At 56.8% G+C, this 55644-nt stretch carries 57 protein-coding genes and 3 tRNA genes (2 of these 60 cut by a window edge); 22 read left to right on the top strand and 38 right to left on the bottom strand.

The window, feature by feature from the left end; translation table 11 throughout:
- Window positions 1-459, top strand: the 3' portion of a protein-coding gene (gene arcA / locus KHQ26_RS09435; RefSeq protein WP_002887843.1) for a two-component system response regulator ArcA. The gene continues 258 nt to the left of window position 1, outside the view; the window shows 459 of its 717 coding nt (coding positions 259-717); its start codon lies beyond the left edge, outside the window; its stop codon occupies window positions 457-459.
- A gap of 62 nt (window positions 460-521) precedes the next feature.
- On the opposite strand, the gene creD is transcribed toward arcA, so the two are convergent.
- From creD to creA, 4 genes are read right to left on the bottom strand one after another with little or no spacing between them, the layout of a single operon-like run.
- The gene (gene creD, locus KHQ26_RS09430; protein ID WP_004182878.1) at window positions 522-1880 is read right to left on the bottom strand and encodes a cell envelope integrity protein CreD; all 1359 of its coding nucleotides are present in this window, start codon (window positions 1878-1880) and stop codon (window positions 522-524) included.
- A gap of 60 nt (window positions 1881-1940) precedes the next feature.
- Complete coding sequence (gene creC / locus KHQ26_RS09425) at window positions 1941-3365, bottom strand: two-component system sensor histidine kinase CreC (RefSeq protein WP_002887823.1); 1425 nt, start codon at window positions 3363-3365, stop codon at window positions 1941-1943.
- Window positions 3365-4054: a two-component system response regulator CreB gene (creB, locus tag KHQ26_RS09420; RefSeq protein WP_002887820.1), complete on the bottom strand. Its 690-nt coding sequence runs from the start codon at window positions 4052-4054 to the stop codon at window positions 3365-3367. The genes creC and creB overlap by 1 nt, the downstream gene beginning before the upstream one ends.
- Window positions 4055-4066: 12 nt before the next feature.
- Window positions 4067-4540 carry a protein CreA gene (creA, locus tag KHQ26_RS09415; RefSeq protein ID WP_002887814.1) on the bottom strand — a complete coding sequence of 158 codons (474 nt, stop codon included), beginning with the start codon at window positions 4538-4540 and terminating at the stop codon, window positions 4067-4069.
- A 209-nt stretch (window positions 4541-4749) separates the two neighbouring features.
- Between creA and robA the strand changes: the two genes are divergently transcribed.
- The gene (robA, locus tag KHQ26_RS09410; protein ID WP_002887812.1) at window positions 4750-5619 is read left to right on the top strand and encodes an MDR efflux pump AcrAB transcriptional activator RobA; all 870 of its coding nucleotides are present in this window, start codon (window positions 4750-4752) and stop codon (window positions 5617-5619) included.
- Here robA and gpmB read toward each other — a convergent pair.
- On the bottom strand, window positions 5616-6263 hold the full coding sequence (gene gpmB, locus KHQ26_RS09405; RefSeq protein ID WP_002887811.1) for a 2,3-diphosphoglycerate-dependent phosphoglycerate mutase GpmB: 648 nt from the start codon (window positions 6261-6263) through the stop codon (window positions 5616-5618). The genes robA and gpmB overlap by 4 nt on opposite strands.
- A 113-nt stretch (window positions 6264-6376) precedes the next feature.
- On the opposite strand from gpmB, the gene yjjX reads away from it, so the two are divergent.
- Window positions 6377-6892, top strand: a complete 516-nt coding sequence (gene yjjX, locus KHQ26_RS09400; protein ID WP_004178555.1) for an inosine/xanthosine triphosphatase — start codon at window positions 6377-6379, stop codon at window positions 6890-6892.
- Here yjjX and trpR read toward each other — a convergent pair.
- Both trpR and sltY read right to left on the bottom strand, forming a co-directional pair.
- Window positions 6879-7208, bottom strand: coding sequence for a trp operon repressor (gene trpR / locus KHQ26_RS09395; RefSeq protein ID WP_002887809.1), 330 nt, complete (start codon window positions 7206-7208; stop codon window positions 6879-6881). The genes yjjX and trpR overlap by 14 nt on opposite strands.
- Before the next feature lie 88 nt (window positions 7209-7296).
- A complete protein-coding gene (gene sltY / locus KHQ26_RS09390) occupies window positions 7297-9234 on the bottom strand; it encodes a murein transglycosylase (protein ID WP_004182874.1) in 1938 nt (645 codons plus the stop codon).
- Window positions 9235-9462: 228 nt separating this feature from the next.
- Here sltY and ettA point away from each other — a divergent pair, with 228 nt between their 5' ends.
- Window positions 9463-11130, top strand: coding sequence for an energy-dependent translational throttle protein EttA (gene ettA / locus KHQ26_RS09385; protein ID WP_002887805.1), 1668 nt, complete (start codon window positions 9463-9465; stop codon window positions 11128-11130).
- A gap of 93 nt (window positions 11131-11223) precedes the next feature.
- Here ettA and nadR read toward each other — a convergent pair whose 3' ends face one another.
- From nadR to serB, 3 genes are read right to left on the bottom strand one after another with little or no spacing between them, the layout of a single operon-like run.
- Window positions 11224-12456 (bottom strand): multifunctional transcriptional regulator/nicotinamide-nucleotide adenylyltransferase/ribosylnicotinamide kinase NadR, encoded by a 1233-nt coding sequence (nadR, locus tag KHQ26_RS09380; protein ID WP_002887802.1) that lies wholly within the window; start codon window positions 12454-12456, stop codon window positions 11224-11226.
- A 21-nt stretch (window positions 12457-12477) separates the two neighbouring features.
- Window positions 12478-13860, bottom strand: a complete 1383-nt coding sequence (gene radA, locus KHQ26_RS09375; RefSeq protein ID WP_002887800.1) for a DNA repair protein RadA — start codon at window positions 13858-13860, stop codon at window positions 12478-12480.
- Window positions 13861-13869: 9 nt separating this feature from the next.
- Window positions 13870-14841: a phosphoserine phosphatase gene (serB, locus tag KHQ26_RS09370; protein ID WP_004177487.1), complete on the bottom strand. Its 972-nt coding sequence runs from the start codon at window positions 14839-14841 to the stop codon at window positions 13870-13872.
- Window positions 14842-14945: 104 nt separating this feature from the next.
- On the opposite strand from serB, the gene KHQ26_RS09365 reads away from it, so the two are divergent.
- Window positions 14946-15593, top strand: a complete 648-nt coding sequence (locus KHQ26_RS09365; protein WP_002887794.1) for a YtjB family periplasmic protein — start codon at window positions 14946-14948, stop codon at window positions 15591-15593.
- Window positions 15593-16609: a lipoate--protein ligase LplA gene (gene lplA, locus KHQ26_RS09360; protein WP_020805139.1), complete on the top strand. Its 1017-nt coding sequence runs from the start codon at window positions 15593-15595 to the stop codon at window positions 16607-16609. Before KHQ26_RS09365 ends, lplA begins: the two co-directional genes overlap by 1 nt.
- Window positions 16610-16689: 80 nt before the next feature.
- On the opposite strand, the gene deoD is transcribed toward lplA, so the two are convergent.
- The 13 genes from deoD to KHQ26_RS09295 form a co-directional block, all read right to left on the bottom strand.
- Window positions 16690-17409, bottom strand: a complete 720-nt coding sequence (deoD, locus tag KHQ26_RS09355; RefSeq protein ID WP_002887789.1) for a purine-nucleoside phosphorylase — start codon at window positions 17407-17409, stop codon at window positions 16690-16692.
- A gap of 102 nt (window positions 17410-17511) precedes the next feature.
- Window positions 17512-18735: a phosphopentomutase gene (gene deoB, locus KHQ26_RS09350; RefSeq protein WP_004151380.1), complete on the bottom strand. Its 1224-nt coding sequence runs from the start codon at window positions 18733-18735 to the stop codon at window positions 17512-17514.
- Between the two features lie 52 nt (window positions 18736-18787).
- Entirely contained in the window at window positions 18788-20110 is a 1323-nt protein-coding gene (gene deoA, locus KHQ26_RS09345; protein WP_020805141.1) for a thymidine phosphorylase, read from the bottom strand.
- Window positions 20111-20223: 113 nt separating this feature from the next.
- Entirely contained in the window at window positions 20224-21003 is a 780-nt protein-coding gene (deoC, locus tag KHQ26_RS09340; RefSeq protein WP_002887784.1) for a deoxyribose-phosphate aldolase, read from the bottom strand.
- A 416-nt stretch (window positions 21004-21419) separates the two neighbouring features.
- Entirely contained in the window at window positions 21420-22697 is a 1278-nt protein-coding gene (locus tag KHQ26_RS09335; RefSeq protein WP_009309164.1) for a NupC/NupG family nucleoside CNT transporter, read from the bottom strand.
- A 130-nt stretch (window positions 22698-22827) separates the two neighbouring features.
- A complete protein-coding gene (locus tag KHQ26_RS09330) occupies window positions 22828-23622 on the bottom strand; it encodes a metal-dependent hydrolase (RefSeq protein ID WP_020805125.1) in 795 nt (264 codons plus the stop codon).
- Window positions 23619-24692 (bottom strand): patatin-like phospholipase family protein, encoded by a 1074-nt coding sequence (locus KHQ26_RS09325; protein ID WP_004146038.1) that lies wholly within the window; start codon window positions 24690-24692, stop codon window positions 23619-23621. Before KHQ26_RS09325 ends, KHQ26_RS09330 begins: the two co-directional genes overlap by 4 nt.
- A 153-nt stretch (window positions 24693-24845) precedes the next feature.
- Complete coding sequence (locus tag KHQ26_RS09320) at window positions 24846-25007, bottom strand: DUF1328 domain-containing protein (protein ID WP_002887716.1); 162 nt, start codon at window positions 25005-25007, stop codon at window positions 24846-24848.
- A gap of 129 nt (window positions 25008-25136) precedes the next feature.
- Window positions 25137-25757 carry a molecular chaperone OsmY gene (gene osmY, locus KHQ26_RS09315; RefSeq protein ID WP_004146042.1) on the bottom strand — a complete coding sequence of 207 codons (621 nt, stop codon included), beginning with the start codon at window positions 25755-25757 and terminating at the stop codon, window positions 25137-25139.
- 219 nt (window positions 25758-25976) lie between these two features.
- Window positions 25977-27566, bottom strand: coding sequence for a peptide chain release factor 3 (prfC, locus tag KHQ26_RS09310; RefSeq protein ID WP_002887711.1), 1590 nt, complete (start codon window positions 27564-27566; stop codon window positions 25977-25979).
- A 90-nt stretch (window positions 27567-27656) separates the two neighbouring features.
- Window positions 27657-28334, bottom strand: coding sequence for a pyrimidine 5'-nucleotidase (gene yjjG, locus KHQ26_RS09305; RefSeq protein ID WP_004146044.1), 678 nt, complete (start codon window positions 28332-28334; stop codon window positions 27657-27659).
- Between the two features lie 14 nt (window positions 28335-28348).
- Window positions 28349-28795, bottom strand: a complete 447-nt coding sequence (gene rimI, locus KHQ26_RS09300) for a ribosomal protein S18-alanine N-acetyltransferase (protein ID WP_002887706.1) — start codon at window positions 28793-28795, stop codon at window positions 28349-28351.
- Window positions 28764-29177 carry a DNA polymerase III subunit psi gene (locus KHQ26_RS09295; RefSeq protein ID WP_004146046.1) on the bottom strand — a complete coding sequence of 138 codons (414 nt, stop codon included), beginning with the start codon at window positions 29175-29177 and terminating at the stop codon, window positions 28764-28766. The genes rimI and KHQ26_RS09295 overlap by 32 nt, the downstream gene beginning before the upstream one ends.
- Before the next feature lie 102 nt (window positions 29178-29279).
- Between KHQ26_RS09295 and rsmC the strand changes: the two genes are divergently transcribed.
- The 4 genes from rsmC (at window position 29280) to KHQ26_RS09275 (ending at window position 30799) form a co-directional block, all read left to right on the top strand.
- Window positions 29280-30308, top strand: a complete 1029-nt coding sequence (rsmC, locus tag KHQ26_RS09290) for a 16S rRNA (guanine(1207)-N(2))-methyltransferase RsmC (RefSeq protein ID WP_004177499.1) — start codon at window positions 29280-29282, stop codon at window positions 30306-30308.
- Between the two features lie 171 nt (window positions 30309-30479).
- Window positions 30480-30566, top strand: a tRNA-Leu gene (locus tag KHQ26_RS09285).
- 28 nt (window positions 30567-30594) lie between these two features.
- Window positions 30595-30681: transfer RNA gene (locus tag KHQ26_RS09280), tRNA-Leu, on the top strand.
- Window positions 30682-30712: 31 nt separating this feature from the next.
- A tRNA-Leu gene (locus KHQ26_RS09275) sits at window positions 30713-30799 on the top strand.
- Window positions 30800-30820: 21 nt separating this feature from the next.
- Here KHQ26_RS09275 and KHQ26_RS09270 read toward each other — a convergent pair.
- Window positions 30821-31060, bottom strand: a complete 240-nt coding sequence (locus KHQ26_RS09270; RefSeq protein WP_002887654.1) for a DUF1435 domain-containing protein — start codon at window positions 31058-31060, stop codon at window positions 30821-30823.
- A 70-nt stretch (window positions 31061-31130) separates the two neighbouring features.
- Here KHQ26_RS09270 and KHQ26_RS09265 point away from each other — a divergent pair, with 70 nt between their 5' ends.
- The 3 genes from KHQ26_RS09265 (at window position 31131) to fhuF (ending at window position 33266) form a co-directional block, all read left to right on the top strand.
- Complete coding sequence (locus KHQ26_RS09265; protein WP_004221147.1) at window positions 31131-31301, top strand: hypothetical protein; 171 nt, start codon at window positions 31131-31133, stop codon at window positions 31299-31301.
- Between the two features lie 23 nt (window positions 31302-31324).
- Window positions 31325-32371: a GGDEF domain-containing protein gene (locus tag KHQ26_RS09260; protein WP_002887653.1), complete on the top strand. Its 1047-nt coding sequence runs from the start codon at window positions 31325-31327 to the stop codon at window positions 32369-32371.
- A gap of 106 nt (window positions 32372-32477) precedes the next feature.
- A complete protein-coding gene (gene fhuF, locus KHQ26_RS09255; RefSeq protein WP_049026167.1) occupies window positions 32478-33266 on the top strand; it encodes a siderophore-iron reductase FhuF in 789 nt (262 codons plus the stop codon).
- Between the two features lie 49 nt (window positions 33267-33315).
- On the opposite strand, the gene KHQ26_RS09250 is transcribed toward fhuF, so the two are convergent.
- Window positions 33316-34659, bottom strand: a complete 1344-nt coding sequence (locus KHQ26_RS09250; protein ID WP_020805215.1) for a PTS sugar transporter subunit IIC — start codon at window positions 34657-34659, stop codon at window positions 33316-33318.
- A 337-nt stretch (window positions 34660-34996) separates the two neighbouring features.
- On the opposite strand from KHQ26_RS09250, the gene KHQ26_RS09245 reads away from it, so the two are divergent.
- Window positions 34997-35455: a YbaK/EbsC family protein gene (locus KHQ26_RS09245; RefSeq protein WP_004151383.1), complete on the top strand. Its 459-nt coding sequence runs from the start codon at window positions 34997-34999 to the stop codon at window positions 35453-35455.
- Window positions 35456-35460: 5 nt separating this feature from the next.
- On the opposite strand, the gene bglJ is transcribed toward KHQ26_RS09245, so the two are convergent.
- The 4 genes from bglJ to pobA form a co-directional block, all read right to left on the bottom strand.
- Window positions 35461-36135 (bottom strand): DNA-binding transcriptional activator BglJ, encoded by a 675-nt coding sequence (bglJ, locus tag KHQ26_RS09240; protein ID WP_002887647.1) that lies wholly within the window; start codon window positions 36133-36135, stop codon window positions 35461-35463.
- Window positions 36096-36818, bottom strand: a complete 723-nt coding sequence (locus KHQ26_RS09235) for a helix-turn-helix transcriptional regulator (RefSeq protein ID WP_020805203.1) — start codon at window positions 36816-36818, stop codon at window positions 36096-36098. The genes bglJ and KHQ26_RS09235 overlap by 40 nt, the downstream gene beginning before the upstream one ends.
- A 265-nt stretch (window positions 36819-37083) precedes the next feature.
- Window positions 37084-37965, bottom strand: coding sequence for a helix-turn-helix domain-containing protein (locus KHQ26_RS09230; protein WP_020805204.1), 882 nt, complete (start codon window positions 37963-37965; stop codon window positions 37084-37086).
- A gap of 16 nt (window positions 37966-37981) precedes the next feature.
- Window positions 37982-39166 carry a 4-hydroxybenzoate 3-monooxygenase gene (gene pobA, locus KHQ26_RS09225; RefSeq protein ID WP_004146057.1) on the bottom strand — a complete coding sequence of 395 codons (1185 nt, stop codon included), beginning with the start codon at window positions 39164-39166 and terminating at the stop codon, window positions 37982-37984.
- A 279-nt stretch (window positions 39167-39445) separates the two neighbouring features.
- Between pobA and KHQ26_RS09220 the strand changes: the two genes are divergently transcribed.
- From KHQ26_RS09220 to opgB, 6 genes are all read left to right on the top strand, one after another.
- Complete coding sequence (locus KHQ26_RS09220) at window positions 39446-40222, top strand: threonine/serine ThrE exporter family protein (RefSeq protein WP_002887636.1); 777 nt, start codon at window positions 39446-39448, stop codon at window positions 40220-40222.
- Entirely contained in the window at window positions 40213-40686 is a 474-nt protein-coding gene (locus KHQ26_RS09215) for a threonine/serine exporter (protein WP_002887631.1), read from the top strand. The genes KHQ26_RS09220 and KHQ26_RS09215 overlap by 10 nt, the downstream gene beginning before the upstream one ends.
- Window positions 40687-40788: 102 nt before the next feature.
- Complete coding sequence (gene dnaT / locus KHQ26_RS09210) at window positions 40789-41328, top strand: primosomal protein DnaT (RefSeq protein WP_002887624.1); 540 nt, start codon at window positions 40789-40791, stop codon at window positions 41326-41328.
- Window positions 41329-41330: 2 nt separating this feature from the next.
- Window positions 41331-42068, top strand: a complete 738-nt coding sequence (gene dnaC / locus KHQ26_RS09205; protein ID WP_002887623.1) for a DNA replication protein DnaC — start codon at window positions 41331-41333, stop codon at window positions 42066-42068.
- A gap of 65 nt (window positions 42069-42133) precedes the next feature.
- The gene (locus KHQ26_RS09200) at window positions 42134-42625 is read left to right on the top strand and encodes a DUF2501 domain-containing protein (RefSeq protein WP_020805213.1); all 492 of its coding nucleotides are present in this window, start codon (window positions 42134-42136) and stop codon (window positions 42623-42625) included.
- Between the two features lie 257 nt (window positions 42626-42882).
- Entirely contained in the window at window positions 42883-45174 is a 2292-nt protein-coding gene (opgB, locus tag KHQ26_RS09195) for a phosphatidylglycerol--membrane-oligosaccharide glycerophosphotransferase (RefSeq protein ID WP_032410797.1), read from the top strand.
- A gap of 54 nt (window positions 45175-45228) precedes the next feature.
- On the opposite strand, the gene KHQ26_RS09190 is transcribed toward opgB, so the two are convergent.
- From KHQ26_RS09190 to KHQ26_RS09150, 9 genes are all read right to left on the bottom strand, one after another.
- The gene (locus KHQ26_RS09190) at window positions 45229-46173 is read right to left on the bottom strand and encodes an Rpn family recombination-promoting nuclease/putative transposase (RefSeq protein WP_019705595.1); all 945 of its coding nucleotides are present in this window, start codon (window positions 46171-46173) and stop codon (window positions 45229-45231) included.
- A 133-nt stretch (window positions 46174-46306) separates the two neighbouring features.
- Window positions 46307-47317: an SIS domain-containing protein gene (locus tag KHQ26_RS09185; RefSeq protein ID WP_004178531.1), complete on the bottom strand. Its 1011-nt coding sequence runs from the start codon at window positions 47315-47317 to the stop codon at window positions 46307-46309.
- Between the two features lie 17 nt (window positions 47318-47334).
- Window positions 47335-48396, bottom strand: coding sequence for an SIS domain-containing protein (locus KHQ26_RS09180; RefSeq protein ID WP_004222497.1), 1062 nt, complete (start codon window positions 48394-48396; stop codon window positions 47335-47337).
- 12 nt (window positions 48397-48408) lie between these two features.
- Window positions 48409-49260, bottom strand: a complete 852-nt coding sequence (locus KHQ26_RS09175) for a PTS system mannose/fructose/sorbose family transporter subunit IID (protein ID WP_004146068.1) — start codon at window positions 49258-49260, stop codon at window positions 48409-48411.
- Entirely contained in the window at window positions 49238-50017 is a 780-nt protein-coding gene (locus KHQ26_RS09170; protein WP_004177513.1) for a PTS mannose/fructose/sorbose/N-acetylgalactosamine transporter subunit IIC, read from the bottom strand. Before KHQ26_RS09170 ends, KHQ26_RS09175 begins: the two co-directional genes overlap by 23 nt.
- A 16-nt stretch (window positions 50018-50033) precedes the next feature.
- A complete protein-coding gene (locus tag KHQ26_RS09165; RefSeq protein WP_020805206.1) occupies window positions 50034-50504 on the bottom strand; it encodes a PTS sugar transporter subunit IIB in 471 nt (156 codons plus the stop codon).
- A gap of 14 nt (window positions 50505-50518) precedes the next feature.
- Complete coding sequence (locus tag KHQ26_RS09160) at window positions 50519-50941, bottom strand: PTS sugar transporter subunit IIA (protein ID WP_020805199.1); 423 nt, start codon at window positions 50939-50941, stop codon at window positions 50519-50521.
- A gap of 99 nt (window positions 50942-51040) precedes the next feature.
- On the bottom strand, window positions 51041-53806 hold the full coding sequence (locus tag KHQ26_RS09155) for a sigma 54-interacting transcriptional regulator (RefSeq protein ID WP_020805205.1): 2766 nt from the start codon (window positions 53804-53806) through the stop codon (window positions 51041-51043).
- Between the two features lie 108 nt (window positions 53807-53914).
- Window positions 53915-54736, bottom strand: a complete 822-nt coding sequence (locus tag KHQ26_RS09150; protein WP_020805211.1) for a GNAT family N-acetyltransferase — start codon at window positions 54734-54736, stop codon at window positions 53915-53917.
- A gap of 32 nt (window positions 54737-54768) precedes the next feature.
- Between KHQ26_RS09150 and KHQ26_RS09145 the strand changes: the two genes are divergently transcribed.
- Both KHQ26_RS09145 and KHQ26_RS09140 read left to right on the top strand, forming a co-directional pair.
- A complete protein-coding gene (locus KHQ26_RS09145; RefSeq protein WP_002887560.1) occupies window positions 54769-55302 on the top strand; it encodes a GNAT family N-acetyltransferase in 534 nt (177 codons plus the stop codon).
- A 69-nt stretch (window positions 55303-55371) separates the two neighbouring features.
- Window positions 55372-55644, top strand: the 5' portion of a protein-coding gene (locus KHQ26_RS09140) for a MurR/RpiR family transcriptional regulator (protein WP_002887559.1). It continues 591 nt past the right edge of the window; 273 of the gene's 864 nt are visible here — the first part of the coding sequence; its start codon is at window positions 55372-55374; its stop codon lies off the right edge, out of view.

Raw genomic sequence — 55644 nt, 5'->3', positions numbered from 1 at the left:
GTGGATAAGATACTTGGCCTCGAAATCGGCGCTGACGACTATATCACTAAACCGTTTAACCCGCGTGAACTGACTATCCGCGCGCGCAACCTGCTCTCCCGTACCATGAACCTCGGTACCGTGAGCGAAGAGCGTCGCAGCGTGGAAAGCTACAAGTTCAACGGCTGGGAACTCGATATCAACAGCCGTTCCCTGGTTAGCCCGAACGGCGAACAGTACAAGCTGCCGCGCAGTGAATTCCGCGCGATGCTGCACTTCTGCGAAAACCCGGGCAAAATTCAGTCTCGTGCCGAGCTGCTGAAGAAAATGACCGGTCGCGAGCTGAAGCCGCATGACCGTACCGTTGACGTGACCATTCGTCGGATTCGTAAACACTTCGAATCCACTCCGGATACCCCGGAAATCATCGCTACCATTCACGGTGAAGGCTACCGTTTCTGTGGCGATCTGCAGGAATAATACGATTTATTCCGCAGCCATGATGCGAAAACGGCGCCCCAGGGGCGCCGTTTTTTATGCCGTCACTCTTTCCAGAGACGCAGCTTATCGTCATCGGCAGCCGGTGTCGGAGGCACTGTGCCTTTCGGCAGCGATAACGCATACCAGTCCACGCGACGGGTCAAAAACATCAGGACGCTCAGCGCCAGCGCCAGCACCCCGGTACCCAGCAGCAGCGCGCTATCCTCAGAATGCAACAGAAACCACATCACGCCATCCAGCAGCAGTAGCGCGGCGACAAACAGCAGGCTGTTACGCCATCCTCTGAGCACTGCCTGAAGGTAGATCCCATTCATCACCGCGCCAGACAGGCTGGCCGCCAGCCAGGCGGCGGTAAAACCAATGTGCTCTGAGAGCGCCAGCAGCACCAGGTAAAACAGCACCAGCGATAAGCCCACCAGCAGATATTGCATCGGATGCAGGGGACGACGGGTCAGGCTCTCGAACACGAAAAAAGCCATAAAGGTCAGCCCGATTAACAGGATGGCATATTTTGTCGCCCGATCGGTTAGCTGGTACTGGTCGGCAAGGGACATCACATCGGCACTGAACGCCGGCAGTCGCGACCACGGGATCTCCATATCATCCTTGAAATAGCTCCCCATATCGTTGGCGAACCAGCTGCTTTGCCAGTGGGCGCGATAGCCGGCAGCACTCACTTCCCGTTGAGTTGGCAGGAAGCTGCCGAGAAAACCGGGATGCGGCCAGTTACTGGTCAGCTGCAGCTCGCTGTTACGCCCGAGCGGCACCAGTGAAAACTCTCCCGTCCCGTTCAGATCGAGTGAAAAGGCAATCTCAAGCGGCTTGTTGTCCTCCGCCAGCGCAGGCATTGGCATATGAATACCTGCGCCATCGCCGCTTATCCCCAGCCCCGGCTCCACGCTTAATACGTTACCGTTGACCTCCGGGGCATGGATGGCACCAATGCCGCGGGCATCGCCGACGCTCACCACCAGCCGCGGCTGGCCTAAGACGATATTCGTTTTTCTCAGCGCCGCCAGACGCAGCGGATCAAACGAGGCCTTAATCTGCAAGGCGTTATGCCAGACCTGGCCGCTGTAGATGCCCACCCTCCTCGACTCCACGGTCTGTTTGCCGGTGACCGCCAGCGACTCCGGCAGCCAGTAATACACCCAGCTCCGCTGATAGTTGACCTCTTTTTGGTTCTCCATGCGGGTCAGGGTCTCGGTTATCGGAATAGCGATCAGCGGTCCGGCGAGTTTTTGCGAGCCGCTGGTGCTTTGCTCAATGGCGTCCACCACTTCGCTACGATAATCCGCTCGCTCATTAATAAGCTCCCTGACCATCATTAACGGCAAAGATAGCAGCACAATACAGCCTATTAACGTGGTGATTTTCCAGAATAACGGTGATTTCAACATAGCCTTTCTCCCTATCGTGATGGCCTCACAATAGGACGGCTGTGTGGGGAGAATTTGAAGCTATGTGAAGGGACGGTGAAGTCGCAGCGTGGCGACCACGCCGCCTTCGGGCCGATTGTGCAGATTGATATCGCCGTGATGCAGGCGCGCGACTTCACGAACGAACGCCAGCCCAAGGCCGCTGCTCTTATGGCCGTCTTCGCGCGGCAGCGAATAGAATCGCTCAAAGATTCGTTCCAGGGCATAGTCCGGAATACCGCACCCGTTGTCGATAACGCTCAATTGCACCTCTTCATTTCGCTTCTCCGCAGCCAGGGCGATCTCACCGCCCTGGGGGGTAAAGTCAATCGCGTTGTCGAGCAGATTACCCAGCGCCTGGGCCAGCAGCTCGCCATCGCCATTGACCAGCATCCCACTCTCCCGCCAGCGCAGGGTGATAGCTTTCGCCGCCAGAGCGATGTTGCGCTCCTCCGTCAGCCGTTGGTATAGCGCATCTATCGACACCGGATGCTGCTTTATCTCCAGCCGGCTTTCCAGTCTCGCCTGCTGGAGCAGCCGCTCCACCAGCAGTTGCATCCGGGTGTTTTGCGCGAGGATATTATCAGTAAACCGCGCCGCCACCTCAGGTGGCGGCCCTTCGCGCAGGATCTCCGCCGCGCCGCGGATGGCCGCCAGCGGGCTTTTCAGTTCATGGGTCAGGTCATAGACATAGTTTTCGATGGCATTCTTACCTTCGAGCTTTACCCGCATGCTCTCCAGAGCCTGGGCCAGCTTGCGCAATTCGCTGCTGCCAACCTCCGGCAGCGGCAGCGGGCGCTCAGCGGTCACCGAGTCCGCATAGCGCACCAGCTTGCCGATAGAGAAATTGATCCACCAGACGACGCCGCCGCCAATCAACAGCGCAATGCCCAGCAGGGCGCCGCCGGCCCAGAGGATCCGCCGCTCGCTGCGCTTAATGACCGGCGTCATCGCCAGGTTGGGTTTACCGACGCTCAGCACGCCGATAATCCGCCCCTTATCCATCACCGGCGCGGCGATATACATCACCGAGCTGGCTTCATCATGCGGATCGCTGCGCGTACTGCGCGCGCCGTACTGGCCGCGCAGGGTGAGCCAGACATCGTTCCAGCGCGAATAGTCCTGCCCTGTCGCCTGCCCGCTGGAGTCAAACACCACCTTGCCCCGGGCATCGGTCAGATAGACGCGGTACTCATTACGTACCTTTTTAATTCCGCCAATATTGGCGTTGAGCGGCTGCTGGTTGAGCTGGTGAAAGGCCTGCGCCAGCCTGCCCTGCTGCGGGTTTGCCGCCAGCAGATCCTCACGCGCCAGCGCCGCCAACAGGGTAGCGGTATCATTGAGGGTCCCCTCTGTCGCCCGGCGCACGCCCGGCTTCACTTCCTGGACAAAGATCGACAGCACAAACCACGCGGCGATCGCGACGATAAGAAAATAGCCCAGCAGCAGGCGCATGCCGATGCGCATCAGCCGCGCCCCAGGCTGTAGCCCATACCGCGATGGGTATTGATTGGCGCCTTTTCAGGATTCACAGCCCGCAGCTTAGCGCGCAGGGTTTTGATATGGGTATCGACGGTACGGTCGAGGCTTTCCCAGGCATCGATCCACACCAGCTCCATCAGCTGCTGACGGGAGAAGACGCGACCGGGCGCGTGAAGCAGGGTTTTCAGCAGCAGAAATTCGTAGCGCGTCAGATTCAGCGGCTGGCCGAACCAGCTGATCGCCGCCGCCTGCTCATCGAGCACAAACTCGCCGACGCGTACCACCGGCGATGGCGCGGCAAACTTCTGCAGCCGCCGCAGCACGGTTCGCACCCGCGCGCAGACTTCGCGTGGTGAAAACGGCTTGGCGATGTAATCGTCAGCGCCGATTTCCAGCCCCAGCAGCTTATCGACCTCGTCGCTACGCGCCGTCAAAAACAGCACCGGCAGCGCCGGATAACGCGTCAGCAGACGCCGACAGAGCTCGAAGCCGCTGATATCCGGCAAGCCGACGTCGAGGATGGCGACATCTGGCGCCTGATGCGCCGCCGCCTCCAGCGCGGGCAAACCGCGGCCAAAGACGCTGACCTGGAAGCCCTCCTGCTGCAGCATGTAAACCAGGGTATCAGCGATACTCTGTTCATCCTCAACTAACCAAATCCGTGGCTGCTGCATGCGCGCTCCCGTTTATTTATTCCATGGCATGATCGGCACGGCGCTGATGGCGTTCTTCGGCGAGCCATCAACCACTTTATCCGAGTAGGTCAGATAGACCAGCGCATTGCGCTTCGCATCATAGAAACGCACGACCTGGAGTTTTTTAAACACCAGCGAGGTGCGCTTCTGGAACACCACGTCGCCCTGGCTTTTACCGTTTTTGATTTTGTCCGTTAGCTCAATCGGCCCGACCTGCTGGCAGGAAATCGCCGCGTCAGAGGTATCTTCCGCCAGCCCCAGCCCGCCTTTGATGCCACCGGTTTTCGCCCGGCTGATATAGCAGGTCACGTTCTGTACATCCGGATCGTCAAAGGCTTCGACGACGATTTTGTGATCCGGCCCTAACCATTTGAAGACCGTATCCACGGAACCAATCTGCTCCGCCTGAGCCAGCTGGCTACCGGCCAGCAGGAGCAGCCCCATCGCAAACTTCTTGTATTTCATATTGTTACCATTATTAAAAAATATAGCTGAGTGATTATCACGCACTTAGCAGAAAAGGTTTATAGATCACAGCTTTACAAAATTATCGTTCAAATCCCCTGACCTACCGCATTTAAAAGCAAAAAAAACACTGAATGCTAAAACATCAAAAAATGCTATTATCCGCTACTTTAATATCAGGCACCTGTGTTTAAGGATGGGGACATTTTATGGATCAAGCAGGGATTATTCGCGATCTCCTTAGCTGGCTGGAAGGTCACCTGGATCAGCCGCTTTCTCTGGATAATGTGGCGGCGAAGGCAGGTTATTCCAAGTGGCATTTGCAGCGAATGTTTAAGGATGTCACCGGCCATGCCATCGGTGCCTATATTCGCGCGCGCCGCTTGTCGAAATCTGCTGTCGCATTACGCCTGACCGCCCGTCCAATCCTTGATATTGCGCTGCAGTACCGTTTCGACTCCCAGCAGACCTTCACCCGAGCGTTTAAGAAGCAATTCTCGCTGACGCCGGCGCTCTACCGCCGCTCGCCGGACTGGAGCTCGTTCGGTATGCGCCCGCCGCTGCGTCTTGGCGAATTTACCCTGCCGAAACATGAGTTTATCACTCTGCCCCCTACTCAGCTGCTTGGCGTGACCCAGAGCTATACCTGTAAGCTCGAGGAAATCTCCGATTTTCGTAACCAGATGCGGGTCCAGTTCTGGCGAGACTTCCTCGGCAACTCACCGTCAATCCCCCCGGTGCTCTACGGGCTGCATGAGCCGCGTCCGAGCCTGGAAAAAGACGATGAGCAGGAAGTATTCTATACCACCGCGCTGACGCCGGAGATGGCTAACGGCCACCTGCAGCATGCCCATCCAGTGACCCTGGAAGGCGGCGAGTATGTCATGTTTACGTATGAAGGGCTGGGTACCGGTCTGCAGGAATTCATCCTGACCGTCTACGGCACCTGCATGCCGATGCTGAACCTGACGCGTCGCAAGGGGCTGGATATTGAACGCTTCTACCCTGAAGATGAAAGCCGGGATCAGGCCACGCCGATTCAGTTGCGCTGCGAGTATCTGATCCCGATCCGCCGTTAACGCTGCAGCTCGTCCATTGCGGGGGCGTCAAGATGCGAGACGTCGCCCGCCGTTTCCACCACCCAGCCGGAAGCCAGCCACGGGCTTTGCTGATAGTCGACGCGCGAAATAGAGCAGTTGCGCAGCCGCAGACGACGCTCAGCGTACGCCGGCAGCCCTAATATCGTGCTCACCAGGCAGCCCAGCGCGATCCCATGACTCACCAGCAGCGGCCGGCTACCGGCGGGTAATTCCAGACAGGATGCCAGCGCCGCATGCATACGCTCGCTGAGCTCCTGCATCGATTCGCCCTGCGGAATACGACCGTCCGGTGTGCCGTTGACCAGCTGGCGACGCCAGCCTTCTTCTTCTTCGCTGAGCGAGTCGATATGGCGCTTCTCCAGCACCCCCATATCCAGTTCGCGCAGGCGCGCATCGGCGATCACGCTGCAACCGCAGGCTTCGGCGATAATCTCTGCTGTGCGGCGGGTTCGTCCCAGATCGCTGGTAATAATATGGGTGATCCCCAGCGTTCTGGCGCGCTCGCCCACCTGCCAGGCCTGGCGCTCACCATGGGCGGTCAGCGGGCTGTCGGACTGACCCTGAATACGTCGCTCGGCGTTCCACTGCGTTTCACCGTGGCGAACAAGGTATACTTGTAACATGCTTTTTTTCCGTTCTGGACTCGTTATCAACCGCTTTCGGGCATTACCGCCTGCCCTCGGGGTGATTTAGAGTATACTGCGATGACGTTAGTTTATTCTGAGTTGTTTTGATTATGCACCATGTTGTCTCAGCGACCACTAATCCCGCCAAAATTCAGGCAATTCTGCAGGCTTTTGACGAGATTTTCGGCGAAGGATCCTGCCACATTGAGTCCGTCGCCGTCGAGAGCGGCGTGCCGGAACAGCCCTTCGGCAGCGAGGAAACGCGCGCTGGCGCACGAAATCGCGTCGCCAATGCGCGCCTTGCCCGGCCAAATGCCGATTTCTGGGTAGCTATCGAAGCCGGTATCGACGATGACAGCACCTTTAGCTGGGTGGTCATCGAAAGCGCCAGCCAGCGCGGAGAAGCGCGCTCAGCCACGCTGCCGTTGCCTGACGTTATTCTTGAGCAGGTTCGCGCTGGCGAAGCCCTCGGCCCGGTCATGTCGCAGTATACCGGCATCGATCAGATCGGTCGTAAAGAGGGGGCGATTGGGGTTTTCACCGGCGGCAGATTAACCCGCAGCAGCGTTTACCACCAGGCGGTCGTGCTGGCGCTAAGCCCGTTCCATAACGCTATTTATCGCTAGCCAGCAGCGTCTGCTCCAGCCACTGGCGCAGCTCTACCGGCGCCGATTTCAGGCTGTTCGACCCGCGGGTAATGGTCGCAATTCCGGCGCCGAGCTCATTTTTCAGCTCACGCTGGCTCATCTCGCCGCGCAGCAACTCTTCGATAATGCGCACCCGGGTACCCAGGGCTTCGCGCTCGTCGGGCGTCAGCATCAGCTGCAGCAACGGCAGATGCAGATCCTCAGCATAGGCCTGCTGAAGCAGGGCAACAAAGCGCAGCCACTCCTGATGACGTTGTTCGGCAACGGCCGCGGAATAGGGAGATTGTTGGGTCATATCGCGCCACCATATTGAGACGGGCAGCTTACGCTGCCCGTCGAATGTACTCTTCAACGAGTACAAAGCATAACATACTTCCCAGCGATCAGTAACGCTGGCGCCACTCCGCATCGCTGAGGATCTTATCCTGCTGCCCCATAAAGTAGCGGTAGTAGGCGTCATAGGAGAGGACATTCTTCACGTAGCCGCGGGTTTCCGAAAACGGAATACTCTCGACAAACGCCACGGCGTCGATCCGTCCGGCGCTGTTCCCCTGCCAGCTGCGTACCCGGCCCGGCCCGGCGTTATAGGCCGCTGAGGCGTAGATACGGTTATTGCCGAACTGCTGATAAACGTACTGCAGATAGCTGGTGCCGATGTTGATGTTGGTTTCCGGATCCAACAGCTGCGACGGGCCGCTGTAGCCGGGAATGCTGAACATACTGACGGTATGCGTCGCGGTGCCCGGCATAATCTGCATCAGTCCGCTGGCGCCGACCGGCGAGCGCACTTTCGGGTTCCAGGCGCTCTCCTGACGGGCAATCGCCATCGCGTAGCTCTGCGGAATATCTTTGCCGCTAACATAGCGGGCAAACAGGTCGTTATAGGCCAGCGGGAAACGTTCTTCCAGCTGATCCCACAGCTTACCGGCGATCGTCGCCTGCACGCTCAGATCCCACCAGTGCTGATCGAAGGCATAGCGCGCCAGCTGCGCCTGCTGGGATTTGGTGCGACTAGTGACCAGGTTGGCCCATTCGGTGCGCGCGGTGTTATCCATATTCCAGTACATCAGCTCACGTACCCGCGCCATCTCCGGCCCGGAGGCCAGCGCCGGATCGATGGTGCCCGAGGCTTTATCGATGCGGAAGGTATACTCCTCGCCAAGACGCTGCGCGGCGACCATCGGGTAGAAGCCTCGCTGTTGCATCAACGAGCGAAGGATCGCCTGCGCCTCCTCATCCCTGCCGCGCTCCAGCAGCAGATCCGCCTGCCAGTAGCGCCATTCGTCTTTCTCTTTCGCCTCCATCGGCAGGCGCGCCAGCCAGGTGTTGAGGCCATGGCGATCGCCCGTCCCCAACGCCATCCGTACCCGCCGCTCCACCAGCGGCGTGGACTGCGAACGCATGATTGCGTCATCGCGCCAGATGGCTTGCTCTTCGGTTACATCGCTACCCATCAGGCGCCAGGCGACAATATCGCGCAGTTCCTGGGTCTGATCCTCATTGAGCTGCTGAGCCTGTACCAGCGAAGGGATCATCAGGCGGGCATTTTCCACGTCCTGGCGGGCGACGCTGGCGAAGGCGACGGCGGCCATCTGACGGGTAAAGTCCGTCGCCCCGGTGGTGCGGGCGAAGGTGAGGACGCTGTTTGGATCGTTAGCCAGGGCGACCACGGCGCTGGCGATGCTCTGGTAGTTGGCGGGCATTTGCTGGGCCAGCGATTTCACCAGCCCGATATTGCCGGCCTTCATCGCCAGGCGGATCCGTTCGAGATAGGCCAGCGGATCCTGCTGACCGGAGTCGCGCCAGGCGCTGAACAGCGGTTCACAGGCGCCGGGCTGATTCTTGCCCGTCAGCCACAGCTCTTTCGCCCCGCTCCAGGCCTCCTGCGACTGCCCCACGCTCAGCTTGGCGTAGTAATAGTTGCACTGCGCCTCGGTGCTGGTCGGCTTATCCGGGCTAAACGCCAGCAAGCCGCGCCAGTCGCTGCGCCGGGCCAGTTCATTCACGAAGCGCGAACGTAATGAACGCGCAGGGGGCAGCGTCGGATTGGCGTCAATAAAGTTTTTCACCACCAGCGCCGGCTGGTTCATCAGATCGTCGGTGATCTGTCGGTACTGCAAATAGGGATACAGGGGATAGGTGCTTAACGTGGGCATCAGCTGGTCGACTACATCCATCTGCCGGTTATCCCACGCCTGCTTAATTTGTGCGTAGCGGCTGCGCTGTTCATCCAGTGAATCCGCATGCGCCAGCTGACTCAACGTCAACAAACCAACGCTGGCAGCCAAAAGATGCCACGCCATTTTTTTGGCTTTTTCCACAAGCTCTTCCTCTTTCCGGTGCATTTTCGCAGCATCGTGCCGCTTAAAAACCCCTGCCGGTTCGGCAGGCGGCTTTACTTATGCTAATCAGACAACGCTAAACGCGCCATGTCCTGGACATTTTTTTACGCTTCTGTGAATCCTGTCGCCTCGCTGGGATTAGCGCGCGAAAAAGGCTACACTTCGGCTTTGAACTATCTATCAAAATAGAAAGAGGCGAAGTCCAACGTGGCTCAATTCGTTTATACCATGCATCGTGTCGGCAAAGTGGTTCCGCCGAAACGTCATATTTTGAAAAATATCTCCCTCAGCTTTTTCCCTGGCGCGAAAATCGGTGTGCTCGGTCTGAACGGCGCCGGTAAATCTACCCTGCTGCGCATCATGGCCGGTATCGACACCGAGATCGAAGGTGAAGCGCGTCCGCAGCCCGGCATCAAAATCGGCTACCTGCCGCAGGAGCCGCAGCTCAACCCGGAGCACACCGTGCGCGAGTCCGTGGAAGAAGCGGTCGCCGAAGTGGTTAACGCGCTGAAGGGTCTGGACGAAGTCTATGCCAAATACGCCGAGCCGGATGCGGACTTCGATAAGCTTGCCGCACAGCAAGGCAAGTTCGAAGAGATTATCCAGGCGCACGACGGCCACAACCTGAACGTCCAGCTGGAGCGCGCGGCCGACGCCCTGCGCCTGCCGGACTGGGATGCGAAAATCGCTAATCTTTCCGGTGGTGAACGCCGCCGCGTCGCGCTGTGCCGTCTGCTGCTGGAAAAACCGGATATGCTGCTGCTCGACGAACCGACCAACCACCTCGACGCCGAGTCCGTCGCCTGGCTGGAACGCTTCCTGCACGACTTCGAAGGCACCGTGGTGGCGATTACCCACGACCGTTACTTCCTTGATAACGTCGCCGGCTGGATCCTCGAGCTTGACCGCGGCGAAGGTATTCCGTGGGAAGGCAACTACTCCTCCTGGCTGGAGCAGAAAGACCAGCGTCTGGCGCAGGAAGCTTCTCAGGAAGCCGCACGCCGCAAATCTATCGAGAAAGAACTCGAGTGGGTTCGCCAGGGCGCGAAAGGCCGTCAGTCTAAGGGCAAAGCCCGCCTGGCGCGCTTTGAAGAGCTTAACAACGTTGAATATCAGAAACGTAACGAAACTAACGAACTGTTCATTCCGCCAGGCCCGCGTCTGGGCGATAAAGTTCTGGAAGTCAGCCATCTGCGCAAATCCTACGGCGACCGCGTTCTGATTGACGATCTGAGCTTCTCGGTACCGAAAGGCGCTATCGTCGGCATCATCGGTCCGAACGGCGCGGGTAAATCCACCCTCTTCCGCATGATGTCCGGCCAGGAACAGCCTGATTCCGGCACCATCACCCTGGGTGAAACCGTTAAGCTGGCTTCCGTCGATCAGTTCCGCGACGCGATGGACAACAGTAAGACCGTGTGGGAAGAAGTGTCTGGCGGCCTGGATATCATGAAGATCGGCAACACCGAGATGCCGAGCCGCGCCTACGTGGGCCGCTTTAACTTCAAAGGCGTCGACCAGGGTAAACGCGTTGGCGAGCTGTCCGGCGGTGAACGTGGTCGTCTGCACCTGGCGAAACTGCTGCAGGTCGGCGGTAACGTCCTGCTGCTCGATGAACCAACCAACGACCTGGATATCGAAACCCTGCGCGCGCTGGAAAACGCCCTGCTGGAGTTCCCGGGCTGCGCGATGGTTATCTCGCACGACCGCTGGTTCCTTGACCGTATTGCCACCCACATTCTGGATTACCAGGATGAAGGTAAGGTTGAGTTCTTCGAAGGTAACTTTACCGAGTACGAAGAGTACAAGAAACGCACTCTCGGCGCCGACGCGCTGGAGCCGAAGCGAATCAAGTACAAACGTATCGCGAAATAAAACGCAAAAAGGCAACGCAAGTTGCCTTTTTTAATGTTTGCTCCCTCTCCCATTGGGAGAGGGTTGGGGTGAGGGCTACAGCCCGCAGAGCACCTACCCCTGCTCGCCCATCAGCTGTTTCACCAGCTCGACGCAGCGCAGGAACCGGGCATCGTAGTCCGACTCCTTCACATGGACGAATTCGATCTCGTTCTCTTTCAGCAGCGATACCAGCAACGACTGAAACTCTTTACGATCCACCGAGCTCCCAAGACTGCGCAGTCCATCGGCCACCCACGGGGTATTGTTCTCCAGCAGGATCACCAGGTCGAAGCGGTATTCATCAATCAGCGCCTGCACAAACGGGTGCTCACGTCCCTCGTACTTCAGACAGAAGGCCTGAGTGCTGACGAAGTCGGTATCGATGAACGCCACCTTGTTGGCATATTTCACCGCAAAATCAATATACTGCGCATGCCCAAGGGCAATTTTATCGTAATCCGAATACTGGAGCGCCATCTCATCGCCGCCGAGATGCGAAAAAACATAATCCCGGCCATATTCCCAGGCGCTGGTGGTATTGAAGATATTGGCGAGCTTATTGACCAGCGTCGATTTACCGCTCGACTCGCCGCCGAGGATCGCCACCGTCCGCACAAAGAACGGTTTCACTTCCGTCGGAATATATTCCCAGTAGCGGAACGGGTTCTCGCGGATCTGCCCGCCGCTAATATTCATAAAGGTCCGCTTAGGATCGATAAGCACCGTCTCGATCCCCAGATGTTCAAGGTACTGCGGCGCATCGGCCTCTTCCGAGGTATAGATCCGGTTCGGCTCGATCCCTTTTTCGCTCATAAAAGCGCGGATCCCATGGCTCCAGACGTCCCAGCCGTGCGGATAGGGCTCCATCCCCTCTTCATTGAAGGCGTGGATGCGAATATTCTTCTGATATTTAAAGGTTTGTAGCAGCCAGCGCAGGCGGTCAGGCACCGTCGGCTGTTGCGACATGGCGCTCTCTTCAAACAGTTCGCGGTCGCGGGTATCGTCATAGCCCATAATGATATGCAGCTCATCGACCTGGCTACAGGCGCGCTGTATCAGGTAGATATGCCCGGTATGCAGCGGGTAAAACTTACCAAACACCACGCCGACGCTTTTCTGTCGGCGGGGAAACTCCAGCCCGAGGAAACGATGCAGCGCTTCAAGCTTCTGCGCGCTCGGGCTTTTGATTTTGGCATTCAGCAGCTGGCTAAGATACCCCTTGGTCATTCCGCTGGCTTCCGCCACCTGCTGCAGGGTACAGCCTTTCTGCTTAATGGCGCTTTTTAAATAGTCAAATGACGACATCGCTAATCTCCTTTTAACTTATTATAAGTCGTCAAAAACGCTTAGCGCGTCTGAAAGCTTTTTCACGCCAAAGATTTGCATGCCTTCCGGCACTTTTTTCGGCACATTGGCCGCCGGGACGATGGCGCGGCGGAAGCCGTGCTTCGCCGCTTCGGAGATACGCTCCTGACCGCTCGGTACCGGGCGAATTTCCCCGGCCAGCCCCACTTCGCCAAAGACCACCAGATCCTGCGGCAGAGGACGGTCGCGCAGGCTGGAGACCATCGCCAGCAGCAGCGCCAGGTCGGCGCTGGTTTCCGTGACCTTCACCCCGCCGACCACATTGACGAAGACGTCCTGATCGGCCATCTGTAGGCCGCCGTGACGGTGCAGCACCGCCAGCAGGATCGCCAGACGGTTCTGTTCCAGCCCCACCGCAACGCGGCGCGGGTTGGACATCATCGAGTGATCGACCAGCGCCTGGATCTCCACCAGCAGCGGGCGGGTCCCTTCCCAGACCACCATCACCGAGCTACCGGAGGTGATTTCATCTCCCCGGCTGAGGAAGATAGCGGACGGGTTGCTCACTTCGCGCAGGCCCTGCTCGGTCATGGCGAAGACGCCCAGCTCGTTCACCGCGCCAAAGCGGTTTTTATGGCTGCGCAACGTGCGGAAGCGGGAGTCGGCATCCCCGTCCAGCAGCACCGAGCAGTCGATACAGTGCTCCAGCACCTTCGGACCGGCCAGCGAGCCGTCTTTGGTGACGTGGCCGACCATCACAATCGCCACGCCGCGAGTTTTAGCAAAGCGCGTCAAATAGGCCGCGGTTTCCCGTACCTGGGCGACGCTGCCCGGCGACGACTGCACGTCGGCCATATGCATCACCTGGATGGAGTCGATCACCATCAGCTGCGGCTTTTCTTCATCGGCGATCTGACAGATCTGCTCAATGCTGGTTTCCGAGAGCATGTTCAGGTTGGCCGTTGGCAACCCGAGACGATGGGCGCGCATCGCCACCTGCTGCAGGGACTCCTCCCCGGTGACGTACAGGGTTTTCATCCCTTCCGCCAGTTTGCAGAGGGTTTGCAGCAGCAGCGTCGATTTGCCCGCGCCGGGGTTGCCGCCAATCAGGATCGCGCTGCCCGGTACCACGCCGCCGCCCAGCACGCGGTCAAATTCTTTAAAGCCGGTGGAGAAACGCGGCAGCGCCTCCAGGCTGATATCTGACAGCTTCTGCACCTTCGACACGCCGGCGTTACCGGCATAGCCTGAAAGACGCTCGTTTCTCGCCACCTGCGGCGACGCGGCGATGCGCATCTCGGTGATGGTGTTCCAGGCATGGCAGGCGCTGCACTGCCCCTGCCAGCGCGGATAATCCGCACCACATTCATTACAGACAAATGCGCGTTTTGGAGCTTTCGCCACGTTTACCTCTTACTTTTGGTTCATGCTGCCCGAGAGAATACAGAATACCCCCATCAGGTCAGCGTGGCGGATAGTCACTTCCGCCTGTTCATTCACTTTGGGCTTCGCGTGATAGGCGATGCCAAGCCCTGCTGCCTTAATCATCGGCAGGTCGTTGGCGCCATCGCCGATAGCCACGGTTTGCGCCGTTGGGATCTCATACTTTTCCGCCAGCTTGCGCAACGTATTGGCTTTATATTTCGCATCGACGATATCGCCGAGCACGTTGCCGGTGAGCTTGCCGTCGCGGATCTCCAGCTCATTGGCGAATACCGCGTCAAGATGCAGTTTGTCGCGCAGATACTCGGCAAAGAAGGTGAAACCGCCGGAGGCGATCGCCACTTTCCAGCCCAGCGTTTCCAGCTTGAGCACCAGCTGCGCCAGGCCCGGCATCAGCGGCAGCGCGTCGCGAACCTGCAGTAAAATACTGGCATCGGCGTCTTTCAGCGTCGCCACGCGCTGGCGCAGGCTGGCGGTGAAGTCCAGCTCGCCACGCATCGCCCGCTCGGTCACTTCCGAGACCAGCTCGCCGGTGCCGGCCAGTTTCGCGATCTCATCGATGCATTCGATCTGAATCGCCGTGGAGTCCATGTCCATCACCAGCAGGCCCGGGGTGCGCAAATGGGGAATTTTACCCAATGGCGCGACGTCCAGCCCCGCCTCATGCGCCAGTCGCGTCGCACGGGGAGTCAGCGAACCGGCCAAACGGATCACCTGGTAATCCTCGACCACCCAGGAGGCAACGATCACTAACGCGGCGCCCAGCTCACGCTGCCACGCCGTCAGCCGACGTTTATCCAGACCGCGACCATACAGCAGCCAGCCGCTGCGCCCGGCGTGATAATCCAGCGGCATGACCTCGTCGCCGCTCAGGGAAAGCGGCAACCCAGGCCACAGGGAAACGTCTTCAGGCAGGTCGCACCAGGTCAAACTGTTAGGCATTACGGCTCCACATCTCTTCATTCAGGCGAGGAAAATAACGCATGAGGCTACCTTGTAACCAGCGCTTCTGGCAACATTAAGCTGCAAATTTTCAAAGGTGGAATATGGTTCGCGCAAAACTGAAATTCCGGCTGCATCGTGCGGTCATTGTTCTTATCTGTCTCGCCCTGCTCGTCGCGCTGATGCAGGGCGCTTCGTGGTTCAGTCAGAACAGTCAGAAACAACGCAATCCGCAGCTGGAAGAGCTGGCCCGCACGCTGGCGCAGCAGGTGGTGCTGAATCTCGCGCCGCTGATGCGCAGCGAGACGCCTGACGAGAAGCGCATCAATCAGCTGTTGACCCAGCTAACCCATAACAGCCGCGTCCTGGACGCCGGGGTATATGACGAACAGGGCGACCTGGTGGCGCGCTCTGGCGAAAGCGTCGAGGTTCGCGACCGGCTGGCGCTGGATGGTAAAAAAGCCGGCGGCTACTTCAACCAGCAGATTGTCGAACCGGTGCCAGGAAAAAACGGCCCGCTGGGCTACCTGCGTCTGACCCTCGATACTCATACCCTGGCGACCGAGGCGAAGCAGGTGGATAATACCACCAATATCTTACGCCTGATGCTGTTACTGTCCCTGGCTATCGGCGTGGTACTGACCCGCACGCTGCTGCAGGGCAAACGCACCCGCTGGCAGCAATCGCCCTTCCTGCTCACCGCCAACAAGCCGGTTGAGGATGAAGACGATGAAAAGAAAGGAAATCTATAATGTCCACATTGCGCCTCCTGCTCTCTGACTCTTACGACCCGTGGTTCAACCTGGCGGTCGAGGAGTGCATTTTCCGCCAGATGCCCGCCACCCAGCGGGTGCTGTTCCTGTGGCGCAATGCCGATACCGTGGTCATCGGCCGCGCGCAGAACCCGTGGAAGGAGTGTAATACCCGCCGCATGGAGGAAGACCATGTGCGGCTGGCCCGTCGCAGCAGCGGCGGCGGCGCGGTGTTCCACGACCTCGGCAATTCCTGCTTTACCTTTATGGCAGGCAAACCGGAGTACGACAAAACCGTCTCCACCGCTATTGTGCTGACGGCGCTTAATTCACTCGGCGTAACCGCCGAAGCCTCCGGGCGCAACGATCTGGTGGTCAAAACCGACAGCGGCGACCGCAAAGTCTCCGGCTCCGCCTATCGTGAAACCATGGACCGCGGTTTTCATCACGGTACCCTGCTGCTCAACGCCGATTTAAGCCGTCTCGCCAACTACCTCAACCCGGACCAGAAAAAGCTGCAGGCTAAAGGCATTACCTCGGTGCGCGGACGGGTGGCGAACCTGGTTGAGCTGCTGCCGGGCATTACCCATCAGCAAGTTTGCGAGGCGATCCAGGAAGCATTCTTCAGCCATTACGGCGAACGGGTGGACGCCGAGGTGATCTCCCCGGACAACACGCCGGATCTACCAAATTTTGCTGAGACCTTCGCCCGTCAGAGCAGCTGGGAGTGGAACTTCGGCCAGGCGCCGGCCTTCTCTCATCTTCTGGACGAGCGCTTTCGCTGGGGCGGCGTTGAGCTGCATTTTGACGTCGAAAAAGGGCATATCACCCGCGCGCAGGCCTTTACCGATAGCCTGAACCCGGCGCCGCTGGAGGCCCTGGCGGCACGCTTAGTCGGCTGTCAGTATCGGGCAGAAGTATTACAGCAGCAGTGCGAGGCGCTGGTCGGCGATTTCCCGGAGCAGGAAGCGGAACTGAAAGAACTGTCGGCGTGGATTGCCGGCGCGGTGCGCTGATAAAAAAAGCCCGCTGCGCTTAGCGGGCCTGGAAAACCGTAGGCCGGGTCAGACGAAGCCGCCACCCGGCACAACAGCTCTTACTCTTTATCGCCCAGCAGCACGGATTCCAGCGCGATTTTGATCATGTCGTTGAAGGTCGTCTGACGTTCAGCGGCAGTGGTCTGCTCGTGGGTACGGATGTGGTCGGAGACGGTGCAGATGGTCAGCGCTTTCGCGCCGAACTCCGCCGCCACGCCGTAGATTCCCGCCGCTTCCATTTCCACGCCCAGAATGCCGTATTTTTCCATCACGTCGAACATGGACGGGTCCGGCGTATAGAACAGGTCTGCGGAGAAGATGTTGCCGACGCGCGCGTCAACGCCCAGCGCTTTCGCCGCGTCTACCGCATTACGCACCATGCCGAAATCGGCAATCGCCGCAAAATCATGGTCTTTGAAACGCAGACGGTTCACTTTAGAGTCGGTGCACGCGCCCATGCCGATCACCACGTCACGCAGTTTGACATCTTCACGCACCGCGCCGCAGGAGCCCACGCGGATGATTTTCTTCACGCCGAAATCGGTGATCAGCTCTTTGGTGTAGATAGAGCAGGACGGGATACCCATCCCGTGGCCCATCACGGAGATTTTGCGGCCTTTATAGGTACCGGTGAAGCCCAGCATGCCGCGCACGTTGTTCACTTCACGCACATCTTCGAGGAAGGTTTCTGCAATGTGCTTCGCGCGCAGCGGGTCGCCCGGCATCAAAACGACGTCAGCGAAATCGCCCATTTCTGCGTTAATGTGAGGAGTTGCCATCTTCAGTTCCTTTTACATTGTTGTTTTTGCCGGGTGGCGGCTACGCCTTACCCGGCCTACAAACCGTAGGCCCGGATCGCTGTGCGCCACCGGGCAATGACCTCAGAACATGGCTTTGCCATATTCCATGTCAGACGTACCAAAGTATTTCGCAATAGTCTGGCCGATGTCCGCGAAGGTTTCACGGTGACCGAGCGAACCTGGTTTCACTTTCGGGCCGTACACCAGCACCGGGATATGCTCGCGGGTGTGGTCGGTACCAGTCCAGGTCGGGTCGCAGCCGTGGTCGGCGGTGAGGATCAGGATGTCGTCCTCACCAACCAGCTCCATCAGCTCCGGCAGACGGCGGTCGAACAGCTCCAGACCCGCCGCGTAGCCAGCGACGTCACGACGGTGGCCCCAGGAGGAGTCAAAATCGACGAAGTTAGTGAAGACGATAGTCTCGTCGCCCGCTTCCTTCATCTCTTTGATGGTCGCGTCGAACAGCGCGTCCAGCCCGGTGGCTTTCACTTTCTTAGTGATACCGCAGTTGGCGTAGATATCGGCGATTTTACCCACGGACACCACGTGGCCGTTTTTCTCATCGACCAGCTTCTGCAGCACGGTCGGCGCCGGCGGCTCTACCGCCAGGTCGTGACGGTTACCGGTACGCTGGAAGTTACCGGCTTTGTCGCCCACGAAAGGACGAGCAATCACGCGACCAATGTTATAGCCGCCTTCGGTCAGCTCTTCACGCGCGATTTCGCACAGCTCATACAGCTTGTCGAGGCCAAAGGTCTCTTCGTGACAGGCGATCTGGAACACCGAGTCAGCGGAGGTATAGAAGATCGGTTTCCCGGTTTTCATATGCTCTTCGCCGAGCTGATCGAGGATCACCGTCCCGGAGGAGTGGCAGTTGCCGAGATAGCCCGGCAGGTTGGCGCGTTTCACCAGCTTATCCAGCAGCTCCTGCGGGAAACTGTTTTCCTGGTCGCTGAAGTAGCCCCAGTCAAACAGCACCGGCACGCCGGCGATTTCCCAGTGGCCGGACGGGGTATCTTTACCGGAAGAAAGTTCATGCGCCCAGGCATAGGCGCCAATCACTTCGGCATTGCCATCCATACCCGCGGCAATTTTACCGGTGGAGCCTTCATGCGCTTTCACCAGACCCAGACGGGTCAGGTTCGGTAAATTCAGCGGGCCTTTGCGGCCGTGGTCAGCCTCGCCTTTGGCGCAGGCTTCTGCAATGTGGCCCAGCGTATCGGCGCCGACGTCGCCAAAGCGGTCTGCGTCTTCCGTTGCGCCAATCCCAAAGGAGTCCAGCACCATGATAAATGCACGTTTCATCTTGTTCTCCATACATCTTGCGCTGCAAAAAAGCGATCAGATCAGTATATCGCTATTCAGTGATACGGCGATAGACTGTCGGTGTAATTTCCGGGGCTTTATCGTCCAGTTTAATGGCCGCTTTGACCGCTTTCGCGGCCTCCTGCCAGCTGTTCTCGTCTTTGGCATGGATCACCGCCAGCGGACGCTGTCCGTCGACGCGGTCACCCAGACGCGCCATCTCGGTAAAGCCAACGCTATAGTCAATGGTGTCCGATGCCTGACGGCGGCCGCCGCCCATAGAAACCACTGCCATGCCCAGCGCGCGAGTATCCATCGCGCTGATAAAACCTTCGGTATCAGCATAGACTGCTTTGCTCAGCATCGCCGTCGGCAGATAATTAGCATAATTCTCGATAAAGTCGCTCGGCCCTTTCTGCGCCGCGACCATACGGCCAAACACTTCCGCCGCTTTACCGTTATCCAGCACCGCCTGCAGCTTCGCGTGCGCCTCGGCATCGTCCGCCGCCAGCTTGCCGGAGATCAGCATTTCCACACACAGCGCCATTGTCACGTCGAACAGGCGCGGGTTGCGGTATTCGCCGGTCAGGAACTGCACCGCTTCGCGAACTTCAACGGCGTTGCCGGCGCTGGAGGCCAGTACCTGATTCATATCGGTCAGCAGCGCGGTGGTGCGCACGCCGGCGCCGTTGGCGACACCCACGATCGCTTCGGCCAGCGCGGCAGAGAGTTCATAAGTCGGCATAAACGCGCCGCTGCCGACTTTGACGTCCATCACCAGCGCATCCAGCCCTTCCGCCAGCTTCTTCGCCAGAATCGAGGCGGTAATCAGCGGGATGGAGTCCACCGTCGCGGTAATATCGCGGGTGGCATAGAAACGTTTGTCGGCCGGGGCAAGGGAGCTGGTCTGCCCGATAATTGCCACGCCAACATCTTTAATAATCTCGCGGAAGCGGTTGTCGTCCGGGAAGATATCGAAGCCCGGGATCGCTTCCAGTTTGTCCAGCGTACCGCCGGTATGGCCGAGGCCGCGGCCGGAGATCATCGGTACGTAACCACCGCAGGCGGCCACCATCGGCCCCAGCATCAGCGAAGTGACATCCCCGACGCCGCCGGTAGAGTGTTTATCGACGATCGGACCGTTAAGGTTGAGGCTTTTCCAGTCCAGAACGGTACCGGAATCCCGCATCGCCATGGTCAGCGAAACGCGCTCCGGCATAGACATATCGTGGAAGAAGATGGTCATCGCCAGCGCGGCGATCTGCCCTTCAGAGATAGTATTGTCGCGGATGCCGTTGATGAAAAAGCGGATCTCTTCATCGCTTAATGCCTGACCATCACGTTTTTTACGAATAATTTCTTGTGCGAGAAACACGGTAACCTCCCAAAGAGAATAAATTGCCGGATGACGGCGCGAGCGCCTTATCCGGCCTACAGGCATCAATTCGTAGGCCGGATAAGCGCAGCGCCATCCGGCAAATCAAGGGATTAGTAGCTGCTGGCGCTCTTGCCGTCGCCGTGACCCAGGGCTTTCAACAGGCTAGCCAGCAGGCTGGATGCGCCAAAACGATAGTGACGAGAATCGGCCCAGTCGGCGCCGAACAGTTCATCAGCGATCGCCAGGAACTGCTGCGCGTCTTCCGCGCTGCGCACGCCGCCCGCCGGTTTGAAGCCAACGGTTTTCTCAACGCCCATATCGCGGATCACTTCCATCATGATGCGCGCGCTTTCCGGCGTGGCATTCACCGGCACTTTACCGGTCGAGGTTTTGATGAAATCGGCCCCGGCTTTGATAGAGATTTCAGACGCTTTACGGATCAGCGCTTCTTCTTTCAGCTCACCGGTTTCGATGATCACTTTCAGCAGCACGTTAGCCGCCGCACAGGCTTCCTTACAGGCTTTCACCAGCTCGAAACCGACCTGCTCGTTGCCGGCGATCAGCGCGCGGTACGGGAAGACCACGTCCACTTCGTCAGCGCCGTAAGCGATCGCCGCGCGGGTTTCCGCCAGCGCAATGTCGATATCGTCATTCCCGTGCGGGAAGTTGGTGACCGTGGCGATGCGAATATCCGGCGTCCCCTGCTCATTCAGCGTTTTACGGGCGATCGGGATGAAGCGCGGGTAGATGCAGACCGCCGCGGTGTTACCCACCGGCGTTTTCGCCTGATGACACAGGGCAATGACTTTCTCATTGGTGTCGTCGTCATTCAGGGTGGTCAGGTCCATCAGTTTTAACGCGCGCAGGCTGCTTGCTTTTAAATCAGTCATTTCATACTCCGCCGGCGTCATGCCGGATCAATAGTTTGTTCACCTTGCGAGTCTGTTACTATTGTAACATTCGCTCGTCGTTACACTTCGACATTCATCACAGTTAATGAAAACTACTTACTAATTTGCATTACTGTAACGTGATTAAGATCACAAACTACCACTCAATACCGCAGCAATTATCGTTAGTCCCCTCTTAAGCATAATCGATACTATACCGCCGATGAGAATGTGATAATTCTAACACACAATAACAGATGCACTCGATAGCGTGGCGCACATTTTGCCCAATTTACGGGCAATAAAAACGCTACAAATTGAAATATAAATCTTTTTTCAAAAAAGAGAGTGGTGATGGAATTATCACATTCACAGCAACACCAGCGGCACGGTGGCCGCTGGTTCAGGAGACAGGCTTACAGGGCGAGAAAAACCCCGGCGATGGTGGCGCTCATCAGGTTGGACAGCGTCCCCGCTGCTACCGCACGTAGCCCAAGCTGAGCGATATCCTGCCGCCGGTTGGGCGCCATTCCCCCGAGTCCGCCAATCAGAATGGCGATCGATGACAGGTTGGCAAAGCCGCACAGCGCGAAAGAGATAATGGCTTTGGTGTGATCTGAAATGACCTGCAGCCCGGCCGCCGCCACTTCGGCATCCGCCTTTAAATATTCGCCAAAGTTCATGTAGGCCACGAACTCGTTAATGATCAGCTTCTGGCCGATAAACGACCCCGCCACCGTCGCTTCGTGCCACGGCACGCCAATCACCCACGCCAGCGGTGAGAAGATCCAGCCGAGGATCATCTGCAGCGACAGCTCAGGATGGTTAAACCAGCCGCCGACGCCGGAGAGTATGCCGTTCAGCAGGGCGATCAGCGCAATAAACGCCAGCAGCATCGCGCCGACGTTGAGCGCCAGTTGCATACCAGACGCGGCGCCGGAGGCGGCGGCATCCAGCACGTTGGCCGGTTTATCCGCGTCAGCGCTTTGGCTGTCATGAGCCGGGTTATCGTCCGGTTTGTCCGTTTCCGGTACGATAATTTTGGCAAACAGCAGACCTCCCGGCGCCGCCATAAACGACGCGGCAATAAGGTACTCCAGCGGAACGCCCATCTGCGCATAGCCCGCCAGTACCGAGCCCGCCACCGAGGCCAGGCCGCCGCACATGACCGCAAACAGCTCCGAGCGAGTCATGGTGGCGATATAAGGACGCACCACCAGCGGCGCTTCGGTCTGGCCAACAAAGATGTTCGCCGTGGCCGACAGCGATTCGGTACGTGAGGTCTTCAGCACTGCCCGCAGCGCGCCGCCGAGAATGCGAATGACCAGCTGCATAATGCCCAGGTAGTAAAGCACGGCAATCAGCGACGAGAAGAAGACGATCACCGGCAGCACGCGCAGGGCAAAGACGAAGCCGCCGCCGCCAAACACCTCGAACATTTTATCGGAGACCAGCCCGCCGAAGATGAAACTAATCCCTTCATTGCCGTAGGCAATAACGCTGGCGACGCCATTCGACATCGCTAATAGCGCCGCGCGCCCGGCCGGTACATACAATATTAACGCGCCGATACCCACCTGGATTATCCAGGCGCCGAGCACGGTGCGCAGGTTAATGGCTTTTCGGTTATTGGAGAGCAGCACAGCAATGGCCAATAGCGCCACCATGCCGATAAGTCCCATGAGGATTTGCATACAGATTCCCTGTGTTTTTGATAGTCCAGTACTAACCGCGTGATTATATCGGCCTGAAACTATCCTGCCCGTCTGGCTTCACACATTTTAAGCAAATCAATGATATGGATGGACAATTATGAGAAATCGATCACCATACAGAGACCGGGGGAAGGGAAAACAAGGCGATCGTATTGTGCATGATCCCTTCTTCTATGGCTGCCGGCGACTCCGGACGCAGTTCACACAGCGCCTCAAATACCCGTGCAGCTTGTTCCGGTCGATTGGGCTGTCCCTGAAAGCCATTTAGCGGCATATCCGGCGCATCGGTCTCCAGCAGCAGAGCGGAAAGCGGCAGACGCGCCATCACTTCACGGGTTTTACTGGCGCGGGGATAGGTAATGGTGCCGCCAACGCCGATCTTATAGCCAAGCTGAACGAAGCGCTCGGCCTGCTGCAGGCTGCCGGCAAAGCCATGGATGACTCCGGTACGCGGCAGGGCATGTTTTTTCAGCAGCATCGCCAGCTTATCGTGGGTGCGTCTGGAGTGGAGGATCACCGGCAGATCGTAACGCTTCGCCAGCCTCAGCTGCGCTTCCAGCAGCGCCTGCTGACGATCAAACTGCGGATCGTCGCGATAAAGATCGAGGCCAATCTCTCCCACCGCCACCAGTTTAGGCGGCCGCTGCGCCATCAAGGCTTCCAGCTGCGCCAGTCCCTCATCAGTATGCTCTTCGATGACGATCGGATGCATACCCAGCGCGGCGTACAGCGCTTCGTGCTGAGCTGCCAGCGCCAGCACGCGGCTAAAACGCTCAGCAGAGATGGCTGGAACGATAATTCGCTCGACGCCGGCCTGCGCCGCACGCGCCAGGCTGGCGACCTCATCTGCCGCGAAGGGGGGAAAATCAAAGTGACAGTGGGTATCGATAAAACGGTGCGTCACGCCAGATCCTCATGATCAAAACTGGGGTCATTCGCCTGGGGCGCAGGAATGATGGTCGCCTGGGGCGCTTCATTGGCCACCGGCACCGGCGGCACCACCACCGGCGCGGGCCGGGCAATACGCGGCGCGTGGCGCAGCAGCGGCGGCTGGTCGGCCAGTAGTTTACCCACCGTTGCCAGGAAATAACGGCCGCACTGGCGCCCGGTTTTGTAGTCCTCCAGCAGCGCCGGTAGTCGGCTGCCAAGCGCCATGCTGCGCAGCGGCCGCTGCGGATAGATTTCGAAGATCCGCAACTTACCCGGCGGTTTCTCGATGAACTGCTGGATGGCGCGGTAGGTGGTTTCGTGATGATGCACCAAATTGACCAGCGGTTGCAGACTACTCTCTCCCAGCCAGCGCTCCATCCGCTTGAACCACTGCGGGGTATAAAACATCTGCGAAGGGACGGTACGGATCACCACGATGGTCTGGGCGCCGCGGCGGGCCGCCTCCTGCACCGGGATCGCATCGCTGACGCCGCCGTCCAGGTAGCTAACGCCGTCGAGCAACACGCCGCTGCGATAAAAGCCGGGGATGGCGCTGGAGGCGCGGATCAGATCCAGCCACGTTTGCGGCGTCGGCGAAAAATAGCTGGCGGAGTAATCGTCACCGCGGCAAGCGCATAGCCACAGCTCTTTCCCCAACGCGAACTGCGCTTCGGCATAGTTCATGGCAAGCGGCATTTGCTGCGAAGTGGCCTCAACCAGCCAGTCGAGATCGATAAGGTTGCCGCCGCGCACAAAGCGCATCGGATCGAAAAACTGGCGTGAAGTGGTGTAGCGGGTGATAACTTTGCGGGCATAGCCTTGCTGATTACACATGTAGGCGGAGAGGTTTTGCGCACCGGCTGAAGTACCCAGCATCAGGTCAAAGGGGTTAAATCCGGCGCGCATAAATTCGTCCAGCACCCCGGCAGTAAAAATCCCTCGCTGTCCTCCGCCTTCGCATACCAGCGCCAGCTTGCCTGGTCGGAAGGGTTTAACCGCCAGCGGGGCGATATTGCCCAGCGTGACGGGAATGCGTTGCCCCACCCTGCTTTCCTGTTCGATTGATCTTCTCCTGACAAGGTAACGCAATTTGCCCGCCGCTTAAACCGCGAAAGCCAGTCCTCAGGACTGGCTTTGTGTAAGATGACGTGTCAGTAAAAATGCTTAGGCTTCAGTATCGCCCGCATCGCGGGCCGCCTAAGGACGTCTGCGTCCTGTAAACAGGCTCACCAGGAACAGGATAATCCCGACGACAAAGACGATTTTCGCAGCGCCAGCGGCCGTACCCGCCAGACCACCAAAGCCCAGAGCCGCAGCAATTAATGCAATGACCAGAAAAATAATTCCCCATCGAAACATACTTTTCTCCTTACCATAATGGACGGTGAACAGCGGTTTGCGCACCCTTTCTGTATAGCTCATCGCTCAGTGGATGCTGCTATTCGTTCGGCAACCTTGGCCAGACAACACTTTTGTTAATAACTCGGTTTACTTAACGCTAAGATCGTTGCGCACGCTTTTCACACCGGAGACCGCTTTCGCAATCTCTGCGGCACGCTCCGCCTGCGCCGCGGAAGCCACCGTACCGGTCAGATGTACCGCGCCGGCGTTGGTTTCGACTTTCACATTGCGCGAAGGGACAATGTCATCCGCCAGCAGCTTGGCTTTCACTTCGCTGGTAATGGCGGTATCCCCGGCATAGCCTTTCAGCGTCGCCGTCTCGCTCGATGATTTATGATGGACCGTCAGCTTGTCGTTAACGTGTGAGACGCCTTTGACCTCTTTCGCTACGCTCAGTGCCTGACTTTTCTGTTCAGCACTGGTGACGTCGCCGCTGAGGGTGACCACTTTATTCTCCGTTTTCACCGAAATATCGCCGGAGTTAATATCTTTATGGTCGATCAGCGCCGCTTTTACCCGTGCGGTAATGGTACTGTCATCCATAAAATCGCCGACTTTGTTAATCGAATTATCTACCGCCTCTCCCGCATTGCTGGCAGCCGACTTCGCACTGTCTACCGTTGTTTTTTCCGTCTCTGCCGAGGCGTTCAACGCGGCTAAGCCTAAGAAGAGCGCCAGCAACATATTGGCATTCTTTAGTCTGGTCATCGTTATGTCCTCGTTTTTTCACCAGCACTGGCGTCTTATCACAGTGAATTACGCCAGCATTTTTAAAAACACGAATTAAATATAGTAGACAGACGAAGGGGTTGCGGAGGATATGGATAAAAAACAGACGAATTAGCGGTGTTTTAAGAACTTTCCAGAAGGAAGGGAACGGGGGCGTAACCAGAAAAAAGCGCGGCCTGCGCCGCGCTTCGTCAGGGATTAGTGCTCGCGCGTTTTGCGGAACACCACGTCAGGGTAACGCTCCTGCGTCAGGTTCAGGTTGACCATTGTCGGGGCGATGTAGGTCAGGTTATCGCCGCCATCCAGCGCCAGCTGAACTTCATTTTTCCGCTTGAACTCTTCGAACTTCTTCACGTCAGTAGATTCAACCCAGCGCGCGGTGGCCACGTTGACCGATTCGTAAATCGCTTCCACGTTGTATTCGCTTTTCAGACGCGCTACTACCACGTCAAACTGCAGCACGCCGACGGCGCCAACGATCAGATCGTTATTAGCGATCGGGCGGAAAACCTGGACCGCGCCCTCTTCAGAGAGCTGAACCAGCCCTTTCAGCAGCTGTTTCTGCTTCAGCGGATCCTTCAGGCGAATACGACGGAACAGTTCCGGCGCGAAGTTCGGAATACCGGTGAACTTCATCATCTCGCCCTGGGTAAAGGTATCGCCAATCTGAATGGTGCCGTGGTTATGCAGGCCGATGATATCGCCTGGGTACGCTTCTTCAACGTGCGAGCGATCGCCCGCCATAAAGGTCAGCGCGTCGGAAATCACTACGTCCTTGCCGATACGCACCTGACGCAGCTTCATGCCTTTTTCATATTTGCCGGACACCACCCGCATGAAAGCCACGCGGTCGCGGTGTTTCGGATCCATGTTGGCCTGAATTTTAAACACGAAGCCGGTGAATTTCTCTTCCGTGGCGGTGACTTCACGCGTGTCGGTGTTGCGCGGCATCGGCGCCGGGGCCCACTCCACCAGGCCATCCAGCATATGGTCAACGCCGAAGTTACCTAACGCGGTTCCGAAGAAGACCGGGGTGATTTCCCCGGCCAGGAACAGATCTTTGTCGAACTCATTCGACGCCCCCTGCACCAGCTCCAGCTCGTCACGCAGCTGCTGCGCCAGGTCTTCCCCCACCGCCGCGTCGAGATCCGGGTTGTTGAGCCCCTTCACGATACGCACTTCCTGAATGGTGTGGCCTTTACCGGTCTGATACAGGTAGGTTTCGTCTTTGTAGAGATGATAAACGCCTTTGAACAGCTTGCCGCAGCCGATAGGCCAGGTAATCGGCGCGCAGCCGATTTTCAGCTCGTTCTCGACTTCATCCAGCAGCTCCATCGGATCGCGGATATCACGGTCGAGTTTGTTCATAAAGGTGAGGATCGGCGTATCGCGCAGACGGGTGACTTCCATCAGCTTACGGGTCCGATCTTCGACGCCTTTTGCCGCGTCAATCACCATCAGGCAGCAGTCCACCGCCGTCAGGGTACGGTAGGTATCTTCGGAGAAGTCTTCGTGCCCCGGGGTATCCAGCAGGTTCACCAGGCAGTCATGATACGGGAACTGCATTACCGAGGTGGTGATCGAGATACCACGCTGCTTTTCCATCTCCATCCAGTCGGATTTCGCGTGCTGGCTGGAACCACGACCTTTTACTGTACCGGCGGTCTGAATCGCCTGTCCGAACAGCAGCACCTTTTCGGTGATGGTGGTCTTACCGGCATCCGGGTGAGAAATAATGGCAAAAGTGCGGCGTTTGGCCACCTCTTGCAGATAAGGAGACAACGTCATAATTAATCTTCTAAGTAAACGCGGCCATGGGCCACGCATGTGGAATACGAAAAATTGCGGCTATTTTACCCATCAACGGGGGGGAGGCAATCAGTGTTTACACAGGAGCTGCTCCAGTTCGCTTAACGAGGTCACCGTCCAGTCCGGCTCGAGATCCGCCGGCAGCTCGCGCTGATGCGCATTGAGCCAGCAGGTCGCCAGTCCGGCGTTCACGCCGCCGCGAATATCCGACTCGGCGGTATCACCGACCATCAGCACCCGCGAGCGCGGTGGGTTACCCGCCTGCGCCAGCGCATAATCGAAAATACGCGCGTCCGGCTTGGCGACACCCACCTGTTCAGAAATAATCAGCAAATCAAAGTGATCGCGTAAACCTGTCCGCTCCAGACGAGTCTGCTGCAGCGAGGTAAAGCCGTTGGTGATGATGCCCATTCTGACCTTGCCCTGCAGCGCGTTGAGCAGCGAGACCGCGCCCGGCAACGGGGCACAGATTTCCGCCATCGCATTCATAAACGCGTCGTTGAGTTCCCCGGGCGGCACATTCAAACGTTCCGCCCAGCTGTCAAAACGCTGGTGCTGCAGCTGCAGCGAGGTGATGGCGCCGTTTTGGTAATCCACCCATAGCGGCTTGTTCACGGCCTGATAGTCCTGAAAATCTTCGGCGGTAAAGGTCACGCTGTAGTCGAGAAACATCCGCTGCAAGCCGCTGAAAGAATCAAACGTAAACAGCGTTTCATCGGCATCAAAGAAAATCCAGTCCCATTTCATCGTATCACCTTGTGTTACATACTGATTGGCAGAGCCATAATAATGGCGTCTTCGCGTCCGTCGGCCGTAGGATAGTAGTTGCGGCGGATGGTTGCCTCATTGAAACCTACGCTCTCATACAGCGCGATGGCGGCAACGTTGGATGCTCGCACCTCCAGCCACAGCGTGACGACGCCGAGTTTTTCGACTTCATCAATGACATGCTCCAGCAGCGCTCGCCCCAGGCCGCGGCGCTGGTACGCGGGATCGACGGCGATATTGAACAGCGTCGCCTCATCCAGTACCACTTGCGTAATAGCGAAAGCCGCCATTTCGCCATCTACCGACAGCTGATAGTTGCGATAGCGCTCCCCCTGGTTACTGGCCAGAGTCTGTTCGCTCCACGGGAAAGCGTGGGCGCGTTTTTCGATGTGCCAGGCTTTGGTTAAATCAGCCGTGCTGAGGGTAGAAATCGTGTTCATGTGCGCAGATTTGTTGCCAGAGCGCCCTGCGAGCCGGCGCGCTGGTCTGGAGTTCATCAAAAGCGGGGGTGGACACCTGGGCGCCCGCCAGCGGCAGCGACGCCTCTGTGCCCAACCGCCAGCTGTTGCAGCGGCTGTCCTGCGGCAGCATCGCCACCCGCTCCGGAGTCAGCTGCAGGACCTGATCTGGCGTCACGGCCAGCGCGCGTAATATGTCGCCAATCAGCGGCTCTGTCAGCGACGGCGGGGTTTCCGCCACCATCACCAGACGAATATGTTCAGGAAGCGAGATAGCGATTTCGCCCTGCAACGCCCCCGGTCGGCGCAGCGACCACTGGGTAATGCCCAGCTGCTGTAATTGCCAGTCTCGTCGGGATGTCATAGCGAAACACTCCTGTTAAACAAGCGCGCAATATAGCAAATCCGTCGTATCTGCGCCAACAAACTACTATAATCGGCGCCAGTCTTAATGAAGGAGTGTTTCATGTCCGCTTTTACCCCGGCAAGTGAAGTCTTGCTGCGCCACAGTGATGATTTCGAGTCCGCCCGCGTTCTGTTTGCCGGTGACCTGCAGGATGACCTGCCTGCGCGTCTGGATACCGCGGCCAGCCGCGCCCACACCCAACAGTTCCACCACTGGCAGGTCCTCAACCGCCAGATGGGTGACACCGTCCGTTTTAGCTTAGTGGCTGAGGCCGCTGACGTCGCCGAATGCGACACCCTGATCTACTACTGGCCAAAGAACAAACCAGAGGCGCAGTTCCAGCTGATGAACCTGCTCTCTCTGCTGCCGGTGGGAAGCGACATTTTCGTCGTCGGTGAAAACCGCAGCGGCGTCCGCAGCGCGGAGCAGATGCTGGCTGAATACGCGCCATTAAACAAAGTGGATAGCGCCCGCCGCTGTGGCCTCTATCATGGCCGTCTGGAAAAGCAGCCGACCTTCGACGCCGACGCATTCTGGGGCGAATACACACTGGATAATCTGACGATAAAAACCCTGCCGGGCGTCTTCAGCCGCGACGGTCTGGACGTCGGCAGCCAGCTGCTGCTCTCCACCCTCGAGCCGCATACCAAAGGGAAAGTGCTCGACGTCGGCTGCGGCGCGGGCGTGCTGGCCGCCGCGCTGGCCAGCCATTCACCGAAAGTGCGCCTCACCCTGTGCGACGTCAGCGCCCCGGCGGTCGAAGCCAGCCGCGCGACGCTTGCCGCCAACGGCCTGGCTGGCGATGTGTTTGCCAGCAACGTCTTCTCCGAGGTCAATGGTCGCTTCGACATGATCATCTCCAACCCGCCATTCCATGACGGCCTGCAGACCAGTCTCGAAGCCGCCCAGGCGCTGATCCGCGGCGCGGTTCGCCATCTGAACAGCGGCGGCGAGCTGCGCATTGTCGCCAACGCCTTCCTGCCGTATCCGCAGGTGCTGGATGAGACGTTCGGCTTCCATGAGGTGATCGCCCAGACCGGGCGCTTTAAGGTCTATCGCACCATTATGACCCGTCAGGCGAAAAAATAATCGTCTTTTCACGCCGGCGGCCCGCTCCTGGTACCGCTGGCGCTTCCCGCGGGCAAATCCGCCCATTTTTGCAGCAATCGATACAACCTGCATAATTAACTATTGACGTGTCGCCGAAAACCACTAGAATGCGCCTCCGTGGTAACGATACTTTCAGAGTATCGATGGTATGCGAAGGTGGCGGAATTGGTAGACGCGCTAGCTTCAGGTGTTAGTGTCCTTACGGACGTGGGGGTTCAAGTCCCCCCCCTCGCACCATAATCCACGAAGATATTGCTCGCACTGGGCGAAGGTGGCGGAATTGGTAGACGCGCTAGCTTCAGGTGTTAGTGTCCTTACGGACGTGGGGGTTCAAGTCCCCCCCCTCGCACCAACGAGGCAATATCCCAAAGAAAGAATACTGTGCGAAGGTGGCGGAATTGGTAGACGCGCTAGCTTCAGGTGTTAGTGTCCTTACGGACGTGGGGGTTCAAGTCCCCCCCCTCGCACCAATATTCTTCCCTCTCCCGGCATTATCCTCTCAGTTTAATATCCACAATCATCAGCATTATTCCGCCGATCAACGCGACACACGATGGCAGCAGGATAAAATGGCGCAATTGACGATGCCAGATCATCGCCGCGGACATCAGCATGCCCACCGCGACCAGTACCCGCCATACGTCAGCCGACACTCCGGCATACCCGAGAGCGACAATTAGCGCGCCGGGAATCATCACTCCCCAGCCGCTTCCTAATGCTCGCTGCAGCATGGTTTCACCTCTCACAACGATAATGATAACCAATATCATATGATAATCTTTATCATTTGTCATTTGCGACGTGCTCTGCCCCTTTTTCTTTACGTTCGCGGTAATGACATACATTCATGAAGGTGATAAATTAAGCGGATTATCGATATATATTAAATATTTTGCTTATTTTGCAAATAACCTTTTTTTGCACATTGTTATCAGACTCTTCATTTTTGGCTTTCATCATTTTGAAATTTAACGACTAATAATGATTCTTCCGATATGACTGCACAAACCTGGCGAGCACACTACGCACAAAAATATCAATATTCCTTACGGCTTTTTTTACTGCTTAATTTCATTTCTTCCTCGCTGTCGCTGGTAACCCCCCTATTTACGGTAGTTCGTTTTACGCTGCCCTGCGCCCTGATCGTCGTCTGCAGCGGGCTGCTGCTGCTCTGGCACTGGAAATGGCCGCAATCGAAAATAAATATTCCCACTATCTCGTTGTTATTTGGCATGCTATGGGCATGGCACGTAGTGACAAAAGCGATGCTATTGACACCGCCGCATTTTAACTATCTGGTGATCGCCCTATTAAGCATTCTGTTTATCGGCACCATCGCTTTTTCCAATAATATCACTGCCTTTACCCTCCACTCTTTACCAACTTTCCTTGCCTGCCTGATAATGGCGGAGGGGGAACAATGGTTGCGTATGACTTACTGCTTTATGCTGCCTATAGCCGGTATTACCCTGCAAAATATTATCCAGAAGCGCAGCGATGCCTTTACGCAGGGTTTAATGGATAAACTGATGCATGAACGCAATACGCTCAACGATCTCAGTATGCTCGATCCCCTGACCGGTTTGTATAATCGCCGCGGACTGCAGAACCGCCTCGATACCCTGCTGGCGCTGGACGGCGACAACCACTACGTGCTGCTCCTCGATATCGATCACTTCAAGGCCTATAACGATCACTATGGTCATATGATGGGTGACCAGGCGCTTATTCGCGTCTCTGCTGCCATTCGCAACGCTGTACGCTCACGCGATATTGTCGCCCGCTTTGGTGGAGAGGAGTTTATGGTGCTGCTGACCAATAGCAGCGAAGAAACGGCCTGGAAGACAGCCGAACGTATACGTCAGCGGGTCTATGACCTGAAGATCCCGCATATGTTTAATGAAAGCGTCGCCACCAACGTCACCATCAGTATTGGCCTGACGCCGCTCATTAATGACAACATTGAACAAGCGCTGGCGCGCGCCGACGGCGCACTCTATGAGGCAAAAAATAAAGGCCGCAACATTATTCTTGCCAGTTGACCTGCGCGCGCTGCGACATCGCGGCGCCGATAAAAGCCTTGCCATGCCGCCTGCAAGCAACTAATATCAGTAATCATTATCATTTAGATTTGTATTTGGAAATCGAATGGCCTGGCGTTCCCTTCCTCTCAGCGATGAACTTATCTGGCGGGCTCCTTTGCCGACGGCTGAGCATGCCCTGGCGGAGAGTATTCGGGAAAAAATCGCCACCCTGCGTCCACACCTGCTTGATTTCCTGCGACTTGACGAACCCGCCCCACGGCACGCGTTAACGCTTGCCGAATGGTCGCAACCCATCGCCTTGCGCTCCCTGCTGGCCACCTGGTCCGATCATATCTATCGTCATCAGCCGACGCTGCCTCGGGAACAGAAGCCTCTGCTCTCGCTCTGGGCGCAATGGTATATCGGTCTGCTGGTGCCGCCGCTGATGCTGGCGCTGCTCAATGAACCGCAAGGCCTCAGCCTGGCGCCAGAACATTTCCATGTCGAATTTCATGAAAGCGGCCGGGCGGCCTGCTTCTGGATTGATGTGCATAGCGATGCCGACATCGAGAGGCTTTCACCGCAGGCGCGAATGGATACCCTGGTAACGCGCACCCTGCAGCCGGTTGTTGAGGCGCTGGCAGCGACGGGCGAAATCAATAGCAAACTTATCTGGAGCAATACCGGCTATCTGATTAACTGGTATCTTGGGGAAATGCGCGCGCTGCTGGGTGATGAGCGGCTTGCCGCGCTACGTCAGCACTGTTTTTTTGAAAAACAACTCGCCGATGGCCAGGATAACCCGCTGTGGCGAACGGTGATGCTGCGTGAAGGGCAGTTAGTCCGACGCACCTGCTGTCAGCGCTATCGCCTGCCGGATGTCCAACAGTGCGGCGACTGTACGCTTAAATAATTACCACTTACCTGAAAAGTAACGGGCGGCCTTTACCGCCCGTTGCTATTTATGCGGTCTGTTGACTCTCCTGCTCCGCCCGCTCGGCCTCTTCCGCTTCCTGAGCAAGCAGCTGTTTCTCATATACCTTAAAGAATGGGAAGTAGATGATTGCCGACACGCAGGCCAGAACAATGACCAGAATCGCCGCCCGGAAATCCCAGCCCAGCGCCCAGGCGCCGCCAATTGGCGCTGGCGCCGTCCATGGTACGACGGAGATGACGCGGCCAATCAGATCCAGCTTCATTGCCGCCCAGGCCAGCACCGCGTTCACCATCGGCGCCAGCAGGAACGGAATAAAGAACACTGGGTTCATGACGATAGGCGTCCCAAAGATCACCGGCTCGTTGATATTGAACAGGCTTGGCACCACGCTCAAACGACCAATGGAGCGCAAATGCGCTGAACGGCTGCGCAGATAACAGAACACCAGTCCCATGGTCGCCCCGGAACCTCCGACCACGATAAAGAAGGTCCAGAACGCCTCCATAAAGATATGCGGCAGAGGCGCGCCCTGGGCCAGCGCCTGCTGGTTCATACCGAGGTTAGTCAGCCAGAACATCTGCAGCATCCCGGACACGATCGCCGCACCGTGGATCCCGGCAAACCACAGCAGGTGGCCGATCAGCACCGCCAACAGAATTGCCGGCAGAGAGTCGGCTGCCGAAACCAGCGGCTTGAAAATGGCCATAATGGCCTGCGGGATCAGCATGTCAAAATGGTGCTGGATAAACAGGCTCAGCGGATAGAGCGTCAGCACGACCACCAGCACCGGGATCAACAGATCAAACGAGTTTTTGATCATCGGCGGAACCTGGTCCGGCAAGCGGATCCCAATGTTGTGCGCTTTCAAGAAACGCATCATCTCCACGCAGTAGATCGCCACCAGGATGGCGGTAAAGATCCCGGTCCCCCCGAGGCTATCCACCGGCAGCGTGCCACTGGTCTTCGGCGCGGCAATCAGCAAAAAGGCCATGATCGACAGCATTGCGCACATAAAGGGATCGAGCTGATTGGATTTCTCGTAATGCTTACCGAGGTTATAGGAGATTGCCGCGCAAATGTAGATCGACATGATCCCCATCGTCATATCAAAGGGGGTCAGAATACGCCCCTCAAACTCTTTCGCCAGATCCAGCCAGGCGCGGGCAAAACCCCAGGTGGTATCCGGTGAGAACGGTGGATAAGCAAACACTAACAGGAACGATCCGACGATCATAAACGGCATCGCTGAGATAAATCCGTCACGGATAGCCATGACGTGGCGCTGCGACGAGATCCGCCCTGCTATGGGGCTTATGTAATTTTCTACAAAGCGAAATATCAAATTAAACGCAGCATGGTTAGCAGACATAGTAGCCCTCCTGACAGGCTATTGATACTGGCCCAACAACGATTACCCTGCCGTTACGATGACCGCTTTTTGACGCAGCAGGCCGCTGGCGGATGTGCAACCGGCTATACTGCTCATGAGGCAACGATTCATACACGGCTCTTTTGTTATAAATAAAAGGAGAAGTGACTGTTCCAGTATTCATCTCAATGCAGATAACCGCAACCGGTTACAGTAACCGGTTACGGCGATTGTGAAGGAGATCGACAAAATAGAAAGAATCTGGATTGTCCGCGCTGATATTTACACTCCGCCAGGCTTGTGACAGATTTAACCAGGCTTAAATCAGGAGAATCCAATGAGTCTGCAGTCTGTACGGCAGTTTTTTGCCGAACACGCCCCCGATATCGAAATTATTGAGTTAAATCAGAGTACCGCCACCGTCGCACTTGCCGCTGCCGCACACAACGTTGAGCCGGGGCAAATTGCCAAAACGCTGTCGCTCAAGATCAAAGATAAGATTGTACTGATCGTCGCCAGGGGCGATGCGCGGCTGGATAATAAAAAGCTGAAAGAGACCTTTGGCGCGAAAGCACGCATGCTAAGCAGCGATGAAGTGGTTACCTGGACCGGTCATCCGGTCGGCGGCGTTTGCCCGTTTGGTCTGGAAAATCCGCTGGCAGTCTACTGCGACGTCTCTCTCAGACATTATCAGGAAGTACTACCCGCAGCGGGAGCCATCCATAGCGCGGTTCGCATTGAACCAGAACGCATGGCGCAGCTCACCGATGCAACATGGGTAGATGTGTGTTTATAGCCGCATTACGCTACCTGTTTAACGGCGCTGGTCGTACTATTGAGCGGTAAATGCAACAGGATATCCGCCGCGTTTAATAAACCAATGTCTGAGCGAACTCCGAGCTTGGTCATGGCGTTAAACTTATGCGCGCGGATCGTTTTAATATTCCGGTTGAGCTGTATCGCAATATCAGAAAGCGAATATCCCCACGACATATACCGAAGGATGGCGTGCTCCGTCGGGCTTAGCGGATCGTTGCACGCCTCTCTGTCGCAAAATTGTTCGCTGCCGCTGAGATGATGATTGTCCAGTAGCTGCAGCAAACGCTCCTGTAGCCCGCGTCGCGGCGCGGATTTATTCAGTATGCCGTGCAAACAGGCCGGCATAAGATGGCCGATCAGGTGCATTTCACTTTCATTATTAGCCAGAATAATCGTTTGGACTTCCGGCCGGCACCGCGCCATTTCATGAACAAAGAGCAGACTCTCGGCTCGTGAAGAACGACTTCCCGAAAGAGAAAAAATAATGGTTGACCAGGGAAACGGTATTTCCGCCGCCCTGAGCATACTGACATTTTTAAACAGATGAATATGATAACGGCGATTATCTTCACGACTAAAGATATAGCGCCATGCCATTTCCGTCATCACGCATTTTTCTACGATGGCGACATGGCGGGTTGTACTATTTTTTTCCATTCCATTTGCTCCCCGTAAGCTGAATTGATATTCAGCTCTTGCATTCCCTGCGCGCTGTTGATCCAGGCATACATTTCAGCGTTGCTGCGTAGAGATAAGCGACGCATTGCGCTGTTTTTCTGCGCGCTGATCGTCTTATTACTCTTTTTCAACAGCGCGGCGATCTGGTTTATTCCCCACCCCTTCGCCAGAAGGCGCAGAACTTTACGCTCTGAAAGAGTGAGCATCGCCGCAGAGTGGTAGCTTGCGAAATCGCTGTCCTCATCCCCGGCAAACAGCGTACGGCTAATCTGTTCAGCCGCACGGCTACCGGCGCAAATCACCTCAATCAGCCGGTTAACCGGCTCGCTCTCGGAGATCAACGAGCTTTCAGAACGAATTAATAGCTCAACGGCCAACGGATAGAGGCTGTCGCTGACCATAAAAACCCAGTGAATATCACGGTACTGAGTCATGAGGGAGTAATAACGCTCGCAGACGGCTCGGGGGTGCGCAATCTCGCCGGAGATATCCGCGACAACCAGCACCGCCCGCCGCAGTTGTAAAAGGGTGAGCTCATCATGAGAACGACAAAAACTCAGTTCGTAATCAGGGAGGTTCTCATTGAAGATCACCTTTAACCCTGATTGCATGACGGGAATTTTACTAATAACGACGCCAAACTTACCTTGTCCTGGTAACATAACACCTCCGCTTCCTGTCGAAGTTCCTTCGCTTGCCTGCAAACGATCGGCGAGCGACTTTATCGCCATATCATTTCCTGGATGAATATTAAAATCATATTCATGGCCTGCGCACACGATATACGTAACGACCGAACCGTGGTCATACCGTGTAAAATATTATTGCCGTGTATACTTGCGATTAATATTAACACAGACGTTCCTGCGCTAATAAATTAGAAAAGATAAAAACATTATTTAGCAAAAATAATTTCAGTACTGAACATTATGAAGCATTATCTTTAATTGTTTCTCTAAATGCTTTGGGTGACATACCGCTATAGCGACGGAAAAAACGCGAAAAATAGGCTGCATCGCTAAACCCCAAATAATCAGAGAGTTGTGTAATCGTCATGCGGGTGTACTGCAGATTGCGTCGCGCTTCAAGCATCAACCGCTGATGCAATACTCCAAGAGCGCTACAGCCATAAAACTCACGACATAAATAATTTAAGTGCGTAACCGACAGTCCAATCAGCTTCGCATACTCCGCCAACGGGAGATGCTGTCGGTAGTGGCTCTCGATAAGGCGGGCGAAGTGACGCATCATGCTGCGCTTCCGCTCCGCTTTATCTTCCGCGGGGGACGCGGGATGGCACTGTCGGTTCAGCCAGACCAACAGCGTCCCCAGCAGCGAATAGAGCATCATTTCTCGCGCATCGTGCTCTTCGCAGTACTCCTCGCGAAGCGCTGAAAACAGCGTATGCATGCGCCCACGAGAACGGCCCACCGGCACACACTGCGGCACGCTAAGCACATCCAGAGGGCGACCGAACTGATTTTCAAACCGGCTCAGCAGCGGCAGCGCCAGAGAGAGCACAAACCCTTGCGTCCCGGGTGAAAAATTAAACCCGTGAATACAGAGGGCGGGAACCACCTGGATGCAGGACTCCGTCATCACCGCGGTGGCGCCTTCAATTTCGATCTCCGCCCGCCCCTGATGCAGATAGAGAAGCTGGACCATTTCCGCATGCTGATGGACGCGAATATGCCACTGATACAGGCTGCTGCGCTGTAAAATCGACTCACAGTGCAGCAGGTCCGGCGTCGGCCAGCCGCACTCTTCGCCATACAGCTTAAATACGGGCACGTTTTGAACGAACGGCATGATGACTCCTCTTAATTCAGGCGACACGCTCCATGGGCAAGCCCACGTAGTTTTCCGCGATGGTGGTCAGCCCGGCGCGCGAGCCCAGATAGTAGCGGCGGTCGGCGGCCTGCATTTTAGCGTCGAACGCGTTCTGATCCGGAAAATCATGCAGCAGGCGGGTCATAAACCAGCTAAAGCGTTCCCCTTTCCAGACCCGATCCAGCGCCAGTTGCGAGTAGGCCGCCAGCAGATCGCTGCGGCCACGATGGTAGTATTCACGCAGAATCCGCCACAGATAGTTCACGTCCGATGCCGCCAGATTTAATCCTTTCGCCCCGGTTGGCGGAACGATATGCGCCGCATCCCCCACCAGGAACAACCGCCCATATTGCATCGGCTCCACGACGAAGCTTCGCAGGGGGGCAATGCTCTTCTCAAGTGAGTGACCAGTCACTAACCTGGATGTCAGCTCTTCCGGCAAGCGGCTTTTCAGCTCCTGCCAGAAGCGCTCGTCCGACCATGCTTCAACCTTATCGCTCAGCGGAACCTGCAGATAATAGCGGCTGCGGGTCAGTGAGCGTTGACTGCACAATACAAACCCCCGCTGATGGTGCGCATAAATAAGCTCCGGATTGACCGGCGGCGTATCCGCCAGCAGGCCTAGCCAGCCAAAAGGCCACACGCTCTCGTAGGTCTGCAAAATGCCAGCTGGAATACTTTGCCGCGATACGCCGTGGAAACCGTCGCAACCGGCAATAAAATCGCACTCCAGACGGCAGGTTTCCCCTTCGCTGAGGTAGGTGATCGTCGGCCGGTCGCTTTTGGCGTCATGGATAGCCACCTCGCTCACGCCATAGACAATCGGCGCGCCGCTGGCGGCCCGGGCAGCCATCAGATCGCGGGTGACTTCGGTCTGGCCATAAACCATTACGCTCTTACCGTCGGTTAGCTCGCTCAGTGCGACGGGCACCCGCTGGCCGTCAAACAGAAACTCCACCCCATGATGCACCAGGCCTTCGGCATCCATCCGCTGCGCCACGCCCGCTTCGCGTAGCAGATCGACGGTACCGCTTTCCAGAATTCCCGCGCGGATGCGCCCCAGCACATACTGCGGCGTTTGACGCTCAAGGATCACGGTATGGATCCCGGCGTTGTGCAGCAACTGCCCCAGCAGCAGCCCGGAGGGGCCCGCGCCAATAATCGCGACCTGTGTCTTCATAGGGATGTCTCACTCTTGCAGGGTTAATTATTTGTATAATTTTTGTTTAATAAAAGTGCTTTTCTGCATTTTTGATAAGACAGTGGGGAAAAAGAAGGGATGAATGGCGACAAAAATTGCACTTTTCACCAAACTGGCAAAAGTGTGGGATGCTTCAAATTCTGCCGCCCCGCAGACTGGGAATTTTTGCACATTATTTGATCCCACCCCCCTCAGCCGCCACTGCGCTTCAGGTTAAAGTATCGGCAGATACCAGGCGTCGTGAACAATAGAGGAAGTATGCAGGTTGATCGGACACAGCAGCGGGCAATCACACGTTTATGCATCCAGTGTGGTCTTTTTCTGTTACAGCACGGCGCCGAGAGTGCGCTGGTGGAGGAACTGTCAACACGTCTCGGGCTGGCGTTGGGGATGGACAGCGTTGAAAGCGCCATCTCTTCGAATGCCATCGTCCTGACCACCATTAAAAATGGCGAATGTCTTACCTCTACGCGCAAAAATGTCGATCGCGGCATTAATATGCATGTGGTGACGGAAGTGCAGCACATTGTGATCCTCGCCGAGCATAAGCTGCTGGACTATCGCGACGTCGAGAAGCGTTTTGCGCAGATCGTTCCCCTGCGCTATCCGCGCTGGCTGCTGGTGCTGATGGTGGGTCTTTCCTGCGCCTGTTTCTGCAAACTGAATAACGGCGGTTGGGATGGAGCGCTGGTCAGCTTCTGCGCCAGCACGGTAGCCATGTACATTCGCCAGATGCTGACCCATCGCTCCATGCATCCGCAGATCAACTTCTGCATCACCGCCTTTGTCGCCACCACCATCTCCGGGCTGCTGCTGCGCCTCCCGGCGTTTGCCAGCACGCCGACCATTGCCATGGCCGCCAGCGTTCTGCTGCTGGTCCCGGGTTTTCCATTAATCAATGCCGTCGCCGATATGTTTAAAGGGCATATCAATACCGGACTCGCCCGCTGGGCGATTGCCAGCCTGCTAACCCTCGCCACCTGCATTGGCGTGGTGATGGCCATGACCGTATGGGGGCTGCGCGGATGGGCATAATCTCATTTATTTTTGCGCTGGCGGAAGACATGCTGCTGGCGGCGATCCCCGCCGTCGGGTTTGCGATGGTCTTTAATGTCCCTCAGCGCGCTCTGCGCTGGTGCGCGCTGCTGGGGGCGATTGGCCATGGTTCGCGTATGATCATGATGAGCGCCGGTTTTAACATTGAATGGGCCACCTTTCTCGCCGCTCTGCTGGTGGGCAGCATTGGCATTCAATGGTCGCGCTGGTATCTGGCGCATCCGAAGATTTTTACCGTCGCCGCCGTGATCCCGATGTTTCCTGGCATCTCAGCCTACACGGCGATGATTTCCGCGGTAAAAATCAGTCATTTTGGTTATTCGGAAGAGATGATGATTTTGCTGCTGAGCAATTTTTTAAAGGCCTCTTCGATTGTGGGCGCCCTTTCGATTGGCCTGTCGATACCCGGCCTGTGGCTGTATCGTAAGCGTCCTCGCGTCTAACCCCGACGTCGCGGTTAATCCGCGACGCTCCTTCCGCGATGGCCTCTGTGCTACTATGTGCAGATCACCCCACTCTTTGCAGTTCAGAGTTGAGATAGAGTTATGTCTTCGCGAATTTTAACCTCCCATTTTAGCGGCCTGGAAGAGTTCCTCCAGCAGCACGCGGCGCTGCTGGCAAAATCGACTGACGGCACCGTTGCCGTTTTTGCCAATAACGCGCCGGCATTCTATGCGCTGACGCCAGCGCGGCTGGCGCAACTGCTGGAGCTGGAAGCCAGGCTGGCGCGCCCCGGCAGCGACATCGCGCTTGACCCGCAGTTTTTCGAGGAGCCCGCCGCGGCGCCGGTTGCGGTGCCGATGGGCAAATTTGCTATGTACGCCGGATGGCAGCCTGACGCCGATTTTCAGCGCCTGGCCGCGCTGTGGGGCATTGCCCTGAGCCAGCCGGTTACCCCCGAAGAGCTGGCCGCTTTCGTCGCTTACTGGCAGGCGGAAGGTAAAGTCTTTCACCACGTGCAGTGGCAGCAGAAGCTGGCGCGTAGCGTGCAAATCAGCCGCGCCAGCAACGGCGGACAGCCGAAGCGCGATGTGAACAGCGTTAGCGAACCCGACAGCCATATTCCGCGAGGTTTCCGAGGATGAGCATGAAAAACGTTGGCGACCTGATGAAACGCCTGCAGAAAATGATGCCGGCACATATTGAACCGGCGTTTAAAACCGGCGAAGAGCTGCTGGCCTGGCAAAAAGAGCAAGGCCGGCTGCGTTCCGAAGCGCTGGAGCGAGAGAATCGCGCGATGAAAATGCAGCGCACCTTCAACCGCTCGGGGATCCGCCCGCTGCATCAGAACTGCTCCTTTGATAACTATCGCGTCGAGTGCGAGGGGCAGATGAATGCGCTCGCCCGGGCGCGCCAGTACGTGGAAGAGTTCGATGGCAATATCGCCAGCTTTATCTTCTCCGGTAAACCGGGCACTGGCAAAAACCACCTGGCGGCAGCCATTTGCAACGAGCTGCTGCTGCGCGGGAAGTCGGTCTTAATCATCACCGTGGCCGATATTATGTCGGCGATGAAAGATACCTTCGGCAACCGGGAAACGAGCGAAGAGCAGTTGCTTAACGACCTCAGCATGGTCGACCTGCTGGTGATCGATGAAATTGGGATGCAGACGGAGTCTCGCTATGAAAAGGTCATTATCAATCAGATAGTTGACCGGCGCTCATCCTCCAAACGACCTACCGGGATGCTCACCAACAGCAATATGGAAGAGATGAACAAACTGCTCGGCGAGCGGGTGATGGACCGTATGCGGCTCGGCAACAGCCTGTGGGTTATCTTCAATTGGGAAAGTTACCGGCACCGCGTTACAGGCAAGGAGTATTAAGAGATTTCCGGGCGACGACGGCGTTATACTAAAGCGATTATTCAGTCACGCTTATGAGTCCGTCTATGAAATCGTTTAAAAATAGCGTTGTTGCCGCGCTTGCCGTTAGCGCGTTTACCCTCTCTGGCGCCCACGCCGCCTCCTGGCAGGATTCCCTTAACAGCGCTGCCAGCCAGCTCAGCGGCAGTAACGCCCAGGCCAGCGGCGGCATGTCCGTCTCCTCGCTAACCAGCCTGCTTAACGGCAGCAGCCAATCCCTGACCGCCAGCAGCATGAATAATGCGGCCGGGATCCTGTCATATTGCGCGAAACAGAAGCTGGCCTCCTTGACCAGCGCCGATAACGTCAAAAATCAGGTGCTGGATAAACTGGGGCTTAGCACGCCGGAAAAACAAAAACAGGACACCAGCTATCTGGATGGCCTGCAGGGGCTGCTCAACAGCAAAAACGGCCAGCAGTTGGACCTGAATACGCTCGGCAATAGCTCGCTGGCGAAACAGGTAAAAACCAAAGCCTGCGATCTGGTCTTAAAACAGGGTGTTAATTTCCTCTCCTGATCCTGACTGACAAGGCCGCATTTGTTGCCTTCGCGGCGGCGCCGCGGCCTGAAACGCTTTTTTTTGCAGTTTTCCTGTTCCGTTTTCCCATTTCACCCGATGCGATGCCGATCAAAAAAGGCAACCTCTAAACCAATTCTGAATAACTGCACACTTTCATGACGCTAGAATTGCAGCAAGATGGCGCTGCAATTACAGTGGGGCTTGAAAAGTAATCTGTTCTGCCAGCCGATAACTGGCATTAATGAGGATGAGCTGTGTCAGAGTTGTTATCCATCGCCTTATTTTTAGCTTCGGTGGTGCTGTATGCCTGGAAAGCGGGTCGTAACACCTGGTGGTTTGCCGCCACGCTCACGGTGTTAGGCCTGTTCGTGGTGCTGAATATCACCCTCTACGCCAGTGACTACTTCACCGGCGACGGCATCAACGACGCGGTACTCTACACTCTGACCAACAGCCTGACCGGCGCCGGGATCGGCAAATATATACTGCCGGGGGTCGGCGTGGCCGTCGCACTGGTCGCCGTCTTTGGCGCCCTCGGCTGGGTGCTGCGCCGCCGTCGGCATCATCCTCATCACGTCGGTTACAGCCTGGCGGCGCTACTGCTGGCGCTGGCCTCCGTTGATGCCAGCCCGGCCTTCCATCAGATCAGCGAGCTGGTGAAATCCCAGTCACGCGAGGGCGATCCAGACTTTGCCGCGTACTATAAAGAGCCGTCGAAGCAAATCGACAATCCGCAGCTGAACCTGGTCTATATCTATGGCGAAAGTCTCGAGCGCACCTATTTTGATAACGACGCCTTCCCCAACCTCACCCCTGAGCTTGGCAGAATTAAAGATGAGGCCATTGATTTCAGCAATACCATGCAGCTGCCGGGGACCGATTACACTATCGCCGGCATGGTCGCCTCACAGTGCGGCATTCCGCTGTTCGCGCCGTTCGAAGGTAATGCCTCAGCCTCAGTCTCCAGCTTCTTTCCACAGAATATTTGCCTTGGCGATATTCTGAAGAACTCCGGTTACGAGAATTACTTTGTGCAGGGGGCTAACCTGCGCTTTGCCGGCAAAGACGTGTTTCTTAAATCCCACGGCTTCGATCATCTGTACGGGGCGGAAGAGCTAAAAACTACGGTGGCGGATCCTACCTACCGCAACGACTGGGGCTTCTATGACGACACCGTACTCGACGAGACCTGGAAAAAATTCGAAGAGCTGTCGCAGTCCGGGAAACGCTTCTCGCTCTTCGCCCTGACGGTGGATACCCACCATCCCGACGGTTTTATCTCACGCACCTGCGAGCGTAAACGCTATGCTGTGGACGGCAAGAAAAACCTCTCTTTCAGCGCCGTTAGCTGCAGTCAGGAACATATCGCCGCGCTGATAGAGAAGATTAAAGCCTCACCCTATTTCAAAAACACGGTCATCGTGGTCTCTTCCGATCACCTGGCCATGAAGAACAGCGCCTGGGATTATCTCAACAAGCACGATCGCAGCAATCTGTTCTTCGTCCTGCGCGGCGATAAACCGCAGCAGGAGACCCTGGCGGTGAAACGCAACACCATGGATAACGGCGCGACGGTGCTGGATATTCTCGGCGGCGATAACTATATCGGCCTCGGGCGTAGCAGCCTCTCCGGCCAGTCGCTCTCCGGTATTTTCATGAATATGAAAGAGAAAGTCCTGGCATGGAAGCCTGACGTGATCCGCCTGTGGAATTTCCCCAAAGAAATGAAGAATTTCACCATCGACTCGCAGAAAAATATGATCGCTTTCTCCGGCAGCCATTTCCGTCTGCCGCTGCTGCTGCGGGTATCTGACCAGCGCGTAGAACCGCTGCCGGAGAGTGAATACTCTGCGCCGCTGCGCTTCCAGCTGGCCGATTTCGCGCCACGGGATAATTTCGTGTGGGTCGATCGCTGCTATAAAATGGGCCAGCTGTGGTCGCCTGAGCTGGCGCTCTCCACCGACTGGTGCGTCTCGCAGGGACAGCTGGGGGGTGAGCAGAAGGTCCAGCACGTTGATAAGCCGCAGTGGCACGGCAAGACCGCCTTCAGGGACACCCTTATCGATATGGAGCGCTATAAGGGCAACGTCGATACGCTGAAAATTGTCGACAACGATATTCGCTATAAGGCCGACAGCTTCGTGTTTAACGTCGCTGGCGCCCCGGAAGAGGTTAAACAGTTCAGCGGTATTTCGCGTCCCGAGTCGTGGGGGCGGTGGTCCAATGCTCAGTTGGGCAGCGACGTGAAGATTGAATATAAAGAGCCGCTACCGGAGAAATTTGATCTGGTGATCACCGCCAAAGCTTATGGCCCAAACGCTAATAAGCCGATTCCGGTGCGAGTTGGAGAAAGTGAGCAAGTGCTCACTCTGGATAATGACGTGACTACCACGACGCTGCATTTTGACAACCCAACGCGCAGCAACACGCTGATCATCACCCCGCCGGACCCGCAAACCACTAACGAGGGCAATATCCTCGGCCACTCCCCGCGTCAGTTGGGGATCGGCATGGTGGAGATCAAAGTGGTGAAAAGCGAAGGCTAACGCAATCCTGCCCGGCGGATTTTCGTGCCGGGCAGCGGTTGTCGTGGCAGGACGTTAACCACACAGCGGCTGTAGTTCATCAGCCGACAGTCCGGTGATCTTCTGTACCATCTCTTTGTCGAGGCCATTCTGTAACATACTGCCGGCAATGCGCAGCGCCTCGCGTCGGCTGCCTTCCTGCAAGCCCTCCAGGTGCCCTTCTTCCCGGCCTTCCAGTCGGCCTTGTTGCCGACCTTCCTGCTTAAGCTTTTGCGCGATAGACATCAATGTCTCCTCATACTGTGGCAGACGGCGGGCCAGCCGGCGGAGAAACACGCCCGGCTCGGCCGTATTACCGTACTGCAGCATATAGTGAAACAGCATTCTCAACTGCCGACGGTTAGTGTATCCCAGCATCACAACGGCCGCCAACGACTCCGTTATGCCGCTGAGATCGCGCTGGCGAATATGTTTTTGCATCAGCTCCAGCAAGGCGACTCGCCGATGTTGCACGATGTCATCGTCCGGCATCACCGTCACGTCGATCAATGGAAACGGACAGCCATACAGCGTCTTCGCCAGCTGCGGGTCGGCAAATTCATCCAGCCAGTTGAGGGAAAAAGGATACGGACTGGTTGCACCGTGATAAAAAAGCATCGGCACCACCAGCGGCAGCGTTTTGTGCCCGGCATCCAGGTGGCGCTGCATTGCGGCAATCGCATAGCGCATCAGGCGAAAGGCCATATGGCTATCCGGTGAGCTCTGGTGCTCTATCACCACGTAAACATACCCCGTGCCGCAGGTGGTCTGCACCGACCAGAGGACATCTGAATACCAGGCGCGCAGATCCTCATCGATAAAGCTCGCCGATTGCAGCCTCAGAGTAGAGAAATCGCACCGCTGACGGATCGCTTCGGGAAGGTAGAGGGTGAGGAAATCAGTCGCTGTCTCCGGTTGACGAAGAAATCGCTTAAAGACCGCATCGTGCGGCGTCGAGGTCATCCGTTTTTTCATGGCCATCCGCTTGCCTGAAAGAGAAGGTAAGCCGGACTCTATCACCGGTTTTTACCCGGTTGGGTTTGACGACAATTTTCTGGGAAGCGCCTCGGAGAATAGCATGGCGGCCAGCCCGGCTGGCCGCCATCAACACGGCTTAGTAATCAAACTGCCGGTAGTAACGGCGGATATTGAGGTCGTGGCCGGTATGGTGTTCAAAGTGGGCCGCCAGCCGGTCCACCAGCAGGGTGGACACCACGCACGGCGCCATAATCCAGCGGAACGCGTCATCAATGCCGTTCAGCGGATAGTCGCGCGGGTCGATAACCACCAGATGGTCAGTTATTTTTTCGGCAAAACGCTCGACGCGTTCGTCCAGCGCCCGGCATCTCCCCTCGCCTTTCACCAGAAACAGCGGAACCTCTTTTTCCAGCAGCTCCAGGGTGCCGTGGAAAAATTCAGCGGAGCTCACCGACTTCGTCCGCTTCCACTGCATCTCTTCGAGAATACACATTGAGAACAGATAGACCTCGCCCCACATTTCCGCGCCGCCAATCCACATCATATAGTCGCAGTCATGGTATTGCGCGGCAATGCTATCCGCTCGGGGATCGAACTGGCGTTTCGCCTGCAGGAGATTTTCCGGCAGTAACTCGAGCTGGCTGGCAAATCGCGCATAATCAGCAAACTCGCCGTGACGAAAAATGACGCGGAAGAATAACCAGTACAGCAGCATATATTCATATTCCACGCCATTTTTGTGGCACATCGGAATATGCCAGCTGGCGGCGGCAGCCAATGGCGAGTCGGCGTGACGAGTAATAGCTACCACGCGGATCCCCTGTGCCTTGCACCATTCGGCAATGGCGACCGACTCTTTGGTATCGCCGGATTTAGATAACGTAACGACAACCGCATCTTTATTTAATTTTTTATGTCCGCGATGGATTAACTCCGCGGCCTGTTCAAGATATACCGGCACGCTGGTTAATTCCTTGGCAAATTCATTAATTGCCATCATCGGCGCCAGGGAACCACCTACCGAAGCAAAAAATAATGCGCTACAGCCGCTGTCATAAATATCGTCGGCTACGGTTTCAGCCTGTTTACGCGCGGCGATGATCTCGCGAGCACTGGTCAGGTACTCGTCCTGATTAAAACCCAACATAGTTTTCTCCTGAATATTCAGATTTTACTTTTTAAGACGCGGTCAAAATCGTCGAAAATACGTTTAGCCAGATCGATGCCTTTCAGTCCTGCGGTATGCCAGGCGAGCATCTGCACTGGGACAATCAGCAGCAGAGGCGCCAGGTGATGCTCGCACGGACAGTTTAGCGCCAGCGTTTGAGCATCCTCTTCGTCACCCAGCGTCAGGGTAAAGGCCCGGCCAATGGACGGCGCCAGATAGTCGCGCAGCGCCCGGGTTCGCGCGTCCGGCGTATCTTCAATAAACAGCATCACATGGCGGGCATTGGCTTCCAGATAGGGGCCATGCATATAGGCTTCCAGCTCAAAGCCGCTGGAAGGCACGCGCACCGTCTCGGTAAATTTGGTTTCGAACTCCTTCGCCACGCCAACCAGCGCGCCGTAGCCGGTGGCGACAAAGCGCTCGCCGCTGCGCAGCGTTTCGCTATGGCGGTCAATAAAGCGCGAGGTGCGGACGATAACCTCCGGGATCGCCGCTACCAGCCGCTGCAATTCAGCGAGATAGTGCTGCTCCTCGACCTCGCTGGCTTTCTCCTGCTTACGAGCAATGATCAGCGCTATCAGCAACAGGTTGAGCACCGTCGCGCTAAAGCCGCGGGTCACAAACCCTACGCTCTCGATCCCGGTATTAATATCCAGAACGCCATCGCTAGCGCCTCCTATCGGGCTTTGCGGATCTGAGGTCAGGGCGAAAACCGACTTGCCGGAAGCCTGTACCTTACGCATCGCCTCCAGCGTCGACGCGCTTTTTCCGCTCTGTGAAATCGCCACCACCAGATCGGCATGCGGGTCGATCGCGTCGTAATGGGTGAAGTTGTACGGCTCTTTAATGTCAAGCAGCACACCGAAGCGTTGCTCAAAGAAATAGCGCGCGCACAGCGCGGCATTCAGCGACGATCCGGTCGCGAGCAATAATATTCGCCGTACCGGGTGCTGGCGGGCGAAGGTTTCAATCGGCGCCAGCTTTTGCCGGTAGTCGCGCAGGATCTGCGCCAGGCAGGCCGGCTCTTCACTGATATATGTCATCATTGTTGGTCGCATAGCTCACTCCCGTTAAAACAATCCGATCCACGAACCCAGAATGCCCACCAGCGCCATGCCGCCAATAATTGAGAGCGGTTTAACTTTCCGTCCCAGTAGCCAGTAGACGATGCCAAAACTCACCAACGGCAGCATGCAGGGCAGAATGTCGTTGATAATGTCCTGTACCTGGGTTTTGGCCTCCCCGGCGCCGAAGGAGAGAGGAATGGTGATATCGATCATTGAAGCGGTCATCGCCCCGACTACCATCAGACCGATAATCGACGCCCCGTAGGTCAGGCTCTCCATCATTCCGCTCTTCTGGATCCGCTGCAGGACCCCGGTGCCCAGTACGTAGCCCCAGCGGGTAAAACACCAGCGCACCAGAATGTGCGGCACGTTAAACACCAGCAGAAACAGGATCGGCCCGAGGATGTTGCCCTTCAGCGCCAGGCTGGTGCCGATCCCGGTGGCGATGAGGCGCAGCGTCCCCCAGAAGAAAGAGTCACCCAGCCCGGCTAACGGTCCCATCAGTGAGGCTTTGACGTTATCAATCGCAGTGGCATCCATGTTTTTCTGCTGACTGTTTTTCTCTTCCATCGCCGTGGTGATCCCCAACAGCAGGGTGACGATATGCGGCGTGGTATTGAAAAAAACCAGATGCCGCTTCAGCGCTGCGGCCAGCTCCTCTCTGCGCGGATAGAGCTTCTTCAGCACCGGGATCAACGCGTAAACAAAGGCGAGATTCATCTGCCGCTCATAGTTCCACGAGAACTCCATCTGGAAAGAGCGCCAGAACACCCGGCGTAAATCGCGCGGCGTAATCCGGGTTTCTTCCTGCGCCTGCGGCTGCAGGGTCTCTTCAGAAATCATCTTCGTCGTCATCGCTGACTCCTTGTTCTGTCGTGATACGAGGTGAATTCAATGCGGTGACGTTAACCATGACCACCGCCACGATGGCGCCGAGAATGGCGATACCGGTCACCGGGATTTTCAAATAGGCCATCAGCACAAAACCGAGGAAAAAATACGGCGCCACTTTCTTGTTAATCAGCAGCCTGGCGAGCATCGCGAAGCCGAGGGCCGGGATGATGCCGGTGGCGACGCTGAGCCCATGTTTGATGAATTCCGGGATCGTATCGAGCAGGGATTTCACCGCGTTGCTGCCCACCAGGAATGAGACGGTGACCACCGCGGCAAGCATCAGCGACAGGCCGAATCCGGCAATCAAATGCATCCGCTCAATGCCGCGGAGATCCGCCCGTTCCGCATACCCGTCCGCCCTCTGGCTAAGCATTGGAATGAACATCCCCAGATAGATATTTTTCAGGATCAAAGTCAGCGTGGCGATAGGCAGGCCAAGCAGCAACGCCGTTTCTGTGCCTGCGCCAGAGGTAATGGCGAACGCCACGCCGAGAATACCGCCGGTCACGACGTCGGGCGGGATCGAGGCGCCAACGGAGAAAGAGCCGATAAACGCCAGCTCCAGCGTCGCGCCCATAATGACGCCGGTCTGTACATCCCCCAGCACCAGCCCGGTCAGCAGCCCGGTGACGATAGGCCGTGAAATTAGCGACGTCCCTAAGGCATATTCCGATTGCGCGATAAACGCCACCAGACCCAGTAAGAGAGCCTCTACCATAATCTGTCCTCCGGAATTACACGCATTCCGCAAAAAGCTGTTTGCGATCGTTCGGGACCTGGCGAATCTCCACTTCGACGCCCTTGCCCACCAGTTGTTGTAGCTGTTCTATTTCTGTCGGCAGTAAATTAATCGCCTTAGAGATATTTTTACTGCCCTCTTTAGCCTTTATTCCGCCAAGATTTATGCTTTTTATTTCGTCGATGGCGCTGGCAACACGCCAGGCGTCATTAACCGACTCCACAACAATAAATAAATTATATTTATCGGTAACCCCGCTTTTTATTGCCTCAATAGAATCATTTATATTTTTAATCACCAGCTTCACCGAGGGCGGTTTGGCAAGCTTAATGGTGGTTTTCCGCAACTCATCGCCAGGGACGCTATCGTTGGCGATTAAAATACAATCGGCGCCGACATATTGGGTCCAGGAAAAGGCCACCTGGCCGTGAAGTAATCGATGGTCTACCCTTAATAATGTAATCATCATGCTTCCTCATTTCAGAAGTCTTTATCCATAGTCATCGCGCTGGCAATCGTTTGATTGCAGTACTGAATGCTCTCTTTGGCGTTTGTTAATGCCTCGGTAATTAATTTTTCGGTATCGTCTTCCGCTGCGGAAATCAGCAAGTCAATAATTAACGGCAGATTTAAACCGGATAATAAATGGAAATGTGGGCGAGATAAAAAACGAACAAACTCGTTATTCACGCTACCGGCAAAAATATCCGTAATCACGATCAACTCATCCTGCGCCGGGAAACGCGCCACTAGCGCTTCCACCTGCTGCGTCAGATCGGCCTCTTCTTCCACGTAGGCACACAAGGTATGTATATCGGGTTGTTTACCGAGGATCAGTTCCACGGAGTTCAACAAACCGTTAGCAAAGCTGCCATGGCTGGCAAAAATATAGTGTCGTTTCATCCTTACCTCGAAAGCGCATTCCACTGCTTTCTTAATTGCAACCGACGTGCCAGAAACAGTGGCGCGTCGGCTAACGCAAGGATAAAAAGAAGAGATGTGTTAAAAGTCTTGATCTTCCTGAATAAATTCCGTTTCCCGCGTCAGGATATCGTGAATGTAGCAGAGCTCTACAACGGGAATTTTGACACTATACCCGCTCTCTATGACACTAAAGGCCTCGCGTAGCGTAGCCAGCTCGCGATCCGGACACTGCCCTCCAGTGTATTGGGCTGGGGAAGCGTGACGAATTAATCGCTCTATCAGACAGCTGATATGCACATACAGCGCGACCTTACGATCGTTAGGTACATCGCGCCCGGCCAGATGCTCATAGCGCAGCAAAAACTGCTCAACCTGGTTGATCACCTTAGCCGTATCGAGGATCGTCACCGACTCGATCACCCGGCGCAGCGAAAAGTTTTTCAGGATCAGGTTGTTGATCTCGCTGACCTGCTCCGCCGTCGCCAGTTCGCCAAAAATGCGCATCAGCGGACGACTCCCTTCGCCAGAGATCAGCGAATCCAGCGAGATCCATGGTAGATCGGCAAGATGCGGATCCAGGGTGCCGACGATCGCCAGCACCTCATAGCGGCTTAGCATCGGCTCCCGTCGCGCGGGATCGGCAAGGGTCTCCACATCGCAGGCCACAATATCAATGCCAAGCGCTTCAGGAATGCTGGCTTTTAACAGCGCCGACAGATTCGCCGCCGCGCCCAGACCGGTCGCGCAGGTGGTTAAAATCGCCCGCGGCTTATCGGTTTGCGGGTAATAGAGCTGGTGCTCAACCGCAAGGTCATCGCCGATCTCGCGTACGATATCTTCCAGCATAACGCCCTGCAAAATGCGCTCCCCGACGTACATCGCCATACCGGTGGAGACATTGTTGATGATCGCCATCGGCGTACTCAGGCGACGATTAAAATGGCGGTGAATGGCGTTCAGCGATCCCATGTCGACCAGGATTATCAATCCTGATGCCAGGGCATGGCTCTCTATGTAGGCCATCACCTGGTTAGCGATAGCCTCCGGCGTCACGTCCAGCGGCATATCGAATGACTCAAAGAGCTGGCTTTTCAGCAAGCGGTTCGCCACGTTGGCGATGCTGCTGGCGGTAGCGTAACCGTGAGCGAGAATTATCGCCCGGGTCACCTGCTGCTGGCTGATGGCACCATTCTTGTGGAACCACAGCACTAACAGCAGCAGGTCGATACGCTGGGGTTCAATATCCAGCTTCAGCGTCAACGCACCGAGGATCGCTTCGCAAAAGCGATACAGCAGCGGAAACTTCTGTACCAGGAAGTCCTCCAGCTGGCGGGCTTTTTCATTGTTTATCGTGGACTGCGGCTGTCGGGATCGGTGGATCAGGTAGTGGCTCAGCGCGTAGAGGCAGTTGCCGTTAAACTGGATATTGAAGCGCTTTTCCAGGCGATAATACTCCTCCCGAACCTGATGAGCGATCAGCAGCAGCATCTGCGAGCTACTGGAGTCATGATTATCAAAGATCAACCGATCGAAGAGGGTTTCAATCTCTTCCCCCATGCTCCTTTGCGCCTCTTCCCAGACCGTTTTTTTATTCAGCACCGCTTCATACTGCGCCAGAACCCGACACTGAACGTCATAGATCAGCCCCTGTACCGGGTCGCGCGCGCGCAGCAGCCAGACCAGGCTGGTCTGCGGCTCGATAAGCAGCGGCTCCTGCTGGCCCATCGCTTCGCTGAGCGCTGGCGTCGCGGCCATGACATTTTCCGGCAGATCGTGCAGCGTCACGGTCAGCATTTCGCGACCCGGAGACCTGGCCCAGGCTGACGCCACGGCGTACTTCACCACATTCTTCAGCTCGCCGACGTTGCCCCGATAAACATACTGCGTCAGGACCTGCAACAATCGCGGCGTTAGTTGCAGCCGGGCGGCAAGCGTGCGCGCCTCCTGCCAGAAAAACTGTAGCGTTAGCGCCTCCTTCTCCTCGCGGCTACGGTGTTGAAGATCGGGCAAGCTAACAAGGATCGGAATTCGGCGCAGGAAGGTGGTGAGAAAAGTGCTGTGAATATCTTCGGTGGTGGCAAACACCAACCGCAGCGAAATCGGCAAGCCTTGCGCGGTATCCCCCACCCGGTAGATCTCCTTACGATCCAGCCAGGTGAACAGCTTCTCCTGTCCCTGAGCATCCAGGCGATGGACCTCATCGAGAAACAGCATCCCGCCGTTTGCCGCCTCAAACGCCCCCGCTTTATCGCTCTGCGCACCGGTAAACGCGCCTTTGACGTAGCCAAACAGGTTGGCGGCCAGCAGCTCCGGATTACTCGCATACTGCGCGCAGTTAAAGCTCACAAAGGGGGCATCGGGCGCCAGCAGCCCCTGGGCGATGGCAAACTCATGCATCAGCTCAGCCATATAGCTTTTGCCGGTCCCGCTGTCGCCGGTGATCAGCAGCGGTAGCCCGCCGTTAGGATAAAACAGCGCGGTTTTCATCTGCTCAATCGGTTTACGCAGGCTGCCGTCATGCCCGGTCAGCAACGAAAAATGGTCCGCCTGCTCCGGCTGGCGGTCGCTCTCCGCGAGTAACTCCGCCATGCTGGCATACTCACTGCGGGAAAGCGGGTAGAACTGCTGGCAAAAGGCTTTTTTATGCAGAAAATAGACCGGCCGGGTGTTGATTTTCACCAGCACGTCCTGAGCGACCAGCTGATTGAGATAATGGCTGGCGGTATTTCTTTGCATCGCGAAACGCCGGGCCAGCCAGCTGGCGGTAAAGACCTCGCTCAGGTTATCCGGATCGAAAAAATCGGTCTGATTTTGCAAAAAAGCCAACAGTTCCGTTTTACGCATCGCATCCCCCTCTTCGCCATTACGAAGGGATATGATGCGGGAAAAGAGAGGCTTATCGACGGCCCATGCTGTTTTTTGCGGTCCAGCGCACACTCCTGGCTAAGCCGACTACGCGTCGGCCAGATCCATCGTCATTTCATACTGCTGCAGCGAGAGCGGCGTATATCCGGCCGCGGCAAACAGCGGCGTAAAAGTTTCCGGGACCGTCACCGAAGTACCAATGCCCGGGAACTGCTGCGCCAGCGCCATCAGCAGCTCACGCGCCAGCCCCTGGCGGCGGGCGGCGGGCTCCACCCACAAAAACGACAGTACAGGGCGCGAGCCCGCCGTCGTTAGAACCGCGAAGGCGCGATGTTCCAGCGTCACGACCTGACATGGCAGAGTGGCGAAGGTAAGCGGATCCAGCAGCCAGGGAAGCTGGCTGTTACTCTCCTCAATGGCGCGCCGAAGCAGGGACAGGGTGGGATAAAGCTGCAATACGCCCGGCACCGGGGGCAGAAGTTCTGTACTCAGGTAGCCGCAGAGCCCATAGCGTCGCGTAAAGCCCAGCGACTGATACAGCGCGACGGCCGCATGGTTATCGCGGATCACCTCCAGGAATACCGTCTCGATCCCCTGCTGTTGCAAAAGCATCAGCAGCTCCTGCATCAGTTTCCGGCCCAGGCCTTTGCCGCGCCAGGCCGGGCGCAGGGCAAAGGCCGCCAGGCGAGCGGCACTCCCCCGGCGCGCGACGATCGCGATCGCCGCCGGTTCATCTCCGGCCAGCCAGACGCGGGAATCGACCAGGCTCATCCCCTCGGCGCTAAAACGCTGAACAAATCCCTCTACCGACTGGGTAACAGGCACCAGGTAGGCTTCAAAACAGGCGTTGAGAATATCCGTTAACTGCACGCTGCTGAACTGCGTGGCGGGAACGGCGGTCAGCTCCATACTTTTCTCCCGAAGGCTGCTATGCTGAGGTGATGAAAACTAACACTATAACTGCCGGTGCCGTATTACGCCTGACTCAGGAGAGCGATATCGCCCTTCTGCCCGCCATTGAACGTTCTGCCGCCCAGGCATTTCGCCAGATCCCTTCTCTCGCCTGGCTGGCGGACAGCGAGGTGATTAGCGTTGCGCGCCATCATGATTATCTGGAAACGGAGCATAGCCTGCTGGCGGTAGCCGCCGGGCAACCCGTTGGCTTTATTCTGACCGAACCGCTCGACGATGCGTTATTTATCGTCGAAGTCGCCGTCCACCAGGCCTGGCAGCAACAGGGCATCGGCCGGATGCTGCTGGAGCGGGTTATTGAGAGCGCACGGCAGATGGGCTACCCGGCGGTAACCCTCACCACCTTCCGCGAGGTGCCGTGGAATGCGCCGTTTTATACCCGTCTGGGATTCGCCATGCTCGATGAGCTGACCCTGCCCGCCGGGCTGGCGGCAAAAAGGGAACAGGAGACCCGGCACGGCCTGCCGCCCGAGTCGCGCTGCGCCATGCGCCTGGCGTTGTAGACTTCAGCACTGATTTCAGCGGCGCAATATGGTACAAAGTACCATTCAAAACTTACCCGTTGTTACCGTATGTCCTGGTCAATCGATATTATTTCCTGCATAACCGATCGCTTTGTGGAACTCACGGCGACCGAAAAACGCATTGCGCAGTTTATTCTCGATGATGTCGCGGCGGCGGCGGAGCTGCCCATCGCCGAGATAGCGCGTCTGACGCAAACCAGCCAGGCTTCGGTCACCCGTTTTGCCCGGGCGCTCGGCTGTAAAGACGTCCGCGAGCTGAAGATGAAGCTTGCGCAATCTCTTGCGGTCGGCCAGCGGTTTATCCTCGATGTTCCGGATCTC

The sequence above is a fragment of the Klebsiella sp. 10 genome, assembly GCF_018223925.1.
GTDB lineage: Bacteria > Pseudomonadota > Gammaproteobacteria > Enterobacterales > Enterobacteriaceae > Klebsiella > Klebsiella pneumoniae.
This window is presented reverse-complemented; position numbering and strand designations above follow the sequence as displayed.

What these genes read in the sequence shown, in the direction of transcription:
- creD (WP_004182878.1), bottom strand. Translation starts at nt 1,880, where the DNA reads ATGTTGAAATCACCGTTATTCTGGAAAATCACCACGTTAATAGGCTGT.
- creC (WP_002887823.1), bottom strand. Translation starts at nt 3,365, where the DNA reads ATGCGCATCGGCATGCGCCTGCTGCTGGGCTATTTTCTTATCGTCGCG.
- creB (WP_002887820.1), bottom strand. Translation starts at nt 4,054, where the DNA reads ATGCAGCAGCCACGGATTTGGTTAGTTGAGGATGAACAGAGTATCGCT.
- creA (WP_002887814.1), bottom strand. Translation starts at nt 4,540, where the DNA reads ATGAAATACAAGAAGTTTGCGATGGGGCTGCTCCTGCTGGCCGGTAGC.
- robA (WP_002887812.1), top strand. Translation starts at nt 4,750, where the DNA reads ATGGATCAAGCAGGGATTATTCGCGATCTCCTTAGCTGGCTGGAAGGT.
- gpmB (WP_002887811.1), bottom strand. Translation starts at nt 6,263, where the DNA reads ATGTTACAAGTATACCTTGTTCGCCACGGTGAAACGCAGTGGAACGCC.
- yjjX (WP_004178555.1), top strand. Translation starts at nt 6,377, where the DNA reads ATGCACCATGTTGTCTCAGCGACCACTAATCCCGCCAAAATTCAGGCA.
- trpR (WP_002887809.1), bottom strand. Translation starts at nt 7,208, where the DNA reads ATGACCCAACAATCTCCCTATTCCGCGGCCGTTGCCGAACAACGTCAT.
- nadR (WP_002887802.1), bottom strand. Translation starts at nt 12,456, where the DNA reads ATGTCGTCATTTGACTATTTAAAAAGCGCCATTAAGCAGAAAGGCTGT.
- serB (WP_004177487.1), bottom strand. Translation starts at nt 14,841, where the DNA reads ATGCCTAACAGTTTGACCTGGTGCGACCTGCCTGAAGACGTTTCCCTG.
- KHQ26_RS09365 (WP_002887794.1), top strand. Translation starts at nt 14,946, where the DNA reads ATGGTTCGCGCAAAACTGAAATTCCGGCTGCATCGTGCGGTCATTGTT.
- lplA (WP_020805139.1), top strand. Translation starts at nt 15,593, where the DNA reads ATGTCCACATTGCGCCTCCTGCTCTCTGACTCTTACGACCCGTGGTTC.
- deoD (WP_002887789.1), bottom strand. Translation starts at nt 17,409, where the DNA reads ATGGCAACTCCTCACATTAACGCAGAAATGGGCGATTTCGCTGACGTC.
- deoB (WP_004151380.1), bottom strand. Translation starts at nt 18,735, where the DNA reads ATGAAACGTGCATTTATCATGGTGCTGGACTCCTTTGGGATTGGCGCA.
- deoC (WP_002887784.1), bottom strand. Translation starts at nt 21,003, where the DNA reads ATGACTGATTTAAAAGCAAGCAGCCTGCGCGCGTTAAAACTGATGGAC.
- KHQ26_RS09335 (WP_009309164.1), bottom strand. Translation starts at nt 22,697, where the DNA reads ATGCAAATCCTCATGGGACTTATCGGCATGGTGGCGCTATTGGCCATT.
- KHQ26_RS09320 (WP_002887716.1), bottom strand. Translation starts at nt 25,007, where the DNA reads ATGTTTCGATGGGGAATTATTTTTCTGGTCATTGCATTAATTGCTGCG.
- osmY (WP_004146042.1), bottom strand. Translation starts at nt 25,757, where the DNA reads ATGACCAGACTAAAGAATGCCAATATGTTGCTGGCGCTCTTCTTAGGC.
- prfC (WP_002887711.1), bottom strand. Translation starts at nt 27,566, where the DNA reads ATGACGTTGTCTCCTTATCTGCAAGAGGTGGCCAAACGCCGCACTTTT.
- yjjG (WP_004146044.1), bottom strand. Translation starts at nt 28,334, where the DNA reads ATGAAATGGGACTGGATTTTCTTTGATGCCGATGAAACGCTGTTTACG.
- rimI (WP_002887706.1), bottom strand. Translation starts at nt 28,795, where the DNA reads ATGAACACGATTTCTACCCTCAGCACGGCTGATTTAACCAAAGCCTGG.
- KHQ26_RS09295 (WP_004146046.1), bottom strand. Translation starts at nt 29,177, where the DNA reads ATGACATCCCGACGAGACTGGCAATTACAGCAGCTGGGCATTACCCAG.
- rsmC (WP_004177499.1), top strand. Translation starts at nt 29,280, where the DNA reads ATGTCCGCTTTTACCCCGGCAAGTGAAGTCTTGCTGCGCCACAGTGAT.
- KHQ26_RS09270 (WP_002887654.1), bottom strand. Translation starts at nt 31,060, where the DNA reads ATGCTGCAGCGAGCATTAGGAAGCGGCTGGGGAGTGATGATTCCCGGC.
- KHQ26_RS09260 (WP_002887653.1), top strand. Translation starts at nt 31,325, where the DNA reads ATGACTGCACAAACCTGGCGAGCACACTACGCACAAAAATATCAATAT.
- fhuF (WP_049026167.1), top strand. Translation starts at nt 32,478, where the DNA reads ATGGCCTGGCGTTCCCTTCCTCTCAGCGATGAACTTATCTGGCGGGCT.
- KHQ26_RS09250 (WP_020805215.1), bottom strand. Translation starts at nt 34,659, where the DNA reads ATGTCTGCTAACCATGCTGCGTTTAATTTGATATTTCGCTTTGTAGAA.
- KHQ26_RS09245 (WP_004151383.1), top strand. Translation starts at nt 34,997, where the DNA reads ATGAGTCTGCAGTCTGTACGGCAGTTTTTTGCCGAACACGCCCCCGAT.
- bglJ (WP_002887647.1), bottom strand. Translation starts at nt 36,135, where the DNA reads ATGGAAAAAAATAGTACAACCCGCCATGTCGCCATCGTAGAAAAATGC.
- KHQ26_RS09235 (WP_020805203.1), bottom strand. Translation starts at nt 36,818, where the DNA reads ATGTTACCAGGACAAGGTAAGTTTGGCGTCGTTATTAGTAAAATTCCC.
- KHQ26_RS09230 (WP_020805204.1), bottom strand. Translation starts at nt 37,965, where the DNA reads ATGCCGTTCGTTCAAAACGTGCCCGTATTTAAGCTGTATGGCGAAGAG.
- pobA (WP_004146057.1), bottom strand. Translation starts at nt 39,166, where the DNA reads ATGAAGACACAGGTCGCGATTATTGGCGCGGGCCCCTCCGGGCTGCTG.
- KHQ26_RS09220 (WP_002887636.1), top strand. Translation starts at nt 39,446, where the DNA reads ATGCAGGTTGATCGGACACAGCAGCGGGCAATCACACGTTTATGCATC.
- KHQ26_RS09215 (WP_002887631.1), top strand. Translation starts at nt 40,213, where the DNA reads ATGGGCATAATCTCATTTATTTTTGCGCTGGCGGAAGACATGCTGCTG.
- dnaT (WP_002887624.1), top strand. Translation starts at nt 40,789, where the DNA reads ATGTCTTCGCGAATTTTAACCTCCCATTTTAGCGGCCTGGAAGAGTTC.
- dnaC (WP_002887623.1), top strand. Translation starts at nt 41,331, where the DNA reads ATGAAAAACGTTGGCGACCTGATGAAACGCCTGCAGAAAATGATGCCG.
- KHQ26_RS09200 (WP_020805213.1), top strand. Translation starts at nt 42,134, where the DNA reads ATGAAATCGTTTAAAAATAGCGTTGTTGCCGCGCTTGCCGTTAGCGCG.
- KHQ26_RS09190 (WP_019705595.1), bottom strand. Translation starts at nt 46,173, where the DNA reads ATGGCCATGAAAAAACGGATGACCTCGACGCCGCACGATGCGGTCTTT.
- KHQ26_RS09185 (WP_004178531.1), bottom strand. Translation starts at nt 47,317, where the DNA reads ATGTTGGGTTTTAATCAGGACGAGTACCTGACCAGTGCTCGCGAGATC.
- KHQ26_RS09180 (WP_004222497.1), bottom strand. Translation starts at nt 48,396, where the DNA reads ATGCGACCAACAATGATGACATATATCAGTGAAGAGCCGGCCTGCCTG.
- KHQ26_RS09175 (WP_004146068.1), bottom strand. Translation starts at nt 49,260, where the DNA reads ATGACGACGAAGATGATTTCTGAAGAGACCCTGCAGCCGCAGGCGCAG.
- KHQ26_RS09170 (WP_004177513.1), bottom strand. Translation starts at nt 50,017, where the DNA reads ATGGTAGAGGCTCTCTTACTGGGTCTGGTGGCGTTTATCGCGCAATCG.
- KHQ26_RS09165 (WP_020805206.1), bottom strand. Translation starts at nt 50,504, where the DNA reads ATGATTACATTATTAAGGGTAGACCATCGATTACTTCACGGCCAGGTG.
- KHQ26_RS09160 (WP_020805199.1), bottom strand. Translation starts at nt 50,941, where the DNA reads ATGAAACGACACTATATTTTTGCCAGCCATGGCAGCTTTGCTAACGGT.
- KHQ26_RS09155 (WP_020805205.1), bottom strand. Translation starts at nt 53,806, where the DNA reads ATGCGTAAAACGGAACTGTTGGCTTTTTTGCAAAATCAGACCGATTTT.
- KHQ26_RS09150 (WP_020805211.1), bottom strand. Translation starts at nt 54,736, where the DNA reads ATGGAGCTGACCGCCGTTCCCGCCACGCAGTTCAGCAGCGTGCAGTTA.
- KHQ26_RS09145 (WP_002887560.1), top strand. Translation starts at nt 54,769, where the DNA reads ATGAAAACTAACACTATAACTGCCGGTGCCGTATTACGCCTGACTCAG.